The organism is Acinetobacter sp. 1424608 (genome assembly GCF_000588255.1).
Taxonomy (GTDB): domain Bacteria; phylum Pseudomonadota; class Gammaproteobacteria; order Pseudomonadales; family Moraxellaceae; genus Acinetobacter; species Acinetobacter nosocomialis.
In genome coordinates this window covers 1-57,671 of the sequence record NZ_JFXL01000012.1, presented here as the reverse complement: position 1 = coordinate 57,671, position 57,671 = coordinate 1, and the positions used below count along the sequence as shown (strand labels likewise).

Annotated in this window: 45 protein-coding genes and 1 pseudogene (1 of these 46 running past the window's edge); 13 read left to right on the top strand and 33 right to left on the bottom strand. The window is 37.1% G+C overall.

Features of this window, described 5'->3' with window-relative positions; translation table 11 throughout:
* The 6 genes from J678_RS16190 to J678_RS16170 all read right to left on the bottom strand — a co-directional run.
* Positions 1-371: the 5' portion of an efflux RND transporter periplasmic adaptor subunit gene (locus tag J678_RS16190; RefSeq protein WP_000945698.1), read on the bottom strand. It extends 1,120 nt beyond the left edge of the window; the window shows 371 of its 1,491 coding nt (coding positions 1-371); the start codon lies at positions 369-371; its stop codon lies beyond the left edge, outside the window.
* On the bottom strand, positions 371-1,675 hold the full coding sequence (locus J678_RS16185) for a TolC family protein (protein WP_017393498.1): 1,305 nt from the start codon (positions 1,673-1,675) through the stop codon (positions 371-373). The genes J678_RS16190 and J678_RS16185 overlap by 1 nt, the downstream gene beginning before the upstream one ends.
* A 77-nt stretch (positions 1,676-1,752) precedes the next feature.
* A complete protein-coding gene (locus tag J678_RS0104265) occupies positions 1,753-2,214 on the bottom strand; it encodes a hypothetical protein (RefSeq protein ID WP_000771473.1) in 462 nt (153 codons plus the stop codon).
* A gap of 45 nt (positions 2,215-2,259) precedes the next feature.
* Positions 2,260-3,189: a copper resistance protein B gene (locus tag J678_RS16180; protein ID WP_001260874.1), complete on the bottom strand. Its 930-nt coding sequence runs from the start codon at positions 3,187-3,189 to the stop codon at positions 2,260-2,262.
* On the bottom strand, positions 3,176-4,993 hold the full coding sequence (locus tag J678_RS16175; RefSeq protein WP_079452713.1) for a copper resistance system multicopper oxidase: 1,818 nt from the start codon (positions 4,991-4,993) through the stop codon (positions 3,176-3,178). Before J678_RS16175 ends, J678_RS16180 begins: the two co-directional genes overlap by 14 nt.
* Before the next feature lie 83 nt (positions 4,994-5,076).
* Positions 5,077-5,418, bottom strand: a complete 342-nt coding sequence (locus J678_RS16170) for a hypothetical protein (protein ID WP_000853608.1) — start codon at positions 5,416-5,418, stop codon at positions 5,077-5,079.
* A 149-nt stretch (positions 5,419-5,567) separates the two neighbouring features.
* Between J678_RS16170 and J678_RS16165 the strand changes: the two genes are divergently transcribed.
* Positions 5,568-6,251, top strand: a complete 684-nt coding sequence (locus J678_RS16165) for a heavy metal response regulator transcription factor (protein WP_001221580.1) — start codon at positions 5,568-5,570, stop codon at positions 6,249-6,251.
* Positions 6,241-7,617 (top strand): heavy metal sensor histidine kinase, encoded by a 1,377-nt coding sequence (locus tag J678_RS16160; RefSeq protein WP_000149039.1) that lies wholly within the window; start codon positions 6,241-6,243, stop codon positions 7,615-7,617. The genes J678_RS16165 and J678_RS16160 overlap by 11 nt, the downstream gene beginning before the upstream one ends.
* A 77-nt stretch (positions 7,618-7,694) precedes the next feature.
* Here the strand turns inward: J678_RS16160 and J678_RS16155 are convergent, their stop codons facing one another.
* On the bottom strand, positions 7,695-10,034 hold the full coding sequence (locus tag J678_RS16155; RefSeq protein WP_000349577.1) for a heavy metal translocating P-type ATPase: 2,340 nt from the start codon (positions 10,032-10,034) through the stop codon (positions 7,695-7,697).
* A gap of 281 nt (positions 10,035-10,315) precedes the next feature.
* Here J678_RS16155 and J678_RS16150 point away from each other — a divergent pair, with 281 nt between their 5' ends.
* Together J678_RS16150 and J678_RS16145 are read left to right on the top strand one after the other, a co-directional pair.
* Entirely contained in the window at positions 10,316-10,696 is a 381-nt protein-coding gene (locus J678_RS16150) for a copper resistance CopC family protein (protein WP_000689221.1), read from the top strand.
* A gap of 67 nt (positions 10,697-10,763) precedes the next feature.
* Positions 10,764-11,645 carry a copper resistance D family protein gene (locus tag J678_RS16145; RefSeq protein WP_002035490.1) on the top strand — a complete coding sequence of 294 codons (882 nt, stop codon included), beginning with the start codon at positions 10,764-10,766 and terminating at the stop codon, positions 11,643-11,645.
* A 265-nt stretch (positions 11,646-11,910) separates the two neighbouring features.
* On the opposite strand, the gene J678_RS16140 is transcribed toward J678_RS16145, so the two are convergent.
* The 7 genes from J678_RS16140 to J678_RS0104260 form a co-directional block, all read right to left on the bottom strand.
* Entirely contained in the window at positions 11,911-12,960 is a 1,050-nt protein-coding gene (locus J678_RS16140) for a DUF932 domain-containing protein (protein WP_000951143.1), read from the bottom strand.
* A 54-nt stretch (positions 12,961-13,014) separates the two neighbouring features.
* Positions 13,015-13,311 (bottom strand): hypothetical protein, encoded by a 297-nt coding sequence (locus tag J678_RS16135; protein WP_000553831.1) that lies wholly within the window; start codon positions 13,309-13,311, stop codon positions 13,015-13,017.
* 91 nt (positions 13,312-13,402) lie between these two features.
* Positions 13,403-13,732 carry a hypothetical protein gene (locus J678_RS16130; protein ID WP_001068164.1) on the bottom strand — a complete coding sequence of 110 codons (330 nt, stop codon included), beginning with the start codon at positions 13,730-13,732 and terminating at the stop codon, positions 13,403-13,405.
* Positions 13,733-13,790: 58 nt separating this feature from the next.
* Entirely contained in the window at positions 13,791-14,489 is a 699-nt protein-coding gene (locus J678_RS16125; protein WP_001985473.1) for a hypothetical protein, read from the bottom strand.
* Between the two features lie 81 nt (positions 14,490-14,570).
* Positions 14,571-15,596 (bottom strand): J domain-containing protein, encoded by a 1,026-nt coding sequence (locus tag J678_RS16120; protein WP_000942646.1) that lies wholly within the window; start codon positions 15,594-15,596, stop codon positions 14,571-14,573.
* Positions 15,597-15,666: 70 nt separating this feature from the next.
* Entirely contained in the window at positions 15,667-15,813 is a 147-nt protein-coding gene (locus tag J678_RS23705; protein WP_000682545.1) for a hypothetical protein, read from the bottom strand.
* Between the two features lie 100 nt (positions 15,814-15,913).
* On the bottom strand, positions 15,914-16,177 hold the full coding sequence (locus J678_RS0104260; protein ID WP_000790976.1) for a hypothetical protein: 264 nt from the start codon (positions 16,175-16,177) through the stop codon (positions 15,914-15,916).
* A gap of 546 nt (positions 16,178-16,723) precedes the next feature.
* Here J678_RS0104260 and J678_RS16115 point away from each other — a divergent pair.
* From J678_RS16115 to J678_RS16095, 5 genes are all read left to right on the top strand, one after another.
* A complete protein-coding gene (locus tag J678_RS16115) occupies positions 16,724-16,939 on the top strand; it encodes a hypothetical protein (protein WP_000489165.1) in 216 nt (71 codons plus the stop codon).
* A 361-nt stretch (positions 16,940-17,300) separates the two neighbouring features.
* Positions 17,301-18,413 carry a hypothetical protein gene (locus J678_RS16110; RefSeq protein WP_000235770.1) on the top strand — a complete coding sequence of 371 codons (1,113 nt, stop codon included), beginning with the start codon at positions 17,301-17,303 and terminating at the stop codon, positions 18,411-18,413.
* A 749-nt stretch (positions 18,414-19,162) separates the two neighbouring features.
* Positions 19,163-20,398 (top strand): YagK/YfjJ domain-containing protein, encoded by a 1,236-nt coding sequence (locus tag J678_RS16105; RefSeq protein WP_000838814.1) that lies wholly within the window; start codon positions 19,163-19,165, stop codon positions 20,396-20,398.
* Position 20,399: 1 nt separating this feature from the next.
* The gene (locus tag J678_RS16100) at positions 20,400-21,380 is read left to right on the top strand and encodes a hypothetical protein (RefSeq protein ID WP_000170392.1); all 981 of its coding nucleotides are present in this window, start codon (positions 20,400-20,402) and stop codon (positions 21,378-21,380) included.
* Positions 21,381-21,398: 18 nt separating this feature from the next.
* The gene (locus tag J678_RS16095) at positions 21,399-21,671 is read left to right on the top strand and encodes a pyocin activator PrtN family protein (protein ID WP_000500676.1); all 273 of its coding nucleotides are present in this window, start codon (positions 21,399-21,401) and stop codon (positions 21,669-21,671) included.
* Here the strand turns inward: J678_RS16095 and J678_RS16090 are convergent.
* The gene (locus J678_RS16090) at positions 21,655-22,803 is read right to left on the bottom strand and encodes a tyrosine-type recombinase/integrase (protein WP_000534873.1); all 1,149 of its coding nucleotides are present in this window, start codon (positions 22,801-22,803) and stop codon (positions 21,655-21,657) included. The genes J678_RS16095 and J678_RS16090 overlap by 17 nt on opposite strands.
* A gap of 134 nt (positions 22,804-22,937) precedes the next feature.
* Between J678_RS16090 and dusA the strand changes: the two genes are divergently transcribed.
* The gene (gene dusA / locus J678_RS16085; protein WP_016803800.1) at positions 22,938-23,954 is read left to right on the top strand and encodes a tRNA dihydrouridine(20/20a) synthase DusA; all 1,017 of its coding nucleotides are present in this window, start codon (positions 22,938-22,940) and stop codon (positions 23,952-23,954) included.
* A 336-nt stretch (positions 23,955-24,290) separates the two neighbouring features.
* Entirely contained in the window at positions 24,291-24,800 is a 510-nt protein-coding gene (locus J678_RS16080) for a hypothetical protein (RefSeq protein ID WP_002050979.1), read from the top strand.
* Between the two features lie 11 nt (positions 24,801-24,811).
* Here the strand turns inward: J678_RS16080 and J678_RS16075 are convergent, their stop codons facing one another.
* Positions 24,812-25,705 (bottom strand): LysR family transcriptional regulator, encoded by an 894-nt coding sequence (locus tag J678_RS16075; RefSeq protein ID WP_006582185.1) that lies wholly within the window; start codon positions 25,703-25,705, stop codon positions 24,812-24,814.
* 102 nt (positions 25,706-25,807) lie between these two features.
* Between J678_RS16075 and J678_RS23185 the strand changes: the two genes are divergently transcribed.
* Positions 25,808-25,930, top strand: coding sequence for a hypothetical protein (locus tag J678_RS23185; RefSeq protein ID WP_009503237.1), 123 nt, complete (start codon positions 25,808-25,810; stop codon positions 25,928-25,930).
* Between the two features lie 65 nt (positions 25,931-25,995).
* Here J678_RS23185 and J678_RS16070 read toward each other — a convergent pair whose 3' ends face one another.
* The 10 genes from J678_RS16070 to J678_RS16025 form a co-directional block, all read right to left on the bottom strand.
* Positions 25,996-26,760, bottom strand: a complete 765-nt coding sequence (locus tag J678_RS16070) for a ThiF family adenylyltransferase (protein WP_006582186.1) — start codon at positions 26,758-26,760, stop codon at positions 25,996-25,998.
* Positions 26,761-26,884: 124 nt separating this feature from the next.
* The gene (locus J678_RS16065; RefSeq protein ID WP_006582187.1) at positions 26,885-27,358 is read right to left on the bottom strand and encodes a RidA family protein; all 474 of its coding nucleotides are present in this window, start codon (positions 27,356-27,358) and stop codon (positions 26,885-26,887) included.
* A gap of 122 nt (positions 27,359-27,480) precedes the next feature.
* The gene (acnA, locus tag J678_RS16060) at positions 27,481-30,237 is read right to left on the bottom strand and encodes an aconitate hydratase AcnA (RefSeq protein WP_006582188.1); all 2,757 of its coding nucleotides are present in this window, start codon (positions 30,235-30,237) and stop codon (positions 27,481-27,483) included.
* A 124-nt stretch (positions 30,238-30,361) separates the two neighbouring features.
* On the bottom strand, positions 30,362-31,174 hold the full coding sequence (locus J678_RS16055) for a TatD family hydrolase (protein WP_017393499.1): 813 nt from the start codon (positions 31,172-31,174) through the stop codon (positions 30,362-30,364).
* Positions 31,174-32,115, bottom strand: a complete 942-nt coding sequence (locus J678_RS16050; RefSeq protein WP_017393500.1) for an RsiV family protein — start codon at positions 32,113-32,115, stop codon at positions 31,174-31,176. Before J678_RS16050 ends, J678_RS16055 begins: the two co-directional genes overlap by 1 nt.
* Before the next feature lie 87 nt (positions 32,116-32,202).
* On the bottom strand, positions 32,203-33,045 hold the full coding sequence (locus J678_RS16045) for a hypothetical protein (RefSeq protein ID WP_017393501.1): 843 nt from the start codon (positions 33,043-33,045) through the stop codon (positions 32,203-32,205).
* Positions 33,046-33,114: 69 nt separating this feature from the next.
* Entirely contained in the window at positions 33,115-34,704 is a 1,590-nt protein-coding gene (locus J678_RS16040; RefSeq protein ID WP_017393502.1) for a peptide chain release factor 3, read from the bottom strand.
* A 154-nt stretch (positions 34,705-34,858) separates the two neighbouring features.
* Complete coding sequence (locus J678_RS16035) at positions 34,859-35,875, bottom strand: Fic family protein (RefSeq protein ID WP_017393503.1); 1,017 nt, start codon at positions 35,873-35,875, stop codon at positions 34,859-34,861.
* A gap of 22 nt (positions 35,876-35,897) precedes the next feature.
* Positions 35,898-39,317 (bottom strand): DEAD/DEAH box helicase family protein, encoded by a 3,420-nt coding sequence (locus J678_RS16030; protein ID WP_017393504.1) that lies wholly within the window; start codon positions 39,315-39,317, stop codon positions 35,898-35,900.
* Between the two features lie 6 nt (positions 39,318-39,323).
* Positions 39,324-42,491 carry a site-specific DNA-methyltransferase gene (locus J678_RS16025; RefSeq protein ID WP_017393505.1) on the bottom strand — a complete coding sequence of 1,056 codons (3,168 nt, stop codon included), beginning with the start codon at positions 42,489-42,491 and terminating at the stop codon, positions 39,324-39,326.
* Between the two features lie 191 nt (positions 42,492-42,682).
* Here J678_RS16025 and J678_RS16020 point away from each other — a divergent pair, with 191 nt between their 5' ends.
* Entirely contained in the window at positions 42,683-44,812 is a 2,130-nt protein-coding gene (locus tag J678_RS16020) for a nuclease-related domain-containing DEAD/DEAH box helicase (RefSeq protein WP_017393506.1), read from the top strand.
* Between the two features lie 61 nt (positions 44,813-44,873).
* Here the strand turns inward: J678_RS16020 and J678_RS16015 are convergent, their stop codons facing one another.
* The 7 genes and pseudogenes from J678_RS16015 to J678_RS15990 all read right to left on the bottom strand — a co-directional run bounded on the left by J678_RS16015 (position 44,874) and on the right by J678_RS15990 (position 57,438).
* On the bottom strand, positions 44,874-45,146 hold the full coding sequence (locus J678_RS16015; protein ID WP_017393507.1) for a hypothetical protein: 273 nt from the start codon (positions 45,144-45,146) through the stop codon (positions 44,874-44,876).
* A gap of 30 nt (positions 45,147-45,176) precedes the next feature.
* Positions 45,177-48,014 (bottom strand): SNF2-related protein, encoded by a 2,838-nt coding sequence (locus J678_RS16010; protein WP_031955997.1) that lies wholly within the window; start codon positions 48,012-48,014, stop codon positions 45,177-45,179.
* 114 nt (positions 48,015-48,128) lie between these two features.
* Positions 48,129-48,440 (bottom strand): annotated as a pseudogene (locus tag J678_RS24020) (hydrolase or metal-binding protein); the annotation flags it as partial.
* 81 nt (positions 48,441-48,521) lie between these two features.
* Entirely contained in the window at positions 48,522-49,916 is a 1,395-nt protein-coding gene (locus tag J678_RS16005; RefSeq protein WP_017393510.1) for a hypothetical protein, read from the bottom strand.
* Positions 49,909-54,981, bottom strand: coding sequence for an AAA domain-containing protein (locus tag J678_RS16000; RefSeq protein ID WP_017393511.1), 5,073 nt, complete (start codon positions 54,979-54,981; stop codon positions 49,909-49,911). The genes J678_RS16005 and J678_RS16000 overlap by 8 nt, the downstream gene beginning before the upstream one ends.
* Positions 54,982-55,312: 331 nt before the next feature.
* A complete protein-coding gene (locus J678_RS15995) occupies positions 55,313-56,209 on the bottom strand; it encodes a hypothetical protein (RefSeq protein ID WP_017393512.1) in 897 nt (298 codons plus the stop codon).
* A 188-nt stretch (positions 56,210-56,397) separates the two neighbouring features.
* Positions 56,398-57,438, bottom strand: a complete 1,041-nt coding sequence (locus J678_RS15990) for a YqaJ viral recombinase family protein (protein WP_017393513.1) — start codon at positions 57,436-57,438, stop codon at positions 56,398-56,400.
* Between the last annotated feature and the right edge of the window lie 233 nt (positions 57,439-57,671).

Below are 57,671 nucleotides of genomic sequence, written 5' to 3'. Positions count from 1 at the left end.
GTCTGCAATATACCATTGGTTAACAAAGTATTTCCCATCACAGCTTGTTCGACTGAAGCATAACGAATTGCTAAATTTTGTTGGAGGGATGGATCAATCTTAACCGCAGGATAACTGTCTTCAGTCATCGTAGTATTTTCATCTGCATATTTAGGAACCAGTTGCATGTCCATAAATGGCGATTTCCCCGGTTTATCAAAATGCTGTTCAGGCTTCATTGGGTCGTACCAATACAACACTTTGGCAGCCTGTTGCGGACCTGATTGAGGATTGTATTTCTGATGTGCAATCCAGTATCCAGCACCACCACCCGCAGCCAGACTAATTACCGCAACGCCCATGACAGTAACTGCTAATTTATTTCTTAACATTATGGCTGCCCCTCAACATGGTTTAAGGTCGGTTCTTCAAAGGCATAATAAAGTTGGGCTTTAGTCACAGCCTGTTGCTGTTGGAGATCAATGAGACGCAAACGCTGTTCTAAAAGAGCTTGTCGAGCAGCAATAACATTAGACAAATTACTTTTACCTGCTTGATAGCTTGCCAACTGTAAACCCACTTTTTGTTTAGCGAGTGGAATACTTGTTTGCATCGCACGTCTAATTTGCTGATCAAGTGCATCAAGATCGGATAACCCATCATCTAGCATAGTGAGATGGTCACGGTATTGGACTTCTTGATCGGCGGTAATCCTGTTTTGTTCGGCTAAAGCTGCCTGAATGAGTGGACTACTACGTCTTTTTGAAAAGACAGGAAGCTCTGTTGTTAGTTGCACCCCGATCATATCGCCAAATTCGGGTGCTCGATGCTGATAAGCAAGTTCAATACCCCAATCTGATTTCTGTAAAGCCTGAGCTTGCTTCAGTTTTGCTTCAGCAGTTTGCTTTTCTGCCTGAAATGCTTTTAATTCAGGATGTTGATGCAAATGATGATATAGCTTTGATGTATCAAGGTAGATAGATGGTGCTTGGTCAGGTAAGGTTTCAATTTGAGAGAGATTTTCAGTAGGTTCTGCACTGACTAACCGATGCAACTCTAACTTGGCTTTATTTAAATCACGAAGTAAATCATCCTTCTGGTCAAGCAATACCGTGGCTTCTTGTCTTGGATCAAGTGCATCGGCAATGATTGTACGACCAGAGATGACCTGTGTTTGAGTAATTTGAGAAAGTAATCGATTCTCTGAAAACAGTTCATCATATAGTGCTAATTTACGTTCAAGATAAAAGCGCTTAAGCCAAGCAGATGCGACTTTCTGACGTACCTCAATACGCAGAATCTCAGTTTGAGCATTGGCCGAACCTAGTTCAGCTTTTGCTAAATCGACCTCAGCTTGTCTTTTGGCACGATTTGGAAAATCTTGCATCACGCCAATTTTTTGCATAGTCATACCTTCGCGTGTGACTGACCATGCGGCATCGCCGGATACAGGGTAATTATCTAAACCTACAAATAATTTAGGGTTGGGTAAAATACCTGAAGCTGAAACCATATTTTCAGCCCCTTCAATCCTTGCACTATTTGCTCTTAGGGTAGGTGCATATTGCTCAGCAAGCTTCATAGCTGTATTCAAAGTTAATGGCTCAGCATAAGCCTGACCATAGACCAGACAGAAACAGATAGTAGCTATTGGCCATCTCTTACGATGAGATTGCTTTTCTTTATAAATATTCATATTTTTTGCTCTAAAATGTTTACGCGCACGCGCAGAACATTCATAGAAAATTCTATGAATGATAGAGGACTATCAAATTAGTTAGAGCGTGGAGGCTTCCATAAACCCGAAGGGTATGGAGAAGGAAGATTTTGATCTAAAGAGTAAAAAGCTGAGCGCTCTATAGGAAAGGAAACCATTGAGTGCAAAATACCCTGAACGTCATTAGCATATACAAGCTTGGTAAAAGACATAATGCAATCTTGTTCAGACAGACAGGATGGATCATGCAGAGTTTTTTTGGACTTTGCTTCTCCTTTCATACAATCAGTATGCATCATATTCTGATTTTTCGACTCTTCCATTTGCATGGATTGCATCTGTTCAGATGGCATTAAACATCGTTTATGTACAGACGAGGCAACAGCAGCCGATCCTACTAACAGGATAGCAAACGATAAAAACAGCGATAGGCATGTTTTTAACCACTGCATAGACATAGACCAAATTTTAAGCTTTTTTAGTTTTACAGAATTGAATCGTAATAGCAACAATTTCATGAATAGTAGCCGAAACTACTATTCATGATTTCAAGTTATAGTATTTTAAAATACCAATTCGATGCCTGCACCATATTTCCATCCTTTTTCGGACTCAGTTGCTTCTTGCACGTTAGTTGCTTTTTGTCCTTTTTCATATTGGTAAGCAACATCCACAAAAGGTCTGACTCTTTTAGTGACTTCATATCGGGTTTTAATACCGGTTTTTAGTTCAGACAAACCTGATTTTGCAGCATAGTTAGAATCATCGCTAAATACAGCATCTACTTCAAGATAAGGTTGTGTGATCAATTTCTGGGTTAACAGGAAATCACGCTCGACTTCTAAGCTTGCCCCCCAAAAATTATTCTCACCACCGTACAAATAAGCTTGGGTTTCAAAGAAATATGGAGCTAATCCCAACACGCCAACAACACCATCAACCCGATCGCTGTTGCTGTTATTTTTATCTTCACTGTATCTCACCCCAGCCTGTACATCCCAAAAGGGTGCTACATTACGGCTATAAAGCGCAGATACATCATATTTTGGATCATGACTTTCTGCTTTATCCAAATTTGCTTCAATAAATAGGCGATTTTCATCTGTACCTATCAATGTTTCAATTTTCGATCCTAAAGCACCTTTGCCATCTTCATCCACAGTCCACTCATTCTCAAACTTAGTCATTTGGAAAACTTGTCCACCATGTTCTTTCAGATGTTTATCATGATTTCGGTTATTAGAAGTTTCGGCTTCCAGGCCTATACCATTATCTCCATCATTACCAGAAGTTGAATTTTGGTAAGTATTACGATCAACATAACCTAATCCACCAGGCTCTTTTAACAGCATTTTCATACTCTCGGACTGAGAGGATTTAGTACTACTATCCATGCTTTGAACAGCAGTATCATTTGCAAAAGCTACACCTGATAATCCAATTAAAGCTATAGATAAAAATGTCTTAGAATATATTTTTTTAGTGGTGCGCATGTTGATTTACCCCCTTATCATTAGTATTAGGTTGAGCAACAACATCTTTCGAATCAGTACTATTACTATCGACATTTGCCACAATAAGTTTATTCATCATTCCAGCAGACATGTGATAGAGCAAATGGCAATGGATAGCCCATTCACCTAACTCATCAGCCGTTAATAAAGTTGTAACTGTTTTACCTGGTGGAACAATTACTGTATGTTTATTCGGCATATTGCTAGGATCTTGGCCATTTTCCAGTTGCATAAACATGCCATGTAAATGCATTGGATGAGCCATCATACTATCGTTAACAAATTTCAAGCGTATACGCTCACCATATTTCACTTTAAATGGTTCAGTTTCATTAAACTTCTTACCATTAATTGTCCAAATATAGCGCTCCATATTTCCACCTAAGCGGATTTCAATTTCACGTTCTGGAGCACGGGTATCTTTTTGGGGGGTTAAAGATTGTAAATCACTATATTGAAGTGCTTTTAGACCAGCTGGTGTTGATGCATTCGCCCATCCGTAAACCACTTGATCAGATCCAGAAGAGCTTACTGTTTTTGAAGGCATATCATGATCCATACCTTTCATTGAAGACATATCATGATCCATTCCTTTCATTGAAGACATATCATGATCCATACCTTTCATTGAAGACATATCATGATCCATTCCTTTCATTGAAGACATATCATGATCCATACCTTTCATTGAAGACATATCATGGTCCATTCCCATATCTTCCATCGTCAGTAAAGCACGGGGACGAGGTGTCGGCATCGTAGTACTTTTTACAAGTGAAGTATTTTCATCATGTAATGTACCAATAGAAAAACCACTTCGATCAATAGATTCAGCTTCAATCTGATAATTTGCTTGTTTCGGTTCTACAATAACATCATAAGTCTCAGCTGTTCCTATCCGGAATTCATCCACTGGCACGGGTTTTACTGGTTGTCCATCTGCGCTGACTACTGTCATTTTCAGATTAGGAATTCTTACATCGAACAAAGACATTGCCGAGGCATTAATAAACCGAAGACGTACTTTTTCTCCAGCTTTAAAATTTCCAGTCCAATTTTGTTCTGGAGTCTTACCATTCATTAAAAACGTATAGTTTGTTACATCAGACATATCTGTCTTAAGCATTCGCATCTGATTCCACATGGAACGATCTTTCCATGTTGCCTTTAAACCGTCTCTTTTAATCTGCCTAAAAACATCAAAAACTGTTTCTCTTCGATTCTGGTAGTAATCAGCTTCTTTCTTGAGATTACTCATAATCTGACCACTAGTAGAGTTGTGAAAATCAGAGAGTAAGACTACGTAATCTCTATCAGCTTTTTCTCCGGCCGTTAAAGGTACTTTATTTTTGGGATAAATGACTAAAGGGCCATACAGACCATCTTGCTCTTGACCTTTACTATGCGAGTGATACCAATAGGTTCCATTCTGACGAACCTTGAATTTATATTCATAGGTTTTATTTGGTGCAATACCATCAAACTGGTTGAACCCAGGTACTCCATCCATGATGCCAGGTAAAATTAAACCATGCCAATGAATTGAAGAATCTTGGTTTTTCAACTTGTTGTGTACACGAATAACGGCATCATCGCCTTCCTCAAACTCAAGAAGAGGCGCAACAAACTTACCATTTACAGTAATTCGTTTTAGAGGCTTTCCTGTAATATTCACCGTCTGTTCAGCAATTGTTAAATCATATTCTTTAACCGCTGCCATAACCCAAGTCGACGAAAACAATCCGACTCCTATTAAAAGGACATGACTTAATTTTCTAGACATTTATTTTCACCTATCTATAGTTAATTGAGGGCTAAGCAGGTGGATAAAATACTTTTCCCTCAATATCTTATTTCGCGTATTAATTATTTATTTGGCATATTCATTTGAGAATGGTCCATCTCACCCATTTTAGAATGATCCATATTCATCATCTTAGAATGGTCCATATTCATCATCTTAGAATGGTCCATTTGGGACATATCAGACATTTGGCTGTGATCATGCTGACTATGATTCTGTTGATTTTCCTTATCTTCTTTCATATCACAAGGTTTTTTGCATTTCTCTTGCGCTTTTGAATTTACTTTAACTTCTGTACTTAAAGTATTTTTCTGTTGAGCATCAGCAGCCCAAGATTGGCTTCCAGCAATTAAAGTCCCAACACACATAAAAGCAGTTAAGCCACGACGGAATAGAGTTTTCATTGATTGCTCCAAAAATAAATTTTATATAACTAACTTATAGGTTGGAACCGGACATCTATGTGACTTGAAAATGACATTTTTGTAATCTACATCGCATCCTGTATTTATAACGTTATTATGGTCTTAATATGCGATACGGGGCTTAATAAATGAGAATCTTACTAGTTGAAGATGAACAAAAAACTGGTGATTATCTAAAGCAAGGTCTTTCTGAAGCAGGATATATTACAGACTGGGTTACAGATGGCTTATCAGGTAAACATCAAGCTCTTTCAGAAGAATACGATCTAATTATACTAGATGTAATGTTACCGAAGTTAGATGGCTGGAATATCATTAATGATATTCGCAAAAGTGGCAAAACTATGCCTATCCTTTTTCTCTCAGCTCGTGATCAAATTGAAGATAGAGTTAAAGGCCTGGAACTAGGAGCTGATGATTATCTCGTTAAGCCTTTTGCTTTTGCAGAACTTCTTGCCCGAATTAAAACCTTACTTCGTCGCGGTCAACAAAAGGAAGATAGCAATATTATTACAATTGCTGATCTTGAACTTGATCTTCGTAAACGTCGCGTCACACGTGCTGGACAAAGAATTGACCTTACAGCTAAAGAGTTCGCATTGATGGAATTATTTATGCGTAGACGTGGAGAGATTCTACCTCGTGCTCTTATTGCTTCTCAAATATGGGATATGAATTTTGATAGTGATACCAATGTTGTAGAAGTCGCTATTAAACGTCTAAGAAATAAAATAGATAGTAATTTCAGTCCTAAGTTGATCCAAAACATCCGCGGAATGGGGTATGTCTTAGAGGTAGAAGATGACTCATAAACTGTTTAATGCGATCAGTTTCCGTATTGCGATCATTTTTTCATTATCTACCATTATTATCTTAATGATTATGGGGCTGGTCATTCATCAGCTTGTTATGCATCATTTTGAAACTCAGGACCGCACTCAGCTAGAAGGGAAAATTCAGCTTTTAGAAAATTTACTGGAACAGAATCCGAAAAACACCGATGAACTAAAGATATATTTAAAAGATGCTTTAGTTGGTCATCATGATCTAATTGTCCAGATTGAACGCCCAACTGGCCAAATCATTTTTAGTTCAGCCCCTGCCGTTATAAAGGCTCAAACATTAGTAAAGTCTAAACATATCCCTTGGATAGAGTGGGAAATTCAAAATAAAACATACCGTGGCTTAGTTTATAAAAAATCGTTTGATAAAAATATGAGTGTTCCAACTGCTCAAATTATTGTTGGAATCGATACCTCCGAACATCAACATTTTTTAAACGACTTTAGACGACAATTGTTATATATCGGAGTTGTGGGCACAATTTGTTTAATGTTTTTAGGTTGGTTTGCCGCATGGAGGGGCTTACGTCCAGTTCAGAAAATGGCAAAAGTTGCAGAAGGCATTTCAGCTCAGCATCTATCTGAACGATTAGCGGTCGATAATACACGCACTGAACTAAAATCATTAGCCATAGCCTTTAACGATATGTTAGATCGGCTAGAAACGGCTGTAGAAAAACTCTCAGATTTTTCATCTGATCTGGCCCATGAAATTAGAACACCTATTAATAATTTAATGACTCAAACTCAAGTATGTTTATCTCGTAGTCGGGATATTAATACTTATCAGGAAGTCCTCTTTTCTAATCTGGAAGAGTTTGAACGTTTGGCTCGAATGGTTTCAGATATGTTATTTCTTGCAAAGGCAGAGCATGGCCTACACTTACCAAACCTACAACAGGTCAGCCTAGTAAAAGAGATTTCTGCTTTATTTGACTTCTATGATGCTATCGCTGCTGAAAAGGGAATGTCCCTAGAACAAAGTGGACAAGGATACGTAAAAGGCGATCCCTCAATGTTACGTCGTGCACTGAGTAATTTACTATCAAATGCGATCAAATATGGTAAACCTGATTCAATAATTAAGATTAATTGCCGACAAAATATTGATACCACTATATTCACAATCGAAAATGAAAGCTCACCAATAACATCTGAACAGCTGAATCGATTATTTGACCGTTTTTACCGTACGGATGCATCCAGACAAAGAGTTGAGGAAGGCACAGGTTTAGGTCTAGCAATTACCAAGTCAATTCTTGATGTACATGGCGCAACGATTCAAGCAGACTATAACAACGGTCGGATAGTTTTTAAAATAACTTTTAAAAACTAATTTTTGTAAATAAAAGACAACTGACTACTCATTTCCAGTATCTAAAAAATTATGAGTAGTCAGAAAATGATCCTTTCTTAACTACGTAGCCTTAAAGCATTACCAATAACCGATGCTGAACTTAGGCTCATTGCTAAAGCTGCGATCATAGGAGAAAGTAGCCAACCAGTAAATGGATATAAAATACCCGCGGCTAAAGGGATGCCTAATGCATTATAAAGGAATGCAAACATCAGGTTTTGCTTCATATTTTTAATAGTGGCCTCTGACAGGGAGCGAGCGATCTCTATACCTCGTAAATCACCTTTGACTAAAGTGACTTGAGCACTATTCATAGCCACATCTGTTCCAGTCCCCATTGCAATACCAATATCCGCTTGAGCTAAAGCTGGGGCATCATTGATACCGTCACCTGCCATTGCAACCATTCTTCCTTCTTTTTGTAATTTATTAACCAGTTCCAGTTTATCTGCTGGTTTAACTTCTCCGTAAACTTCATCAATACCTAATTTAGCTCCAACTGATTTTGCAGTAGTTAAACCATCTCCTGTGGCCATTATAATTCTTAATCCAGAATTCTTCAGAGCATGCACAGCTTCAGGTGTACTGACTTTGATTGGATCTGAAACAGCCAATAGTCCTACGAGCGTCCCATCAACAGCCAAATGCATAACACTTGCGCCTTCTGCTCTTAATTGCTCAGCTTGAGGGATATATGTATCAACTGATATGCCGAGTTGTTCCATTAAAGCTGTATTGCCTAATGATAATTGTTGTCCATCTAACTCACCCTTAACACCAATTCCAGAACCTGACTCAAAAGATGTTGGTGTTGTTAGTACAAGATTTCTTTCACGGGCAGCCTGTACAATTGCATCCGCTAATGGATGTTCACTACCTTGATCCAAGCTGGCAGCTAATCTGAGAACTTCATTTTCTTCATATCCAGATAAAGCAATGACCTTATCAAATGAGGGGCGACCTTCTGTTAAGGTCCCTGTTTTATCAATAATTAATGTATCAATCTTACGTAAATTTTCTATTGCTGCAGCATCACGGAAGAGTACGCCATTGGATGCACCACGACCCGTTGCCACCATGATTGACATTGGTGTGGCTAATCCTAAAGCACACGGACAAGCAATAATTAAAACTGCGACAGCATTGATTAGTCCGTATACCCAACTCGGTTCTGGTCCAAATATTCCCCACCCAAAAAAGGTAAGGATAGATATACCGATCACCACCAGTACAAACCAGCCAGCTACCTGATCTGCCATTCTTTGCATAGGGGCTTTAGAACGCTGAGCTTGCGCTACCATTTGAACTATCTGTGAAAGTACTGTTGAAGAACCGACCTTTTCCGAACGTATCACTAATGAACCGTTCATATTCATTGTCGCACCGATTACTTGGTCACCTATACGTTTTGTTACTGGAACTGGCTCTCCCGTTAACATTGATTCATCAATAGAACTTGAACCTTCTGTAATTATTCCATCAACGGGGACCTTCTCACCTGGTCGTACTCTCAGTAAATCTCCAACATGTACATGGGAAAGTGGGATATCTTCCTCTGTGCCATCTTCATTAATTTTTCTTGCGGTTTTCGGTGCCAACCCAAGTAAAGATTTTATTGCTGACGAAGTTTGCGAACGTGCCTTTAACTCAAGAACTTGACCTAATAAGGTCAGTGAAATAATTGCGGCTGTTGCCTCAAAATATACAGCAACACGCCCCATAGAGATGAAAGACGCTGGGAAAACTTGTGGGGCTAGGGTTCCAACGACACTATAAATAAATGCAGCTCCAGTCCCAATTCCAATTAAAGTCCACATATTCGGACTACGATTTAAAATTGAATGCCAACATCTAACAAAAAATGGCCAACCTGCCCAAAAGACGATAGGTAAAGTAAGAACAAGTTCAATCCAGCTTTGTACCTTCATCTCAAACCAGTTCAACTGATGACCAAACATCGCCAAAAATATGATAATGAGGGTTAACGGTAAGGTGTACCAAAATCTTCTTTTGAAATCTTTAAGTTCAGGATTATCATCGGCTTCATCTAGATTGGGAAGTAATGGTTCTAGTGACATACCGCAAATCGGACAGTTACCAGGATGATTTTGTCGGATCTCCGGATGCATTGGGCAAGTATAAATTGATGAGGTATTTACACTATCTGAGTGTGTATCCATCTTATTTAGGGAGACATTTTCGGAAACAGATCTATCTTCTTTAGCAATGTAAAAAGTAGGATCATGCTTAAATTTTATCTGACATTTTTCACTACAAAAGTAAAAAGTCTTATTGCCAACTTGTTCATGAAATTTAGATTCTTCTGTTACAGCCATGCCGCAGACAGGATCCTTTAGTACGTTATTTATAGTTTTCTTTTCATGATGATGGTCCATATAGAAACCTCCTTCATATTTGATTTTAAAAAATTAATTACCTTCGTGCAGAAATACATTTCTGATTATTTGAGTATTTAATGAACATTATTCTTGATAAAGTCAGTGTAACACTTGTGAGTTTTTAATTCTAAAAATGACAAAAATGTAATTTTGGAGTCATCAAGACGTTGCTCTCTTTCTTAAATAATAAGCATACAAAGAGTGATGACCAACTCGATCAATTTAGGAATTTCACTGGGTCATTACTTAGCACGTACTAATTTTTAAAAGGTGATGAAATGAAAATTTTCCAAAATAAAGTGTCAGCTCTACGTAATGTACTAGTAGGTGCGACTATGGTTGTAGCTGCTTCAAGCGCATTTGCTCATGTCAAACTTGAAAGTGCCACTCCAGCTATTAATGCATCTGTAGCAAGTCAGCCAAAAAATATAACTTTAAATTTTGGTGAAGAAGTCATGTTAATGAATGTCAAATTACTTGATGCTCAACGTAAAGACATCCCTTTAACTTATCAGATAACTCATGATTTAAAAAAATCATTTGAAGTAGCAGTACCTAAACTTAAGAAAGGTAAATACACAGTGGTTTGGACCACAATGGGTACTGATGGCCATAACATGAATGGCGAATATAGCTTCACTATTAAATCAGCGAAATAACTATAGAGCATCAATAGTCTATATGCCAGCAGCTTGCTGGCATATTGCTATCGCAGGGAGGAAAAATATGAATCCTGAAACTTGGATATATGCAACGTGGCTGATTAAAGTCGTTTTATATTTAGGAATAGCATTTGTTGTTGGTGGTGCCTTTAGCTATTTTCTACTGGGACGTTATGTAGAAATCAGGGAAACTCTTCTAAAGTACATTACTATTGGTGCAGGATTAGGCTTTATTTCAAGCACTTTAGGCTTCTTTGTTCTTATAGGAAGTTTTGCCAATACAGGTCTTTCAGGAATGTGGGACAGTAACTACATTAATATCTTAATAAATACTCCCACTGGGCATATCCATATCATCCGCTCAGTTAGTTTTGCACTTTTATTGTTATTTATGATCGTAAAGCTTAGTAAAGGGACTATCCAAGTTTCCAAAGTAGAAGGAACAATTTTTACCATCCTACTTATCCCCATGGTTTTTAGTTTTTCACAATTAGGCCATGTCACAAACTTGCCCTTTTTCGCTCAATTCTTATTATCAATACATGTCCTTGTAATGTCCTTATGGATGGGATCACTTTTTCCTTTATGGAAAACAAGTAAAAAAATTACTGGTCTTCCATTAAAAGATCGCATGCACTTATTTGGGAGAATCGCAGCATTTGTTGTGGGAATACTACTCGCTTGTGGTGCTAGTATTGCTCTGTTACTCATTAAAGATTTCAATACTCTACTAAATACTCCTTATGGGCATGGTTTTATTATTAAGATCGCATTTGTTCTAAGCATTTTATTATTAGCTGCTTTCAACAAATGGTATTTTACCCCTCGCTTACAAGACCCGAAATTTGCCAGACAGTTGGGCTATGCCATTTTATTTGAAATGTCATTAGGCCTAATGATCCTTTTAACGACTGGATATATTACAACTGTAGTGGGAATTGATTAAATAGGTATATAGTAATTTAAAAAAGTAAAATGAAAAAAATTATCTGATTCTGCTTGATTTCATCATTGGTTCAATCCTTGATATTTTTTCTAACTCCATAAGCTTTACTATTGTAAGTAGAGTGTAGTGTAAGACTGTAGAGTCTCAGATCTTTTAAAATATAGGGGTAAAATTACTTACCCCATAATCTGCCCATGTTTTTATAAATTAATTACATGATTTTCTGTAATTCATGTATAAATAAACTTAAACAAATAATCATAACTTATACAACCATTCTTAGTGCCTGTTCCAGCCCGCGTTGTTTAAGGTTGGCTCCTACCCCAAACCATGCTGAATCTAATCGGTGATCTTTTGAGATCGCACGTCGCTCATGATCAACAAACTCGGTAATACTACAAAGCAGTCCATACGCCGTATCTTTAGCTGAAGCTAACTCGGCACCACGACCATGCCCGTTAAACATGGTCATGACCTTAGACATCGCACGTCCATTTGGCTCAGTTTTATTGTCGGTTTTGGATGAGTTGATTTGTTTAGGCGTAGCTACATTACGGTAGAACTGAATGATACTTTCATCTTGTTCAGCAATATTCAGGTTTGTATTATTGAACACTGCATCGAAGTAAGCTGCTGCTTCCTGCTGGGTGACTTTACGCTGGCTGAGCTGCTTCATTTCATACATGTGCTCGTCCCATGCATGAACCGAAATACCCAATTGCTGTTTAATCTTTTCAGCATCAAACTTGGTACTGTGTGGAACTTTCACCACACCTGCACTACTATTCTGCCCACGTAAGGCAATCGCTAAGGTGTTATTACACACCACACGTACACTTGTAAATTGCGCCGTGGTGGCTAATGTCCCATCACATGCTGTTGCCAGAAGGATATAACCATTACTCACATCCTTTCCTTTCAGTGCTGTTGATTGTCCAGTCGTAGCCAGTGCCCAGAACTTACGACCACCTTTCAATACCCCTGCTGTTTCCAGTTCAAAGCCTGATTGTTCTGTCAGGTCTTTATAGAAGTTTAATATCTCCATCGGTTGCACCTCCTGATAACGCTGACTTACCACTGATAGCGGCGCATGAGTATCTGAACGATAAAGGACTCTCTGATCTTCATACGGCATGATGATGTTTTGTCCACGTTCATTTTTTGTCATATAGCTGACATTGGATGATTCAATTCGCCAATCCATCCCTGCTTGTTGTGCCCATACTTCTAAAGGTTGATTTCTAGTGAGTTGATTGCCCAAACCATGCCAAGGGGTTTGACCTACAAAAGCCATTGTTTCAACTTGATGTGCCATGATGTTTTTCCTATTAAGTGATTTAAATAATTTGATTAAGAGTTTGGGATGAAGTTAAGAAAAGCTTGATTGCTGGATTTCAAAATGTTGCAGACACTGCTCACACTGATAATGCAAGGACACTGTATTGTCTTGATGCTGGACGTAGAGCAGAAACATGCCCCCTACAACTAAACCAACAAAGCCACCGACTAGTGGGTGAATAGGACTACGTTTTGACAATTGCATACAGGCTGCTGCCAGAGACATGGGGGAGAATGATGAAAGTTTTGCAAATACACCTTGATGGCTTTGTTCTGACTGCCGTAGTAATTTCAGATGTCTCGAATGGCAGTAAGGACATTGATGCATAGTCGTCTCCTCTCAATAAAAGGCATAAAAAAAACCACAAGCAAATGCTTGTGGTTTGATTGAGCTTTATGTCGTTTTAGATTAAGTCAAATTAACGAGTTACTTTTGGAGTCGCTAAACCTTTCTTGCTACAAGGTTGGATACTTTCAATATATTGACCATCTCCAGTGTCTTTAAAGAAACCATGTTTTGATTTGATTTCTAAACATTGCCCCTTCTTAAAAGGTTTAACTTGTGGAACGACTTTAGCTGGTATAGCGTAGCTATTTAAAATGACTTCGCCTTTAGTAGTTGGAAAAACCACCGATTCTTCGCCGTAATAGACATTGGCTTTAAGTGTAATCTGCTCAGTTTTAGCAAAAGCAATAGAACTGAGTGAAAGACTTAAAATTCCACATGCGATAAGTTTGATTGGGTTCATGGTATTTTCTCTGATTAAGTAAAGTAATAATTAAACGAATGCTACAGACCAGCTTTAATTAGTGACCAAAGCATGGCTGGTATCCTTCGTGAAGGACTTGATTGCTGTTCTTATCCCAACTCACCACATACCAAGTACATTGGTAACGGTCAGAGTCCCATGCAGTACGATAGGTCATGGTATTACCTTGCTGGCTCCATCCTTCAACTCGTTTACTCACCTGATCTGGACTTGAGCGGCCCCATACATTCATGAGATGTGACGCTAACATTTGATCAATATTCGGGATGGTTGACTTTAAATCAGCTGGAGCAGATTTGATTGGCTTTAATCCATAGCGAGAAGCATTGGAACTTAAGGTTTTCCCTTCATGGTACTCACCATCAACTTCTGAACTGAGATTACCTAGACTTGTATCTTGTGCTTTTGCCTGATCAACCGCGGCTATTGCCCCCGCAACAACCTCATCTTCAGCTTGTGAATGAGCAGATTCTGATTCCGGGTTTTCCACCATACTTTCAATTCCAGTGAAACCTGATTCAACGGGTTCCGATGCTGCTTGTGTTGTGGCAGATTGATTTTGTACCTTAGATTGTTCTAAAGCGAGTTGTGCTAACTGAAGTTCAGTTTGTCGTTTTTGATGTTGATTAAATAAAATACCGCCTGCAATTAACACCGCCATCATGACTACAGTTAACAACCAATATAACGGTGGTATCTTTTTAGTTGAGTTAGTGCTGTTCTTTATCATATTCATATCATTACCTTGAAATAGAGGATATACGGCGCTTTAGGGCTGCCTTCACTGGGGTAATATGTAAGTAAAAATTCTTTATTTTCAGTTATTGTCCAAATAGCTTTTTAATAAAGCTCTTGCTTCATTCAGTTGCTGTGCCTGACTTTCAATCAACTGACGAACAGATTCAGGTAAGTTCTGGTATTTATCGGGATGGAACTCAGCCATCTTTTTTCGGTAAGCAGATTGTAAGTTCTGCTCAGTCAGTGAATTAGGCTGAATATCAAGAAGTTTGCACGCTTGAAGTTGTCCACCGTTGAAAGTAGAAGTAGTAGACTGATTCATTTCATCAGCCAGACATTGATAGATAATTTTGACCAGATCAGGAAATACGGCTTTAGAAACATTGGATACACGACATAAATGGGTCATGAAGAGATCCGCCTGATTCTGCTCAACCTGACCCAGTGCCATGGCATAAACCAGTTGTTCGATCATCTCCGTACGAAGCTTGTAAGCCAGCACATCTTTCAGTTCTGCAAAGCGATGTAATAATTCTTCATATTCAAAGTTGGGATGTTCAGTCAGTAACCTTTTAATATAGTGCTGTGATGCTTCATCATTCAGCTTTACAAAATGTTTAGATATTGCATGACTAGATTCAGGATTCCACTTACCCATATTGAATGTGATGAAATAAGCAAACAGATCAATAATTACCTTCAGTTCTGCATCAATCTGTGGTGGAGCCCGATCGGTTTCTGTTTCACCCTGACAAACTTCATTTAGAAATGAAGCCAATGTTCGTACTGTGCCCTTATCCAGTTGGGTAAAGGTCAGGGTTTCTATACGATTCAGTACGATGCCATGATTAATGACGCCAATATCTGCCTCGACATGATGAATACTTTTAAAGAGATAAACCGCTTCATCTCCAAAGCTTTCTTTATAAAAGAGTCCTGTCGCCGTCACACAAAGTCCAGCTTTAGCACTGCCAAATACCGTATCGTCAATTAGCATAAGGATTTCATCTGGATGAATTCCTTGAGGGAGATAACTCATAGCCCCTTGCAATTTTTTATAAGGAATAGCGGGTGCAAAATAAATATTGTCACTCGCTCTTAACATCAACATCCAACGGCTTTTCTGGAGTGATTCTCTCGATATGATTGTCATGGCAACTTCCCCAATTTAGCGACTAAAACAACCAACGTAGAAAATCAGCAGGCCAAACAAGTGCCCGACCCAAAGAATATGAACCAGAATAAATAGGGTACTGCCAAATCAAATACAGCCAATAACCAATCACAATGGTGAAATAAAGGCCAATCAATGGATGTTTCATTGTAAATTCCTCATTTTTTTAGGTAAGCCTATCCAACCCACTGCTCTATGGCAGCAGGTGAGATCAAAAGACAAACTAAGATTTAATGTGAATACGAGCTCTAAAGTTTATGTGCACATTGCTGACCAGACTTAAAAGACACCTCTTCGAAATCCTCTGGCATCCTGACTTGCATCATGCCAATCGCCTCCAGCTTTTCTTCACCATAATGTTCTTCCATCCTGTCGTAGAAGCAGGAACAGAAACTGCGACTTCCTCCCGTATTCCTACAGCTTTGTTTCATACCCTTTTCGAAATCAGAAGAACAACCAGTAACCAACAAAATACTGACACCTACCAAACCCATCAAAATTTTATTTTTCATCATTTTATCCAGTGACGTCGTCATGGAGCTTAGGCTTTTTTAGGCAACACGAAGCCTTGCCATGGTGTAGCTCACATGACATTTTTTTAAGTAAATTTTTAGACGAAAAGATCTAAAGCTTGAGAAACTAGAAGTTCATCAAATCCTATTAAAACTAATCAGGCGTTATAAAAAGAATATGCATAGCCAACTCCTTTATATTGGGAGTTCTGCCAAAGCATTAGAGAATTATGGTGGCAGAACGAGAAAGGGTTGACAGACCGGATTGGATTGACACCAGCACACTCGAAAGTGTCCCTCTCCCGTCCTACCGCAACGGGAGGAGACGAGATGTACCCTCAAAATTATTCCTCAGAAGGAATAACTCTGATGCAACCCAATAAAACGGTCTGTCAAAACCGACTGGCAATGTGGCCAGCAAGCAAAGGATAATGTGCAATATTTAAGGTGTCAATGATCTATCGACTAAGTCGTAAAGTGATTGTTATTGTTTTTCATTAGATTAATTCTTTAAACTAACCATTAGGTAAATTTAAGGATGATTCAGTGTTTCGGTTAAAGTGTCTTGGTGGTCCACTGTATGGACAAGAATATTCTCATGCTCAGGATGAGTTTATTTTTAAAGACAAACAGACAGGAAAGCAGACGCGTTATCGAAAGCAGGCTTTAAACTTCACCCCACCCCAAGAGTTCTTTATAGCAGAGTCAATTTCTACAACCGTAGCCTACAATCTTGCATTGCAATTAATGAAACGCTATTGAGACCTTTTAGTAATACAAAGACATACTATTAACTAACCAATAATGAGTGATTTTCTAGCACTTGATTCAGTCCATAATAAATTTATAATCCAGTAGAATGCTTCACAGTACTACAAGTTTAGTCCAACAATTATAACTCTAAGCTACATTTTGATTTTGACTACTTTTCACCCAAAACATCGCAAGTCGGTACAGAATCATCATAAGTCGGTACATAAATGGAGTGCAGTTTAACACCTAACACCCCTCTACAAATGCTCATAATTCACTCTCAAGTTAAGCTAAATCATTTTTAAATTATAAGTAGTTACGACTTATAATATATGCACTTCTTTTAAAATGAATAAGTGAACTTGATTACATGGCAACTTCAGCTAAAAAAAATGCTAAGGCTAAACAAGAAACCACATCTACGAGTAACATCAAAAAACTTATTGGCTTAATTGACCAACTTGAAGAACATATTATTAAAAGACATAAATTTCCCTATGGTTTGCCATCAGCCTATGCCGAACACTACAAAGCTTATTTACCCGAACAAATGGAACCTATCAGTGAAGAAATGACGGATAATGACCGAAAGTGGTTTTATGAACAGCTTGATCAAGGCTTATTAAAAGAATCGCCAGAACAAAAGGCTCTCCGTCAACAGGCATGGAGATTACCCCCACCATTACTTCGAGGTAAATCGGAAATTTACATCTACATTCCCGAAGAGGACCGACTTGCCCGACACTATGGCGAAATCGCGACTGAAATTCGTAAATTCAAAAACTTGGTATCAACTAAAACCAGAATATTCAAAAAAACAGCACAACAAGCTGAGAAACATTTTGAAGAAGCATTTCGTCTCTACTCCAAACATTATGATTGTTCTTTCTATATCTACACGCTACCAGAAGATATCTATAAACAGATTAGGCAATCTCAATTAGCCCGAAACAGCCATAAAAAATCCCAGAGGGTAAAAAAAACTTACCTCTCACTTGTTCAACGTTTTATTACCAGTAATCAAAAAACTTACTCAAGTATGGATACGGTTCTAGGAGCCATTGAGCAGCAAGCTATCTCAAAAATTCCAGAATACCTCACTCAAGAATACAATGCTGAAATAGAACATTGTTTACGAAAAAAAGAAGAAGCTGAATATTTTCTTTTTGCAGCTCGAAATGATCTATCTACAGCTGAAGTCAAAGAAATTGAAGAATATGGTAAAAAAACTGTAATCATACAAGCTCAGAACCGTGATCAACCCCTAACTTCTTTTGCAGGTCGCCCTATCGAACGTTATAAGGAAATAAGAGTATTTTATCAGAAAAAGATTTCTGCCTTAGAAACTCAAAAAAGTAAAATTAGAACCGACGATCAGAGAATGAAGTTACTGAATAGCGCTAAATCTTGGTTAAAGGAAAGCGAGCCAAGCCTATATGATGCGCTGAACATTTTTATAGAAAAGAAAGGTAGAAAACTTTAGAATTCCCCTCCCACCCCAATAAAAATCCGATCACTCACATAATTTATTTAGAGCCTGTTAGTTCTACACTGACATGCTCTTAAAAAAAATTAATAAATTTTTAAAAGAGTAATAATTACAATGAAATTTCTATATTTTAAAGATTTTAAATACATATATATCAGTAGCTTAAATAAATTCTTCGCAGATTTTTAGAGGGTGCTTAATTTTTTTCTAGAATTTCCCTTATGCAATCAAGCATACAAAACTTGCTACATAAGGAACCAATATGACCAACTCAAACCTAAGCCAGCAACACATCAAATTAATAAGTACATTCAATTGGAAGCTTAGCAATTTACGGGTGTGGGTCACCCGAAGAATAGCTCAACGAAGCCATTTAAATGCTGCATAACGCAGGACATCACAACTTTTAAAAAGTCCTCGTATTACCGTCATTTTTTGGTAGAGCATTCTCGAAGTAAAGTGCAATCGGCTTTTCGGTTTAAATACAATTGTAATAAGTAATATTAGATATATGTAATTAATCTACTAGATACTTATTGTCATAAGCAGTGTGCCTTAGCAAATACTGCTTATAGATTAGATTGATTTAATTGTGTATCCATTTGAGATGAATACACTCCAGATAGATTAGCCAATATCCACTCTACGCCTACCCTAATGGACATTTCTAAACGATGTCCATAGGGAGAGCATTTACCTCATGACGCCTGATACGTAATTAATTATTTGTATGTAGGTATACTATGAAATCTCTGAACAACACAGCTAAACCAATTCTTCCACCTATCGCACAGTTCTCAGTTGCAGATAGAGATGCATTCCTAGAACAGCTCAAGGAAGATTTTTCAACTCATGAGTACATGACAGAAAACGGTAAGATTAAAATATTCAAAACGAGTATAAACCCTGAAGTTGAAAAAATGCTCAGTCGTGTTGAGTTCATCAAGTATTTTGAGAAAGAGCGCCCAATCGCTACTCTTAAATCTGTTCAAAGTTTTAAGGGCAAAGAGCAACTACGTGTTGAATATGCGAAGGATATTCCACTTTTGCTTAAGTGCCAGCTTACAACAATCTTTGTGTCTGCTCACTCTGGCAATTACAAGATGGGCATAGAGTTACAGGCCTTTAAGGATTCATTCTTAGAACTTTCAAAGGAAGAACAATATACCCTTTATGAATTTTCTCTGATCAATCAGTGTTACACATCTGAACAGGCTCAGGCTTATGTTGCAGCTTTAATTAAATTTCAGAAGTTGTTTGCAATAAGAATGAGCAGTGCCTCAATTCGTAAACAACTTTCGAATCGTGCTAGTAATCGACGCCGTTCTAAAGAGCGTTGTGTTGAGCTTGTAGAGACTCTACTCAAGATCCATTCTCGAATCCTTGTTGTTCGAGTAGACCTAGGATTAATACGCGATCCAGCTAAGCTTCAACAGCTTGCTATCTCAACTGATTTTGCTCAGGCTGAACATGATAGTGAGTTTATGCAAGAGTCTTTTATTCGGTTCTATGATGCATCTAAGCATAATCAGCTTAAGCAAGCGCTCGGGTATATCCTGCGTATTGAACACACCCCAACCAAGGGATTCCATGGACATCTTTATTACTTCTTCAATGCCAATGACCATCGTGAGGACATCACGTGGGGGCAATATATTGCTGAGAAATGGAGGGTTGCTACAAACAATCTTGGGACTGCTTTTATCTGCAATATGAAGAAAGATGAGTACCGCTATCGTGCCTTAGGCATTTTGGAGTATACCGACCATGAAATGCTTAAGAATCTCAAGGCTACGTTTGACTACATATGCAAAAATGATCAGTACTTCGCCTTTACTAATGGAGAACAAATTCGGAGCTTCCGAACAAGCCAAATACCAAAAGTTCCTGCTACCAAACTTGGCCGTCCACGCAAGTTCGAGCAACTTAACCTACTAGACTCTGATCAGTCAGATGATGCTCAAGTAGGAGGACAGTAACATGACTAAGTACGCATCAGATGCTTTACTTGCAGCTACACATTCGTCATGCAGCATTCAACCTATTTGGGCTTACGATCTGATTGGTTCTGAGAAGTCAGCAAAAGCTCTTGGGAGATCAAAAACTACAAGCATGTTTGCAAAACAAAATTCTCAAAATAGTAATCAGGCATTATCTCTCAGTAAACCTGTTGAGTTGATTAGATCAGCATATCCATTAGTGACAGGCTCCCCTGTCACTAATGGGATGTTATCTGTTCGACTAAAGCCAGAGAACGAATTGTTTATTCAGTTTATTAAACATATGGGGCCTATGCTTAATGGGGGGATTTACTGCCACGATCAGTATTTTTCTAATCAAATTACGGGCTACCAATATATGCTCAACACTAGGCAGTTTAGTGAGGATTTAACAGCTTGGAATACAGAACAAAGTCGTGCTGAAGAGTTATTTGATTCGACAATGAAGGTTCTATTCAGAGACTACGCAGGCTTCGAAACACATGAGCTATATTTGCCAATGCTATTTACGCTTTCAGCGAATACTCCAATGTATTCGAAACAACAATATTTAGATCAGCAGAAAAAAGAGATGATCGCCATTTTCCTTAATGAAGGTGGAAATAATGAAATTATTGCCGTATTTTCGAAATGGGAACTTACACCCCAAGGACAATTAGCACTTAGGCTGGTGTTTTTACTGGAACGCCAGTTCATAGATGATCCTGTTGGTTCTTCTGATGAAAATGCTTTCATTGCCTTACGAGGTAATCTGGAAGGCCTATTTAATTGCAAAGCATATCCTGTATCTATGCCATTAAACGGGTTTATGCAAACTAATCATTTTTTTAAAAGTGATCCAAGGTGCAAAGATCTTATTAAGCTGCTCAAAACGTACCTGATAGGCAGTGATGCAGTCCTTCGAATTTGGGATACACAGTCCAATTTTGATGTGTTGTATTCAAAGTTTAAAACTAACTAGTTAAGAGGCTATTTCACAATGGGTGCATTCCAGTTAAACACCGCTGATTACCTATTTATGAAATATCGCTCTATGACTGTCGAATTAATGAGCATAGTACAAGACTACTATCCTCACTTAAGCAAGGCAGAGGCGCTGAGAAAGGCAAATAATCAAGAGTTTCCTTTCTCTGTCTTTAAAATAGATTCAAGCAAACGCGCACCATTTCTGGTGCACGTTAAAGACTTGGCTGATATCTTAGATAAGAAGTATTCTGAAGCTGCTAAAGACTTTGCTACGTTTCATCAATGAGGCGTAGCACCTCTTCCAATTGAATTACATTTCGCCTTGACTTCACAGAAACATACCGCTGTAAGCTCCCCCAAGAATCATGCAAACTTACTTTCTGAATTTCAGGAATAGTAAAACTTTGTTCTGCAAGTCTCGTACAACCTTCATGTCTCAAATCATGAAAATGTAAATCCTCTATTCCCAATATTTTACATGCTTCGCGAAACTCTTTTCCTATGCTTTTGGGATTCAAAGGTAATAAGAGTTGTTCATCATATCCTAATCGAAGCATACGACTCCGCACTTCATTATCTAATAAAAGTTCAATTATTGTTTTACAAGGTTCCAACACATCAAAAGACTTGTGATTACCTTTAGAACCGTTCGGATTTTTCAAATCATGAACTTTCCATGAAGAGTTGTAAGAATCATAATCTTGCAGCCATAAGCGTGTTAACTCTGCTTCACGTCTACATGAAAAAATTGCGAACCAAATAATTAAATGCATTGGATACTTAGTACCGTATTTATTTAACTTCCAACGCTCAGCAAAAAGTTTTGTTAAAGCAATTAACTCTTCCTTTGTAGGAAGCCTATCTCTCACTTTACTAGACGAGATTTGACGAGTTTTTCTAAGCTGTGCTGTAGCTTTATCGAAGTTACTTAAATCAACTTCCATACCCCACATAACAGATGCATGAGATAGAACACCTCTAATATGTAAAAGCTCATGCTGCTGTGTACTTGTTGCAATAGGTTCTAAACCAAGATTAGGCACGCCTCTTCGTCTTAGAGCCACATGCTCAGCCAAATGTATCGAATGTATTTTTGTGATAATATTGCGCGCAATTGGCAACTTCTTAATTAAGAGTAGAGAATAGCGTTTCGTCCTGCCGTACTCGCTCCCAACTTCATCCAAATATTTATCTATGGCATCTGACAAAGTTAGATCAATCAGTTGTTCTTTGCCAAGTAAAATGTCTGGATTTTCTTGAATCTCAACTTCTCTTTTTTTAAGCCAGTTTTCTGCCACTTTTTTTGAATAAAATGTTTTGCTTTCAGAATAAGCAGGATAACCTTTTTTGTTGATCCGGATAGCAGCTCGGTAACTAACACTTCCATCTGCACTTTTTCTGGCAGTAATTGACCCCATAATTTTACACCATGAACCATTTTTTTCATTATGGTGTAAATTCTGGTGTAAATGCAAACCGATTAACGCAGCTAAACATGAGTTCCCACAGATTCAAACAGGTTGCAAAACACTGATTAAAGGTATGATTTTTAATGACTATTAACAAAACCATTGAAACTATTAAATCTCCAAGAATCAGTGTAGCCCCAATGATGGACTGGACTACAAAGGATTACCGATTCTTTGCACGGTTGTTTAACCCAAACGTTGTGCTGTATACCGAAATGGTGACAACAGGCGCGATTTTATTTGGCGATGCAAAACGCCACTTGGACTATAACGCTCAAGAACACCCAATCGTACTGCAACTCGGTGGTTCAAATCCTCAAGAGCTTGCCACTTGTACAAAAATGGCTGAAGACTGGGGCTATGATGAAGTCAACCTGAATGTAGGCTGCCCAAGTGACCGTGTACAGAACAATAAAATCGGCGCATGTTTAATGGCAGAGCCAGACTTAGTTGCTGAATGTATTCATAGCATGCAAAAAGCGGTCAATATTCCGGTAACGGTTAAGCACCGTATTGGTATTGATGACATGCAGTCTTACGAAGAAATGCTGCACTTCGTAGATACCGTTGCGGCAACGGGCTGCACACACTTTGTCGTCCATGCCCGTATTGCGATATTAAAAGGTTTATCTCCGAAGGAAAACCGAGAAGTACCACCGCTACGCTATGAAGATGTTTACCGTTTAAAGCAAGAACGCCCGCACTTAACAATTGAAATTAACGGCGGAATTAAAACTTTTGCCGAAACTCAAGCTCATTTACAGCATGTTGATGGCGTGATGATTGGTCGTGAAGCCTATCACAACCCTTATCTACTTGCTGAGCTTGGCCAACTTTGGAATTTAGAAGCACCAGACCGTTTCGATATCATGGAACAGATGTTGCCTTATATTGAACAACGTATGGCGGAAGGTGCGCCACTCTCTATCATTACGCGTCATATTTTAGGTTTATTTCAAAACCTACCGGGTGCCCGTAAATGGCGTCAAGCATTAAGCGGTGGAAATGCAAAAACTTTAGCTGATGTCGAGAATGCTATTCGAAACATGCAAGCTGCGATTATTCGTACTGAAGAATATGTGAAAGAGCATCAGGCTTAAGCCCACTCAGCCTTCTTAAATTGTAAGAAAATGTGGCATTTTAAATCAGAGACTTAGATTTTGAGTATATTCGCAAATGTCGGCTCGAAATATTCAAATTTAAGCTCTGATTATTTATTTATACTCAATAATATCAGTTACTTAAATTTTACTAGTTTTAGCCACTATTTTAACTAGGCTATTTTTTCGCAGTCAGAAATAAAAACTGGAAAAAAGATACGTTATTACATAACATAAACAAAACTTTTAAGTTTGGGCAATTAGTATCTCTGAACGCCACAGGTAGGTGGTGATTTTCTAAATACGGATATAGGTAGTACGGGTAGAGATTTCACGATGATTATTTATGACGGACAAGTAGCTGATAACTATATGTATCAGGATTCAAATCAGGCAGCGATTGTTGTATCACACAGCACACCAAGCCTTCCTTATCCCTTCACCATGAAACCCAACAATCACCGCACTGAAAGTAATACCCCTCCAGCCATTGATGTAGAAAAATTCGTAGCAAAATTAGAAAGTGTTACTTCTAGACGCAGCAAAGCTCGTTGTGCACGTAGCATTCGTCTTGCACTTGAATCTGCTGGTGCCGATGTTGAAAACCACCCAATTGCAGCATCTGATTGGGGCGATACCCTGAAAAAGATTGGCTATAAAGAAATTAACCCAGCTTTTGATGAGCCTCAAGAAGGCGACATTTACATCATTCACAGAACTCGCAACCATGTTTATGGTCACATCGCTGGTTACACAGGAAGTGAATGGGTTTCAGACTTCAAACAAAGCAGTTACGACGTCTATAAAGATGACAACGTCACCTATACTTACTACAGATTAGGTTAATTTACTGCTTTTTAAGATTGAAACATTTGATGAATTTGCTCGGCACAATGCTGAATCATTTCATCCTGATCTTTTCTATAAACCAAGAAAACTTCTGAGAATGACAAATCATCTGCCAAAGGTAATAGCTTTACCTGATTAGGTAAAATTTGTTTGAACTCTTCAGGAACTATACTGATTCCCAAATTTGCAGCGACCAATTGTAACTGCGAAACCTTACGTGACAGAATGGGGGCTTTTTGTGAAGTAAATCCTGCAGCTAAACACAGATTTGCGACCAAATAACTTAAGCCCCCTCTGTCAGCATGAGCTGTAGTTACAAAACACTCATCTTTCAAGTCTTTTAAATAAACCTTTTCTGCTTTAGCAAATTTGGCATGCTCGGTATGCACAGCCACCATTAAAGGCTCTTCATATAACTTAAGAATGCTCATCTCATCTAGTGTGTGCCGAACGGGAGGTCTAATAAAACCAATATCAATTTCACCGTTCATTAAAGCTAAGATTTGCTGCTCGGATGACAAGGTATTGATCTCAAAACTCAGCTGCTGCGTTAAGCTAACTTCTTTTAATATTTGTACCTTTTTATGATCCATAACAATGCTACTTGAATGAGCAATTTTAATCTGGCGGTTTTTCCCTTCCGAAACACTCTTGGCAAGATCAATAATTTCATTTAAGTAGAGCAAATTATCTTTTATTTTCTTATAAAACACTTCTCCCGCTGCCGTGAGTTTTACCCTTTTATCAGTGCGATCAAATAACTGAAAACCTATCTCTTCTTCTAATAGCTTCATTTGTCGACTTAAAGCAGACTGAGCAATAAATAGTTTTTCCGAAGCAGCGGTAAAACTCCCTTCTTCAACAATTTTTATGAAATATTGGAATTGTTTTAATGTGAGCATTACCATCTCAAAATTAGATCATTTGGTCTATTTTCTATATTAGATTAGATAGATTCCCTTCGCTAGAATTTTATTAAGACCATTCACTTGATTGAATTCTTCATGAAATATTTAAAAGGTTTCGCAATATGCACCATCGTTATTTTAATTTTATGGTGCTTTAAATTTTATGATCAGCAGCTACCTACACAGCCACAGCAAGACCACATAGAGCTGTACGATTAAATAGTTTCTCTCAAAAATAAAAGGCATGTACTCTCACCTAAGCGCATGCCTTTTCAATATTTAAATTAGGCTTTCTTTAAATCGAGTTTTTTCAAAACTTCGGCCACAGCAATCATGGCAAAGCTTGAAGTCACTACTACTGCTGAACCATAGCCACCACAGCGCAACCCTGCCGATGGGCAGACATCCGCACTAGAAAACGGATTGTCGATAGAATAAATACAGGTAATGCCAAATTTCTCTTTTGGCTTTTTACATATGCCGCGAGCACGAAGCTGACTACGTAACTTCGCTAACATTGGGTCTTGCTCTGTTTTTGATAAATCAGCCACACGGATTTTAAGTGGATCGAGCTTACCCCCTGCCCCACCCGACACAATCAAAGGAATTTTATTAAAACGACAATGGAGCATTAAAGCCAGTTTTGCTTTAACGTCATCGATGCAGTCCAAAACAATATCTGGTATAGGGTTTAAAAGCTCTGCGACATTCTCTGGTGTTAAGAAGTCATCAATAATATTAACTTTAATACGTGGGTTAATTTGGCGACAACGCTCCGCCATAATCTCAACTTTTTCACAGCCCAGAGTAGAGGTCATTGCAGGTAGCTGACGGTTCACATTTGATGCCGCAACCACATCCATATCGACTAGTGTGATCTCGCCAATACCTGTACGTGCTAAAGCTTCTACCGCCCAACTGCCAACCCCACCAATACCAATCACCATCACATGACTTTGTTCATAGTGCTGGAACGATGAATCACCATAAATTTTGGCTACACCTGCAAAACGGCGGTCATATTCATCATTTTCTGGTAAATCGGACATGGAACTGGCTTTCTCTAAAAAATCAAACTATATATTTTACTGTTTTTTAAGTAGAGCGTCTTGCCGCTCTTACAAATAAAAATACCCAGTAAAATTGAAATAATTGAATTCTACCAACTTACTTTTATTTCAAAGCAAAAATGAAGTTAATTTCAACAGATGCATTTTTTGGAAGTTGATATACACTGACCGATGTACGTGTATGCCGTCCCGTATCTGAACCCAAAATTTCATAAAGTATTTCAGATGCTCCATCAGCAACTTCGCTTTGCTGTATAAACGATGAAGTTGAATGAACAAATACATTCATTTGTAAAACTTTTCCAATAACATCTAAAGTACCATAGTGCTGTTTTAAAATTGCTAAAGCTCTCATGGTGCTAATACTTGCAGCAAGCTGTGCATCTGACAAATCAACATCTAATCCAACTTTTCCACAAATCTGTACCGTATCTCCCACTCTCGGAATTTGACCACTAATAAATACAAGTCCAGCGTGTTCAATTAATGAGGTATATTTACCTCCTATTTTTATATCCCCTGAAAAATCATATCCCAATCGAGATTCAACTTTTAAAAATAATGTATCTCTATCCATAATTGCTTCTTCTTATAACAAAAATTATTTCATTTATATTTAGCTTATCCAGTAAACAAAGACAATAAAAAAGCCTCATGAATATGAGGCTTTTTTTATGTAACTCTTGAAAGATAATCTTTTTATGACGCAATCAAATTCCGCAGCACATAATGCAAAATACCCCCCGCCTTAAAGTACTCAACCTCATTTAACGTATCAATTCGACATAACACATTAAAGTGGCTGGCTACTCCATTTGGCCCTTTCACATCAACTTCAAGAATTTCATGAGGCTGAACGCCATCCGATAAACCACGAATCGAAATGACTTCATGACCGGTTAAGTTAAGCGACTGTCTGGTTTGACCATCAACAAACTGTAATGGCAACACGCCCATACCCACCAAGTTTGAACGGTGAATACGTTCAAAACTTTCGGCAATGACAGCTTTAACACCCAGCAAGTTCGTTCCTTTGGCAGCCCAGTCACGTGAAGAACCTGTTCCATATTCTTTACCAGCAATAATCACAAGCGGTGTATGTTCTTGTTGGTAACGCATCGCCGCATCATAAATGGCAAGTTTCTCGCCACTTGGTACATGAATGGTATTACCACCTTCTTCACCTCCGAGCATTTCGTTTTTAATACGAATGTTGGCAAAGGTACCTCGCATCATGACTTCATGGTTACCACGTCGTGAACCATAAGAGTTGAAGTCTTTTGGCTCAACACCTTGTTCTTGTAAATATCGACCTGCCGGACTGTCTTTTTTGATATTACCCGCTGGTGAAATATGGTCGGTGGTTACCGAGTCACCTAGCACTGCCAAAATACGTGCCTGTTCAATATTTTTAATTGGTTTTGGTGGCTCACCAATGCCTTCAAAGAACGGCGGATGGCGAATATAAGTCGAGTCATCAGCCCATTCGTAAGTTTTACTTTTTGGAATCTGAATCGCTTGCCAGCTTTCATCACCATCAAACACCGCAGCATATTCTTTGTGGAACATGTCGGTATTTACTTTTTGTAAGACGGCATCAATTTCTGCCTGACTTGGCCAAATGTCTTTTAAGTAAACAGGTTGCCCATCTTTACCTTGCCCAATTGGTTGAGTCGTTAAATCGGTACGGATATTCCCAACTAAACCATAAGCAACTACAAGGGGTGGTGAAGCAAGCCAGTTGGTTTTAACCAATGGATGCACACGCCCTTCAAAGTTACGGTTACCCGAAAGTACAGATGCCACGTTTAGATCATGACACTGAATTGCATCTTCAATTGGTTCAGGTAAAGGACCCGAGTTACCAATACACGTTGTACAACCATAACCTACCAAGTTATAGCCTAACTCATCTAAATACGGGGTAAGTCCAGCAGCCAATAAATAGTCGGTTACGACTTTAGAACCAGGTGCAAGTGAACTTTTTACCCACGGTTTACGCTGCAAGCCTTTTTCAATGGCTTTTTTAGCAAGTAACCCTGCCGCCAGCATTACACTTGGGTTAGAGGTATTGGTACATGAAGTAATCGCTGAAATGACGACATCGCCATGATTTAATGGATATTCCTGCCCTTCAATCACACAAGACGGGCTTTCATGCTGAATATTGGCTTTGGTCGCTTCTACAGCCGTACCACCACCGCCTTCATTTTCCAAACGCTCTTTAGCTTCTTTGGCTGGCTTAAGTGTTAGCTCCATGAGCGCATTAAACGTTTTTGGTACTTCTGATAAAAGCACACGGTCTTGAGGGCGTTTTGGACCTGCCAAACTTGCCTGAACCGTACTCATATCTAAACTTAAGGTATCTGTGAAAACAGGTTCATCACCCGGATTACGCCATAAGCCTTGTGCCTTGCTATATGCTTCAACCAGTGCAATACGGTCACTTTGACGGCCAGTTAATTTCAAATAACCCAAAGTCACTTCATCAATTGGGAAGAAGCCACAAGTTGCACCATATTCAGGTGCCATGTTGGCAATGGTCGCACGGTCAGCAAGTGGTAAGTCGGCTAAGCCATCGCCATAGAATTCTACAAATTTACCTACCACACCTTTTTGGCGAAGCATTTGAGTAATGGTGAGTACCAAGTCGGTTGCCGTAATTCCCTCTTGTAATTTTCCGGTCAGTTTAAAACCGATCACTTCAGGAATAAGCATAGAGATAGGCTGACCCAACATGGCAGCTTCTGCTTCAATACCACCAACACCCCAACCTAAAACCCCTAAACCATTAATCATAGTGGTATGTGAGTCTGTACCTACTAATGTGTCAGGGAAAGCAAAGGTTTGACCACTGTCTTCACCTAGCCACACCGCTTGAGCCAAATATTCTAAATTGACCTGATGGCAAATACCGGTACCCGGTGGCACAACACTAAAGTTATTAAATGCAGATTGTCCCCAACGCAAAAATTGATATCGCTCGCCATTACGCTGCATTTCAATTTGAACGTTTTCTTCAAAAGCCTGATCATCGGCAAAATAGTCCACCATCACGGAGTGGTCAATGACTAAGTCTACAGGTGATAAAGGATTAATTTTTTCAGGGTCGCCGCCCGCTTGTGCCATTGCAGCACGCATTGCAGCCAAGTCAACAACTGCCGGAACACCGGTAAAATCTTGCATTAAAACCCGTGCAGGTCGATATTGAATTTCCTGATCGGAAGTACGGGTTTTTAGCCACTCAGCTAAAGCATAAATGTGTTCTGTTTTAACACTGTGCTGATCTTCAAACCGTAATAAGTTTTCCAACAGTACTTTTAATGATTTCGGCAGTTTGGCAATGTCACCTAGCTTTTTCTCGGCTTGGGTTAAGCTAAAAATCTGATAATTGCTGGAACCTACTGTTAGCGTCTGTAGAGCATTAAAACTATTGATATTGCTATACTTAGCCATTGGGTTATCCTCCCATGTCTGGCAATGTTATTTTTCACGTTTTTACATGTTGTTTTCTTACTTTAAGCTTCTTTTTTCATCGCTGTGTTTTGTTTTAGTTACTATTTCTAATCTTTGATTTTTATTACGATAATTTCAATGCTGATAGTGAGTTTTTCCATAGCAAATCAGCTAAATCTGACTCGGCTATATTTAAATTTTCGGCCAAACTTTTGAGTACATAAGGTAAGTTCACAGGCGTATTGCGGGTCCGCTGCTCAGTTGAAGTTTGACAGCAAAGCGGGGTCATATCAGGACAGTCTGTTTCAATCACTAAATGCTCTGCACCTATAGCCTGTACCACAGTATGAAGCTTTTTCGCATTCGGGTTAGTCACTTGTCCCGTCACACCAATTTTAAAACCAAGCTTAATTAGACCTTTTGCCTCTTCCACTCCACCACTAAAGGCATGAGCAATTCCGCCGAGTTTAAACTTATGTGCTTTTAATATTGCTAATACGTCCCCGTGTGCTTTTCGAATATGAAGTAATACTGGCTTTTGGTAGTGAGTTGCCAAATCTAACTGGTCGGCAAAATACTGTTTTTGCTTGGTATATATATCAGGCTGCTTATGTTCTTTCAAAAAAGTGTCGAGGCCAATTTCACCCACTGCCACGCAGTCTTCTTGCTGCAAAATTTGTTCAAGATGAGAAAGATGCTCTGGCCTATGTTGCTCAATATAAAACGGATGCAACCCTGGCGCTAAATAAGAAGTGGGCACATTCTCCCACTGCTTGAGCTGATGATGAGTGTGTACCAAATCATCAAAACGTGACTGTAAAAAGCCAATTAACACCAAAGCATCCACACCCACTTTTTTAGCCTCAAGTGCTAACAGCTGCCGATCTTCATCAAAATCGGCAACATCGAAATGGGTATGGGTATCAAACAAATGCATTAGCTAGCACTTTTTTCGGCAGGTGTCGAAGCTGGTTTAGCTTTCGGCTGCGGCAAATATTCTTCTTTCAATACATCTTGTAATTGGTCGTATGGAATAACTAAACGAGGCAACCCCACAACATAAGGACCAATTTCATATTCGCCATATTGAAGAATCAAGCCCTGATCACCGAGCAAGAAGTTTTCAGTGAGTTTAAATGGCCAAGCTTGTTCATATTCACTCACACTATTGGCAAGTTTTGAGTCAGTCACCCAAGCTTTAAACGCCTCATGTGCTAACTTTTCTAAAGCCGCTTTTTTCTCTGGACGCAGCAAGTTTTCAAGTTTAACTTGCTTTTCCTCTTTTAAATCAAAATTGTAATAGTGCTGTGCAGCCGAACCATGTGCCCCGCCCAAATAGCTACTACTGTTAACCACAACAGTTACGACCTTACCTTGCGACTGTATAATTTTAGGTTTTACTAAAAGATTAATCTGATGATTACTACTTAACTCTTTTAGTTCCTTGTCTAAACCAATAAATGAATTTGCATAGCGCTGAACCTGAACATCGAAACTATCTTGTTGGTCAGCAGCAGCAACTCCCGAAGCTTCTGTCTTTTTATCAGCTTTTGCTGTTTTTGCATCTGGTTCTGCAATTTCAAGAATCTGTCCGAGTGCTTTTAAAACTTGTTGATCAATAATCTTATCAATAAATGGATAGTTACTTTGCAAGCGCTCTACAGTAAATTCAGGGCAAGTCTTACCACTACAGTCTGGCAAAACCACCTTACTTTGAACTGTTTCCCCTTTTAAAGTCAGTTCCACAGGCTTTTGCTCAACCACTGCTGGCTTTTGCTGATCTTTCGACTCTTTAGGATCACTTTTAGGCTGACATGCCACTAAAAATAGTGCAGAAGCAAGTAGCGTTAAACGTAGCGAGGCCTTAGAAGTTAACATCATATTTTGCCTTTATTCTGAGAAGATTATGCATAACTCATATGAAGTTAGCGCATCTATAAGTAGGTTGCAAATTCTGCTACCAACTTAAAACATTTGTTCATAAACCTCAGGTTGTAATATTTTTTTGGTTTGTTCTGTCGTTAAATAAATATCGAGCTGAGGCGCATCTTTGGTAATCTGATTTGCCTGATAATGTAGACCTACACCCTCACCATCAAAGAACCAGTCGGCCTGTCCCCAATACAAAGTTTTTGGTGCGTCTTTTTTAACGTCAGCATTTTGTTTTTTCAGCCAATCCTGATACGCAGTTTGCACGATTTGATGCACAGTGGTTTGCTGATCTTTTTGAAGTACATCAAGCAAAGTTAAGCTTTTATGCAATTTACGATCAGCCACGAAAAAATAATAACGATCTTTTACGGTGATCTCTTCTTGTTTACTGTCCAAAGCCAGTTGTAGTAATACATATTGATTACGCTGCGAGGCAATGCGTGTATGAATGTGTAATTCATAGGCACGGTTTTTAGAATATTTATCTTGCCATTCGTCTGACTTTTTAACGTAAGCATCAACTGCTTGTTGCAGGTTCAAATCTTTTTTCAAATTAATTTGAGTCTGAATGACTTTCGCCTGATTTTTTTCGATCCAGCTATTTAACCACGCATCTTGGGTTTTTATGGTTTGAATATCGACATCAATACAGTTTTTCTTTTCACAAAAAGGCACTGCATAATTTGCCTTGGTTTCAGTCAAGTTTAAGTAAGGTAAAACCTCTGCCTTTTCAGTAGGACGCTCTTGAGCAGAAACTGGATTTTTTTGAGAAGATGATGAGGACTGAGTGCTTTTCCAGACAAATGCAGAAATAGCAGAGATTAGTGTTACGGCTGCAACTACAAGCGCAATAATTGCCTTCTTACTCAAATTCATTTCATCATCCTTTCTTATTTTTCAAAACAAAACAGCTTCTGTTCGAAGCTGTTTGTCACATTTATATACTTAGTGTTCACGTGTACTACGGAACTCAATATCAGGCCAACGCTCTTGCATAATCTGCAAGTTTACTCGGCTAGGAGCAAGATACGTTAAGTGACCGCCACCATCAATTGAAAGTTGGTCATGTGCTTTTTTCTTGAACTCATTAAGAATCTTGTCATCATCACAATGAATCCAACGCACAGTATTTACACTTACTGGCTCGTAAACACAGTCAACTTTATATTCTTCTTTCAAGCGGTAAGCAACAACGTCAAACTGAAGCACACCAACCGCACCCACAATCAAATCATTGCTAATTTGTGGCATAAACACCTGAGTTGCCCCTTCTTCAGACAACTCTTTCAAGCCTTTTTGCAATTGTTTTGACTTTAATGGATCTTTCAAACGTACACGGCGGAACATTTCTGGCGCAAAGTGTGGAATACCAGTGAAGTGTAAGTTTTCACCGCTAGTGAAAGTATCACCAATCTGGATGGTACCGTGGTTGTGTAAACCAATAATATCGCCCGGCCATGCTTCTTCTAAGTGCTCACGCTCGCCTGCAAGGAAAGTCAACGCATCACTAATGCGGACTTCTTTACCAATACGCACGTGGTTCATTTTCAGACCTTTCTCGTACTTACCCGAACAAATACGCATAAATGCAATACGGTCACGGTGTTTAGGGTCCATGTTGGCTTGAATTTTAAATACAAAGCCAGAGAAACCTTCTTCTTTCGCTTCAACCATACGCTCTTGCGTTGGATGTGCTTTAGGTTCAGGTGCCCAGTTCATAAATGCATCAAGTACGTGGTCAACACCAAAGTTACCTAATGCTGTACCAAATAGAACAGGTGTTTGTTTACCTTGTAAGAAAAGTTCACGGTCTAATGGTTCATTTGCCATTTGTACCAACTCAAGCGACTCTTCAAAAGAAGCCCAAGCCAACTCACCTACTTTTTCACGAATATCGGCGTGATCATAGCCATCGCGTACTTCAATATCGGTAATGGTTGAACCAAAACCTGCTTTGTAAACATACAATTTATCTTCAAGAATATTGTATACACCAGCAAAGTCACGACCCATACCAAGTGGCCATGTAATTGGTACACAGCGAATATTTAAAACGTTTTCGATTTCGTCTAACAACTCAAGTGGTTCACGAATTTCGCGGTCCATTTTGTTGACGAAAGAAATAATTGGTGTGTCACGCATACGACACACTTCCATCAATTTGATGGTACGTTCTTCGACACCTTTTGCACCGTCAATCACCATCAGTGCAGAGTCAACCGCGGTAAGCGTACGATAAGTATCTTCCGAGAAGTCTTCGTGCCCCGGTGTATCGAGTAAGTTAATGGTGTGACCTTTATATGGGAACTGCATAACAGACGTAGTGATCGAGATACCACGTTCTTTTTCCATTTCCATCCAGTCAGATGTAGCTGCACGGTCAGATTTACGGCTTTTTACCATCCCTGCAACCTGAATCGCTTTACCCCATAACAACAGTTTTTCTGTCATGGTGGTTTTACCGGCATCGGGGTGGGAAATAATAGCAAAAGTCCTACGAGCCTTTACTTCTCTAGCTAATTGATCTTTAAACATAAGGGAAATCTACAATATGTACACAGTTATGTACACATTTATAAATATGTACCTAAGCTGAAAAAATAGGGATTCTAAAAATTGGCAATATTGTAGCAGATTTGAAAAGGATTTTAATGATTGTTGATAAGTCAGAAGTTACCCACAATTTAAATTATCTTTTCAAACAATATTTTTGCTTCGGACTTTTCGGCTTATCAGGAATGGTACGTTTGATCAAATCAGCTTCTATTGCTGGATTTAAGTAATTCTTTTGGAACGTTGCTCGATGAGTTAATCCAACCAATTGCATCAATTCTGCCAATGTATATTCCTCTTGTTTCATGATTGAAATCAAACGCTGAACATGTTCGCTGACATCTTGACAAGCATGTACGTCAGCTTGAGCGGTAGCATGATCGCTGTCTTGAGCGGTGTCATTTGAACTGAGGATTGCATCTAGAATCATCTGCAAAATGAATTCGATAAAAGGGGCTGAATCTGTTCGGTCAGTACTTGCTTGCAAAGCCTCATAGTAGGCTTTTTGATTTTGATAGATCAAACTCTCAACAGGAATATTAGCAAAGATTGGATTCCACCTACTTAATATTAAAGTTTGCCAAAGTCGCCCCATTCGACCATTACCATCTGCAAATGGATGGATAAACTCAAACTCATAATGAAATACTGAACTTTGAATGAGTGGATGCACATCACTGTCATTCAACCAATCAAGTAGATCAGCCATCAATCTATTAATTTGGTTTGCAGGCGGAGCCATATGCACTACTCGATCACCTGACATTACTCCTACCCCACCATGACGATATTGACCGACTTCATCAATCAAGCCTGTCATTAAAATTTGATGCGCTTGTAATAGATCTTTTTCTTGGCTTGGTTGCCACTGCTGAAATGCTTCATAGGCTTTTATGGCATTACGTACTTCCTGTACTTCTTTCGGAGGTGCAATTACTGTCTTACCATTGAGGATCGCCGTGATTTGCTCCGTACTGAGGGTGTTACCCTCTATTGCCAATGAGCCTTGAATTGTTCGGATACGATTGGCTTTTCGTAGTTTTAGGCTATCGTGGATTTCTTCTAAAACAGTCAACCGCCCTATATTCTCACTGATCTGAGCAATCAGATGAATAATTTTAGATGTGATGGTATAGGGTGGTTGGTATTTCATTTTCCAATTTATCCTACGCTGTCTAATTCAAGATTTTCTTTAACATCAGCCCAAGATAAGCTGTTCCATTACCTACCATAAATAAAACATTTTTATCAGCAAATTCTTCTTCAGAAAGAGCGTTATTCAAAATATCTTTCATTGGTGTAACGGACAAAATAAAACTGTTTAATATTAAGTCAGGATGCTCAAGCTTAGACTCAATATTTTTAATCTCTTTATAAAACTCAATTTTGGCATCGTCATGATTCATGTTTCGAATACCTTTGGGATCTACCAAAGTTAAATATTGTTGTCCTGTCTCTTTATTCACTAGCCACAATAAAAAGTCTGGGTAAAAGTTACCTGCCAAAGCAAAACCTAATCCACGATATTTATTATCCGCATTTCGTAATAAGTAAAGTTCATAGCCCCTAAGCAATTCATCAGCAGTTGGAGTATTAATATAACTTTGCAAATCCAGAACAAACTTTACTTCACTACTTTGTGTATGACTAGTGTAGTCAAATAACATTGGCGACCATGTAAATGGCAGACTTTCATCCTTCTTATCCAACAACGGATAGAACAAATGACGATCAAACGTAATCGCCCTAAAGCTACCATCTTCTTTCCAAGGTGCTAATTTATCCACGTCACCTTTGGCAACTAAATCTTTCAAAGTTTCTAATCGGTCAAATACTTCTTGAGCTTCGTTATTTTGACCGTCTTTAGCAGTAAGGGTATATTGCTCACAAAGTTGTACAGGTAAATCTTTATCCTCAAGGCTAAATTCTGTCACTTCATAGAACTGCCCTTCATAGGCATTTTTAATCGCATGATAGAACTTATCCATATAGGACTGTAACAACTCCGTTAGTATCGCTTGCTGTTTCTTAATTCCACTCACGTCATTGGTTAATTCAGATGAGTCAACCAAAAGTTTGTACCAGTCTTCTGTTGATGTCTTAATTTCTTTCAAACAAAACTCTTGTAAGTCATCAACATTCAACTGTAAGTTGCTATATCCACGCTGGAATTTATACTGTTGAAGATGCAAGTAAATTTCATCAAAATCAAACATACACATGATTTTTGGTGAAATCTCATGCTCTTGACGCTTGTCTTTAATATCTGTTTGACGTTTTGACTTATCCGTATGAAATGCTTGTAATCGAGGGTATAAATCTAAAACAACAAAAGGTTTTTTGATTTTACCTTCGTATTGTTTTGGAATTTTAAACATCGAAAGTTTGGACTGAGCCTTAAAACCCTTGGCTTGATTATCTTTATAGCCATCTTTTAAAGTCAGTGTTTTTAAGCGAGGTGCTTTAATCTTATTGGTTGGAAAATCTAATGTGACCAAATCCTGATTTAGGATAATACCTTCATCATTCAAGTAGTCACGGAATTTTTCCATATAGTCAGCACGTAAACCAAAAATATTAATGGTTTGCATTAAATCTAAATGCAGACCTTTATATTCAGCCTTACTATAAATTTCTCTTGGTGTTCTTTTTAAAGAAAAATTCTCACCTTTTAAACGCACGCCACGACCAAAGAGCTGAATAATCTGAGCACCTTCACCAGTCCCCATGTTTAATAAGCCCATAGTGGAGACACGCCAGCTACTCCATCCCTCAGTAAATTTACGAGAACCAATCAGAAGATGTGTTTCACTATCACCATCATTTAATGTAGGAAATAATGAGTCCGCAAAATCATCAGTACGTGCATTTAGATAATGTGTTTTACTAGATTCTTCACAGTTATCATATAAGCCTTTTTCATCACCTACATTAATAACAGCAAAAGGCGTACTTTCACCTACCTGTAAACGCAACTCACCTTTATTCGCCGTGATTCGCACTACATTCAAACGTTGATTAGTTGTAGCGTTAAAAAAGCTATTTAAAATATCTTGGTAAAGATCAGTTGCATTTTGACCATGTAAAGGTGCAAATCGATTGGCAAAAATATTGATACCATTGGTATCGACCAAACGAGATGTATTGGTGATCAAATCATTGAGCCAACCAATCACCTTACTCTTACGAGAGGCATCTAAAAAGTCAGCCAAGAATTTCACAATAGCTAAAATATCAGAATCATCATCATTGACTTTGTTACCAACAAAGACCCACAGTGGTTTTTCGATATTAAACTTGGCAAGTTTTGCCTGATTCTTTTTAAACAAATACTGTTGTTGGTAAAATGAAAGTAGGCAAGCTGTGAGATATAGATTGCGCTCATCATCTTCATGATATTCTTTCATGTTCAGAATATTGACTTCTTTACCATAGCCATCTGCATAGAAATATTTGTACGAATAATCAAACAAAATACTTTTTGCATAGACTTCTCGTAGTGCTTCCCGACGATATTTTTGCTGTTCTAATTCATCAAGCTGAATATTTTTTTTCTGTTCTTCGGTTAGCTTATTAATCGCCACACCATACAGCATTTTGGCTTTCTGTTTTTTGGCATCTTCAAAGCGTTTATAGACGTTGTCTGCCTTACTTACAGCTTGACCAAAGGTAGCCGAATATTCAAAACTAAAACCATCTTTAGTAAGAATATCACGACGTTCCATCCAAGCACCTGCGCTACTACTCGTACCACGGTGCCCTTCGTCGATCAGAACAAGGTTTCTACCTTCCAAGCTCATTGTCGCAACGGTTTTATCACCATCCGTATCACTCAGCTTATTCATATCGATGATTTGAATTTCATCTCGATACAAGCTATTACGACTCTTTTGCTTATCAAATAAAGTTGCTTGAAAACCAGAGTCTGTCAGCTCTTGTAAATGCTGTTCACTCAAACCTTCATTCGGTGTAAGTAAAATGATTTGGTCTGGGTAAGTGCTGCCGGCATTTTGATGTTGGAAATAGTCTAAATACTGCAAAATATTGACATGCATAAGCAATGTTTTACCACTGCCCGTCGCATTCCAATAGCCGATTTTATTTAGGTCTTCAGGCAAATATTGCTGAAATTGCTCTGCATCACTTTTCTGATCATGGTTATATTGTTCAAGCTCAACATTCAGCTCATTTAGCATGTCCGCTTGATGATGAAAATATTGATCTAAATATAGTTCTGTAAAAAGCAATGAAAGGTATTGGAAGTATTTTAGATTTAAAACATGTCCTTCAATTTCATTACGCTTTTCAGTGATTTTTTGCCAATGCTTTACAATGTTTAAGTCATAACGACGTAGCACATCGATATCTACAACCTGTTTATTAAACAAGGTATTGCTTATCACAGCAAAGAATTTCGTTTGTCCTGCATTATCACCTTCATGCTCGATTCCCTCGAATTGAGGATAGTCTAGCTGTTGCTTCATGCCTTCCAAACGATTTGGATTGAATTTTGACCACAACCATTTATTTAAAATCAATTGCTCGTGAAAATTAACCTTAACCGCTGTAGTTTTTGCTTTAGGAGCTTTTGCCACAGTGCATTACTCCTCAAACATATTCTTTAAGAAGGTTTGTTCAATTGAACGGACTTTGAGTTGCTTTTCTTCACCCTCTTTAGTGGTGTATTTGCTTGCTACGTTGTGATCACCATTGATATAAATCAATTGGTACTCACCATCGTTTGGATTAATTTTAAGTTTTGCCAGTAATTGATCGAGTTCTGCATAGCCAATCTTTTCACAGTCACGCCATAGAACCGTCGTATACTCACCTGTACGCAATTTACCTGTGATTTGGACATAGCCTTTATCTAACTGATAATCTACTTCTTGAACATTCATTCCAATGAGATAGTTAAAGGTTTCAACCAAGTCAATCGTTTTACGTTCAAATGCACCTGCGCTATCTGTGGTGATATTCATTTGATAGCTAAATGGCTTTAGAAAGTCTTTCACATTCAGCAATGAATCTTTGCTTTCTAGCTCAAGCATATAGTGCATGAGATAGTCACTATAGGCATTTTGATCGTCAGGCTTGGCTGATGTTTGTTGCTCGGCTAAAAGTGCCTGTTGAGCACCTTTACGTACCAACTCTAAGTTATTGAGCGTATCTTCATAACTTTCAAGTTTCACAACTTTTAAGCAATGGCTAATACCTGATTTAGGATTTAATGGCTTTCCTGCTTTCCAATCTGAAGCATATATCACTTTTTGAATACGTGGTTTAGTTACCGTATCAAAGTATTCACCTTGCTCCACTAAAATGAATTTTCGCTTACCTTGATCTATTCTGTTTAAATTAATTACTGCATGTCCAGTAGTTCCTGATCCTGCAAAATAATCTAAACACAATGTTTCAGGCTTATCACAACCGATTAAACGAATACAATCTTCAACAGCATGGATAGATTTAGGATAAGAAAATTGCGGCTCTTTAAAAAGTTCCTTTAAAACTTTAGTACCCGACTCAGTTGCTGAGTATTTACTATCAGTCCACATAGTTAATGGTGTAGTACCTTCTGTTTTTGGTCTATATTTATAGTAAACTTGAGGAATGCCCTGTTTATTCAGACGTGCAAGAAACTGCGTATAATCTTCCCTAACACTCTCTTCACTCCATCTCCAATTTTTCTCACGACCTTCATCATTAGTAGGATATATAATGATTTCATTTGGAGAAGCATCTTCTAATAAATCCCATGATCTTTTCTCTTCTACCCAAATCATTTTTGCTATTCGGATCGTTCCAAACTTTAAGTTCGCAAATATTGGATAAAATTGTCTTTCACCATCTTTTCTATCTGAATTAGACCCTTCTCGTCTCAAATTCCTGAATTCAAAACGTCCTCGCTCATCTATTTCTTTAAATCTAGCTAATTGTTCAGGTGTTCTAGGTATTCTTGAAATTTTACCTTTATCAGTATTTTTATAAAACAATGCATATTCATGTGTCAGGGCAAAACCCGTTTCAGAAGGTCGGCCTGATGGATTAATTCGAATAGGCACAATACCTAATTGGCATTTATTACTAAACAAATCATCTGTAATTAAGCACAAATTATTAAGTTCTACATCATCAATTGTAATACAAATATTGGCTTCTTCTGACATCAAAAATTTAGTAGTTTCCAATCTTGAATATATCATCGATAACCAAGAAGAATGTTTATATCCATTTTTATAAATAATTTCAGAAGCAGATGTATTGTATGGTGGATCAATATATACACCTTGTATTTTATTGAGATATTTCGGTTTTATAGTATTCAAAGCTTGAAAATTATCACTATGAATAATTACACCATCAGTTTGAGCATCTAAGTCATCAATTTTTTTCAACAGCTTTGCTTTAAACTCTAAGCTAAATAATGAAGTATCCACCATCAAGGCTTGGTGCTGTTTGAAATAATCAGCTGTTCCCCAACCTGCATCTGTACCTTTAAAGCCTAAATCTTCCCATTGCTGCCACTGCGCTGTATTTTCTGCAATTTCAACATACAAAGACTCATGTACTCGGTCTAAAGTAATACAATACTCAGCACTGACGACAAACTTTTTCTTTAGCCACAACTTTTTCTGAAAATCTTCAAGCGAAGCCAAGAAACTAATAATTTCTAAACCAATTTGACGCAAACACTTGATAATACTGAGCTGACGTTCAATCTGAATAAACTGATCGGTACTTACCACATCATCTAAGTGCATCACTTCATTTTTAATATAAAAATCAAGTTCATGACGTAGGAATTTTCCCAAGTCTTTATGAATAAAATAATCTGCTGTATTTTTTTGCGTATAGGTACTCAAGTGCTTGTGCAACACTGTACGCTTTGGTTCTTTTTCAGTCGGTGCAGGTTGAGCTAAATCATTTAGCCAGTCAGTAGTTAAAACCTTTGCACCCACAATTTTGTTATACGATTCAATATTGAGCGCTTCTTGCTTTGAGCCTTTAGGCAAAGTTGCATATTCAAAAAGAATGGTCAGTTCATTATTTTGAATAGAGAATGGAACAATAGTTTCTTCAAACTCTTCACCGTCTTCATCTATACGAGTAAAGGTCTTTGGTTCTGTCACAATAATAAAGCGACGGTCTTTATCATTATCTTTACGATTTTCACGAGCTGTATCTGCACTCACCAAACGGAATAAAACTGAACGCTCATCGTTCAACTTAAAACGATAGTTGCTAAACATCTCCCCAGACTTGGTGTAGTACTGGTCTTTGTTTGCCCAATGCAACATGACTTCCTCACCAGAGTAAGGAATAGCGTAGGTATCACCCTTATAACGACGTTGGCTAATAAAGTCACCATCATCATAATAACGACTAAAGAATGTGAGTAAATGACTATACACTTGTGACTGATCTGTCATTTCATGTGCATCAGCTTGGGTTAGAGCAATATATTTTTGACCTAATGCACTTTCAATTGCTTCAGCATCAATGAGTTGTCCTTGCTCATTAAAAGCACGTTTACCAAATTCTGCTTTCAGCTCAGCTTCTAATTCTTTTAAAACATTTTCATCAAGACTCGACTTTGCTTCGCCAAGATATTGTTCTACTTTAGTTTTTAAACGCTTATCCAGAAATTCAGCAATTTCAGTACTGCGTGCGTTTAGAATACGATAAACTCCAAAATCCAAATCAGGACGATTGATTTGAAAGATTTCCTTAAGTTTAGAAACAAGTGCAGAAAACTGATTACTCATAAATATTTCCTATTTTTCAAAACCTTAGAATAAATAGGTTCTGGTGAAGCGAGTTAAATTTGCAAAAGCAAAATTGGCTAGTATTTTATAGTATTTTTAGATGTTCGACCACATTTTCAAACCAGCTCAACAATTGATAAAAATATAAATAAATGTTATATATTAATAATTTATACTAAAGAAATATTCAAATGGCTAATTTTTTTCCAAGTTTAGAAATTATTGATCAACTCACAGTCAAACCAACTGAAGGTGAATCATTTCTTTTAAATAAACTGGCACAAGAATTAGATGACACATTTGATGTTTATTTCAATCCTTATCTTGATGGAGATCGCCCCGACTTCTTGATTTTAAAAAAAGGACATGGCGCAATTATTATTGAAGTCAAAGATTGGGATATGTCAAATTATTTTATTGATAAAAATAATCATTGGCGCACCACTCACAATCCAAAAATAAGAACAAGTGCACCAATGCAACAAGCATTCAAATATAAGTCCCATTTATTTGAACTCCATATACCTTCATTAGGGTTTGCAAATATATTAAATTCTAACTTTTATAAAACGATTCAATGCGTTGTATATTTACATACTACAACAAAAGATAGGTTATCTGCACTCTATGACCGTCCTATAAATGAAGTAAAACAACTTATAAATTCAGCAAATGAGCAAAGATACAGTTCAAAAAAATACCAACTAGAAAGGGACAGATTTAATACGTTTGCTCAAGACAATATCTCTAATTTAATTAAAAAAATAAATAACCTTAAAAAAAATCCAATATTTCAAGATCATATTTACGATGATTTTACGAAAATTTTAATTCCACCAAAGCATTTTGAAGAACAAGGTCATTACTACACATTTGATAAATATCAAAATAAATTACTTGATAGTATTCCAAATACAAAAATGAAAATTCGCGGTGTTGCTGGTAGCGGAAAAACAACATTACTAGCCGAAAAAACTGCTCGCGCATTTAAGCGACACAATAGTACTGTGCTAGTATTGACATATAACTTAGCTCTTCGGAACCTAATACGCGATAAAATTAAAAAAGCATTCCGTTTTAATAATTTAGAGTTTGATAATAAATCAATCGAAATAAGCAACTATCACTATTTTTTTAAATCCCAACTCAACAATTTAGGCATTCCTTTTCCAACATTAGGCGATCAAGATGAGGATCAAGAAAGCTTTGAAAATAATGAAATTCTTGACTTAGACTTTCAAGAACAATCAAATGCTGAAATTATTGGTTTATCAAGTAAAGACTTATTTGAAATTGAAAAAAATGCCCGAGATGAAAAACTTATTTTAGAGGATTTTTTTGAAAGAGTTTTTAAAACAGATCTTTTTAAAGAAGCCAATGAAAAACCAATAAAGTACCAAACTATTTTTATTGATGAAGTTCAAGATTTTGAAGTAGAGTGGTTAGAAATCATAATTTCCAACTTCTTAGCAGAAGATGGGGAGATGGTATTATTTGGTGATCAAAATCAAAATATTTATAATAGACTAATTAATAAGCAGGATTACCCTGTTACACGTGGATTTGGTCATTGGAAAAATTTAAAAATCTCACATAGACAAGATGATAAAGCTTTTGCTGATCTCTGTAATGCATATAAAGATACTTTTCTAAAGGAATATCCAGACCAATTAGAGCATGACATTATTGAAAACCTAGCTTTTTCATTTTCAGATAAAAAGTATTTACAAATTCCTCTGGCAGATAGTGTTCAAGCAACCTATGACTTTATTGTTCAGACATTTAAAACGTTAAGTATAAGTCCAAACGATATTGCTATCCTTTCCTCAAAAATTGATTTTTTAAGAAATCTACAAAATAATTTTAAGTTTCAGAGAACGGATAGTACTTTTGAGACACCTACTGAATATGAAATGATTCAAAAAAAATTTGATGGAAAAGTTGAAACTTTTCTAAAAAAGAAAGCTCAATTAGAAGAAAAACTACATTCTTGTCATCCATCTGATATTAACCATATTCGCTCTGATATCCAAAAATTAACGAGTTATATGAAAAATGCAGCAAGACAAAAATTAAAAGCACTAGATGAGTTTCGTAAACTCAAAAAAAGACATTTTAATGCCAATTCTGGTTTAATGAAGATTGCAACGACTCATAGCTTTAAAGGTTTTGAAGCTGACACCACTTTTCTGATCATTCAACCTAATGATAGTCCAGAAATTGTTTATGCTGGACTGACAAGAGCAGCAAATAACTTATATATTATTGATTTAGATACAAGCAACGTATATAAAAAATTCTTTGAAAAGCAACTTTCTTAAAACTCATAAAACAAATAGAAATTCATTGAATTTCTATTCGTTCCTAGTTGAATTAAAAAATTTAATTCTGTTTATTTCGTTCCAAATCTAATAAATCTGCATATTCTGGACGGTCTTTAAAGAAATCAAAAATTGTTGTTTCTTCAATACCTGCTTCTTTCTGCTTTTTATTGATTTCAATCAGTTGAGCTTTAATTTTATAAAAATCCTTAACTCTTTCTTCCTCAGCATAGTTTTTAGCATTTTCAGCCAGCTTTGCTGTTTTTTCTTCAAGTTTAGAAGCACCTTCAGCACACTTAGTTGCGAAGTTATTTAATTTATCTAAGATACTCATTTTCACCACGCTCAATAATCTAATTATATTTTAAACAACTTTCCATTGAACTATAAATAAATTTTCAGCCTTACTTGAACGATGCAGTCTTTGTTCAAGTGCGTCAATCATCGCATCACGCTTATCCGCTATTTCATCTTCCACATCAAAAACCTGCTGCCTCATCCGTCGTTTTTCTTTTTCAGCTTCTTTGATTTCTTCCTGTAACTGCTTTTCAGTTTCAATGTCAGATGCTTTTCGAGACTCTCGCTTCAAACTGGATATTTTTAATTTTATATCTTCAAGCATTTTTTCTACTGCAAGTAAGCTATCATCTGCCCACTGTTCTAACTTATCACGTTCTTTTTTGAAAAAATCATCATTGAGTTCTAAGGCATGATTCAAAGCAACTTGATATTGCTTCTCTATATTTGCTTGAAAAATCTCGGGTATGCTTTCTGTTACATCCTGAAGAACTGTGGCATTTACTTGAAGTAATCGTTCACATAAATCCACATCTAAAACCTTACCAGCCTCTGTCATGGCTGTAATAACAAGATGTTCTTCTTCTTGAAAAGAATCCAAACGTAATACCGTAATAGATAGCCATCCATGTTGCCCCTTCAATTGATCCAATAGACTAACCTTTTGTCCATATTGACTATAATCAAATTGAATCAGTTGTTTTGGTGTAGGTAATCCTTTGGCATTATCTAAAACAAATTCACCAAGCGGATGAGTCAAACGATAAATAAAAGTATTTTCAGGAATCCGCTCACCTTTGCGTATGAGTTGATATTTCCCTGAAGGCGCATTCAAAATTGGAGATTTGGTTAAATCAAAACTTAAATTGTGATCGTAAAACTTAGCAAATTTACCAAGAATATATTTTGTAGATTGCCAAAATAAACGACTAATTTTATCTAGTTGAAGTTCAGCTCTTTCTTTTTGAACTTTTAACAAATCATGAATATCTGCATCAAAATGCTCAAGTAATAATGCTTGAGTCCGTTTCATTTTCTCATTGATTTGTTCTTCTAACTCATCTCTTAATTGCTTAAAGCTTTGTTCTATTTCTTCTGGACTGCGACACTGATCATAAATCTCAGAAATCCGCTTTTCAAAATTAATACCACTTTCAACCGTCCCTAAAATATCATTTGATGCACCAAATACACCATCAAACAATTGAAACTTATACTTAAGTAATTCTAATACTCGCTGATCTGCTTCATTTCTTTCGTTTAGGAAATTGACAACAACAACATCAAACTCTTGTCCATAACGATGGCATCGTCCAATACGTTGTTCTACACGTTGTGGATTCCAAGGTAAATCATAGTTAATAACCAATGAACAGAACTGTAAATTTACACCTTCAGCTGCTGCTTCAGTTGCAATTAATATTTCTGCATCATTTTTAAAAAAATCAATTAAAGCTGTTCGCCGATCAATTGCAGGAGAACCTGTCACATGATGACTTCCCATATATTTACCTAGCCATTTTTGGTAAATACCAGTATTCGTTGCCGATGTATTACTACCATTAAATCCTATAACTTTTCCGCTATAACCACGAGCCTCAAGGAATGCGATTAAATATTCTTGCGTGCGCTTAGACTCAGTAAAAATAACAGCCTTTCGTTTAGCTCCCATTTCGTACATTCGAGCAAAACCTTGTTCAATAGCTGAAAGCAAAGCAAAAGTCTTACTATCATCTTTAATTTTATAGGCTTGTTCTATATAACGTTCTAATTCTGCTATTTCAGATTTAATTAAACTCGTATCAATTTTTTCATGGTCACTTTCATATTCAACATCATCTAGTAAATCTTCATCCATGTCATCATCAACAATAAAGTTACTTAACCAATCCTCATCTAAAGTTTGTTGTTCCAACATTTTTTGAAGACGCAGTTTAATTGCTTCTAATGTTGCGATTACAGCAGGAGTAGATGAAGCTAAAAGCTTTCTTAAAACAATTGAAATTAAATGCTTTTGTTGCTGAGGAAAAGCATAACTTACATCTCTTTGCAAATACTCACTGATCGAATCATATAAGCTTTGCTCATCATCAGTAGGTTTAAAAGGAACAGTTAGAGCGTGACGATTGGTATAAGGCACATATTCCAAAACATCTTTCCGCAATGTCCTTTGCATAAATTGCTGGATTCTTTTTTTCAGTGATTGAATGTCGCCATCAACCACATATCGACTCCGAAATGCTTTCTCATCGCCGAACAAGTGTTCATCAATAATTGTGCTGAGTCCATACAATTCCATCAACGTATTTTGTAATGGCGTTGCTGTAAGTAATAGTTTTTTCTTACCCATTAAAGAGCGTTTTAAACTATTTCCAATTTTATTACTTGAACGATGTGCATTACGTAACTTATGCGCCTCATCAATCACAACTAAATCCCATGAAATTTGTGCTAAAGCATGTTCCATTCGATTTGCAAAAGGATAAGAAATAATTGAAATTTTCCCGTTTTTAAACGGATCATACACACCATCTTTACGTGCCATATTCCAAGTTTTCAAATCTAAAACTTGGGTAGGCAAATTAAATTTATCTTGTAACTCTTGTGCCCATTGTTTTCGTAAAGAAGCAGGACAAATAATTAATAAATTTCGACGTCTCTCCGCCCAATATTGACAAAGTACTAAAGCTGCTTCGATTGTCTTTCCTAAGCCAACTTCATCTGCAAGAACAACACCTTTACTTAAAGGATTATTTAAAGCAAAAAGTGCAGCTTCGATTTGATGAGGATTCACATCAACTTGGGCATCAAACAATGACTGAGACAAACGATCAACATCTGATGCTGAACGTTTCTTTGTTATCTCCCATGCAAAATATTTTATTTGGTGGTTAGTATGGAGCATTGTCCTAACATAATTTTTAATGACAATTCAATATAGCAAGCAAAACGTATCGTGAGAAGCCAAAAAATAAGGGAGCTCACACTCCCTGCTTTATATCAATCAAGATGATAAATGCTAGTTCACCGCCCTAACACTCCCTTGCCCTTGTTGAATATCCTCTACAGAACTTGGCTCCTTAGAGAGTTTAGACTTCGCCTTGACTTCAAACTCAAGCTGAGTTTGCTCAGCCTCATCAGTATAAAAATCCTCCACTAAATCTAATCCTTCCTCCAAATTTATCTCAAACTGTGCATTACTAGAACTTAATCTAGCTGTTGCATCTAAAGCATTTTGATTAAAGCTTACAGCTTTACTTTGTTGGTCTATTTCCTTTGCTGCTTAAATCGTATATTGAAGATTCACCACATGCTGTAAAGTTAAATTCACGCAATTGATTGCGAGATGTAAAGTAAGTAACTCATCACTTTGAATAATAAGTCACTTAATTTTAACCATTAAAAAGATAGCTTACGATTGGCTATGTTTTTTAAACATTTGGCCAAAACTAATTCCACCGTCATCTTTTGGCCTTTCCCATGCTTCAAACAAACTAACTAAACCATTCACCAACTGTTTATCATAACTAATTGAACCAAAAGGAAATGATGTTAAATACTCAGCTTCTGAGTCTAAAACATGTAGAACAATTACAGCAAATTCATTTTTAACAACAATAATTTCAAAATTACCGTCAAGTATCCCATCCTTAATCCCATAAAAATACTTTTGCTGATCTTTCGCAATAATCTTACGGTAATTATTTACAGAAGTTCGATCTTGTTCATCATGCATCGGTAAAAAGCATTTCAGTTGTAAATCAGTATTCTGTTTAGTCTTAATTTGCCCTAAAGCATTAATAAAAGTATTGAATCTTAGTGATTTACCCCAAAAGACATCATCTGGCGCTAACCAGTAGATACTGCTGACTTGATGATTCTTAGCAATGCTTTCTTTAATTTTATTCAATATAATCTTTGAATTGCTCTGACTATAGCAAGGACCAATAAACAAATGATTTCCATCTGATGATTTACTTTCAATAGGATTAATACTATCAAATAAAGCATTAGGTGCTAGAAAACGGCCATCCTTAAAATATTGATTAAGTTTTAACTGCTCAAACCCATCTAGATTATTCAAAATATCACGAATATTGTTACCCTTTTTACTTTGCCCCAATGCTTGATAAGTTTTATCTTTGAGTTCATCACTCATAATCGAGTCCAAAACTTTTATGGCTTGTGGTTCAGCCTGAGCATCAACATGAAGATCGAGCGACTTACGAACAGTACATTCTTTAACCTTTTTCACTGTACCCATTTTATAAATACTAGGTCTGCCTTCTATTTTCTTTAAGGTAATAATATCCTCTTCGATAAGTTGATAAAATTGCTTCTGAAATCGGTCCCTAACGATATTTTCACTATTTGCAGCATGAGTACTAGTCGCAATCAATTTAATGCCATACATATTGTTATCTGGCTTTTGAGCAATATAATTAAAATTGGTTAATTCATAGATCAAACTGTGAGTATGCTCCAAAATAGATGCAACTTTCGGTATTGAATCTACCGTGGTGAAATATTTCATTGATTTATTAGTCAAATGAAAAAGTCCATCTTGCTGAAGTTCAACTTCATTATTAGTAATGAGTTGATCTAATACAATGCGAGACTCTCGCTGATTCATCCCTAAAAATTTAGCGATATTCTTCACAGATAATGGGCTTATACGCAATAAACGCATAATCATAGAATCTATGAAGTTAGGCATTTGACTTGATGTATAACTAAAGTTTACTTCAAACTTTTGAGAAGGAATTAAGATATCAATATCATGATAAGGAATACTATAATTACTCATGATTGCCACCTCGATTCGAACTTGTTTTATATTTAAATTTCAATGAATTGGGATTCTTAGTTGGTGCAAGTTTCTGATCAGCAATATATTGATAATGCTGATCATCATTTGTATGCTCCAGGATATAACTAAGAACCAATCCTAATGGACTTTCTTTATGTCTTGGCATATCCCATAGACGAGATGCACCAAAAATTACCAACCGATCCATCGCTCGAGATAAAGCCACATTAATACGATTTGGCATATTCATAAAACCAATTTTATTATCAGAACTATTACGTGTAATAGATAAAATAATAATTCTGTTCTCTTTTCCTTGATAGCTATCAACAGTATCGATTTTAACTAAGGATCTAAATTCTTCATCCCAAGACTTCGAATTAAATTGCTTACGTAAATATCGTTTTTGCTCGCCGTACATACAAATAATACCGATAGGTGGCTCATTTGGCTTTGATCTGTCTTTTAACTCTTTCAATAATTGCTTATCTGAGTGAATTTTCTCTAACAATGCCATAATCTTACGAGCTTCATGTTTGTTATAGAAAGTTGTACCTACACCATCACTATACTTCTCAGACGTATCAACCCATGTCACTGTAGATCGTAGTTCTTGAACTGAACATTTAAGATAGATATTCGGCACAACTCGTACCATTTCTCTTGTATAAGGCTTCTCAAATGGTTCAATTACCTCAGTTTTAAGTGGGTCATCATAAAAACAATCCGAAACCATATTACCTATTGCAGGGGCCATCCGATATTGAGAAAGTAATTTCCCTTGTACCACCTTCCCATAAGGTGAATTAAATAGTCTCTCAAAATCACTTTTCAGATTTGCCTCTATACGTTTTTCTGAAAATCCTAATTTACGTGCCAATGCCTTAGCATGTTCTGGTGAATACAAAGGAGGCAATTGTTTATGATCACCAACTAATAAAATACGTTTAGCTGACTGCATTGCGATAGCTAATTCTGAAGAAATTGATCGCGCAGATTCATCAATAATGACCCAATCAAATGTTTGATTTGCAATATCAATCGAATGATGCCCAATCCCGACACAAGTCCCGCAGATGAATTGCCGTGTCTTGGAAAGATAAGTCTCATAGTTGGCATTTGGACTATCAATCAATTGATCATAATCAAATGCAATTTGTACAAGTGCTTTGGCATTATTAGCAGCTTTACCTTGCACCTCAAAACTCTCATCCAACATTTCCCAGATTTGACTTTCTCTATCTAAAATCTGGCGGCTATTCAATCCAATTAAAGAAGTATGTAGCTCTTGCGAATAATCTTTAAGACGATCAATCAGCTTAGCCGATAACCCATTCCACTCAGTTTTAGACAATAATTTTTCATCTTCAGACTCTGTTGAAACCAACATTCTTGATAAGTGACCAAATAGATTTACCTTCAAAAATAAAGCGCAAGCTAAATATTCTTTATCAACTCCGATAGACTGGCTCAAAGATAGAACTCTATCTTCCATCTCAGTTAAAAACAAATGACGATGTGTAGAAATAATAGAGTCTGAATACACATCTTTTAAGTTATTTGATACGGCATTTTCTCTATTACTGAAACGTACAATTTCTAATGGTGTTTCTAAACGCTGAGCGTGTTTACGAATACGCTCAGCAGCAGTATTAACAGCTTCATGCGATTGACTAACCATTAAAACATTATTGGCATTTTGCTTTTCAAAAACATAATGAACAAAGGCTGCGATAAATTCAGTTTTACCTGTTCCTGGAGGACCTTGTAAAATTGAGACTGGACCAAAGTTAATTAATTTACGGAATGCTTCACGTTGAAGGTCATTCAGACTGACAACTACTTTTCCATTTTGATCTTTCTGATCGTATCTTTCAAAGTCTTTATCCGAAACAGTAATATTATAATTCTTGGGGATAATTTGTGAAGTCGGCTCAAAATAGTCAACTAAATTGGGGATATTAGATTGTCGTCTTAATATCTGTTCTAATGCATTTTTACGTTTAAGAAATGATGATTTATCCGCCTTAGTACGTAAATATAAAACTTGTCCTACCTTAATTTTATCAGCATGTTTTACGCCTTTAACTCTTAACTCCCCAGCTAAAGAATTTTGAATATCAATATCACCTACACGGAACTCTCTATCCTCACCATTAAAATCAATAGTCTTATGGATTAAGCTAATTAATGCATCTTTCGGAAATTTGTCTAATACATCGTTATCATCTTCATATCTTGCAATATAAATTTTGGTATCAACCAATTGCAACGGTTGTGATAAAACAATGTATGGTAAAGCTTCAGTCTCTGTTTCTAAGATTGCCTTCCATAATTTCTTTGTATCAATATTTAAAGCAGCTAGCTTATTAGTATCATTATGGACATAGTCTAATGTTATCTTATTTACAATTTCATCTGTGACACGAGGATCCTGTGAATCATGAATTAGTAACTGTTGATCAATATCCAATACATCAGTTGACTGAGGAAAATCAGTCTCTAATTCTAAAATATCCTCTTGGTCATTAAACTGATCTTGCAAAATATCATCAATTGCAGTTGAAAATTCCTCCAAATTAAACAGGAAACTAGATAGTTCTGTATAATCTGGTCTACCAATTGAATGCTCAATATTTAAGTTAATATCTATTTCTAGCACAGCCTGATCTATGACGTAATGTGGCACAACATCAGATTCACGTACGCCTGTCACAAAGCGAATACTTTTGCTATTAGGATCTAAAATAAAATGAATTGAACCCCCAATCCCCTGTAACTTGACCATAATGTCATTACCATTACGACCCTTCTCTAAAGCTGCATAGATACGCTTATTATCGGCAAAAATCTGTAGCTCAGTGAATTTATCAGGTACTGGAATACGAATGGTTGGTGTATCGCTGTTAATTTGCGTAGTTTCAATACTTTCCAATAGACGATTTAAATCACCTAAAGGAAACTCTGTTTCATTGAGCTCAAGTTTTACAGCATCACTAATCCATTTAAAATCTGTACTATCATCACCTATTTTAAACCTTAGGATTTGGCAAACCATATACATAATGGCATGGTTATGGCACTGCTCACTGGTAGGATTTTCGATATGTGCAGGATAATATTCACTCTTATGATCTAAGTATGGTCTGATATCAATAATATCATTGAAAACAAAACTGCTGTTTTCTGAGTTGAACAGCACACTATCATGATTAATGCGACCAATTGGTAAGCCCAATTTATGTAAATGGATGATTGCCTCTACCAAGTTAGCAGCCAACTGCAATCTGCTTTCTTTTTCAGCTTCAATTTCGTCAACTTTTACACCGTCAACAACATCACAAACAACAAATAAAGATCTAGACTTTGTTGAAATACCATATCGTACTAAATTCGGTAAATATGATAAGTTTTGGGCTGTAGCCTCTTTAAGTCGCTCAAAAAAATGTTGATATTTAAGAATATCACTTGATGAGAATCTATCCAAATGAACATCTGACCATTCTTTTACAAGATGATCACCTGAACGATATAAAGTGGTTTTATTATCTACATCTTCGTAGATTTCATCCTCCTCTGGATAAATCTTATATATTTTATCTGCTGTAACATATTCCTCTAATAATGCAACGTCAGCAATAAACTCTACTGCTTGCGTAGGCCTTTTCGCATTAAATTCTCTAAGCAATTGACTAGCATCATTAATTTCAAAAGTAATTGCCTTTTTTACTAAGTCAGCAATCCAATGGTCACTATTAACGCACACATTACTTATTGCTTTAGCAGTTAAACGATTATTCTCCCATAAGTGCCAAGCAACTATTGCTAACATATATACGTCTTTTTTAAACGCAGATACATTTGCTAATTTGGCTTGAAAATCTCTTGGAAGAAATGTAAGACTTGATTGTAAGTCTTCAATCTGATTATCGATATTTTCTGAATTAGAAGTTAAAAAGTGTGAAATAGCGACATCTTTTTGAGGAGAAATCCAAATACAGTGTGAATTAATATCTCCATGTGAAATACCTAGATTATGCATTTCAGCGAATTTACTCACTAAAATTTGAATCAAATCTAATTTATCTTCCTCAGACAAATTAGGGTTGATTCTAGTGATAAAATCATTAAAACGAAGATGACTTTGCCGATATTCAACCAACTCATTGTACTGTTCAGTAATTTGATCCTCTTCAGGCATGATCAAGGGTACAAGAGCAGTCTTATATAATTGGTTACTTTGCTGAAATTCGGCACTAATGATACGTTCATGATTTAGTAATGCAGCCCTTTGCTTTGGTGATTGAAGGCTCATTTCCTTAAAGTTAGTAAAATACCATTGTCTGATTAATGCTTTATCAGAACGAGAAATGGTCGATATTGCCTCATACTCTGTATAAATTTTTTGAGGATGAGCAAGGAGTTCTTCCTCCTGCTTATACTTTTGAACAATAACCTTTTTAGGTGGTGTGTCATTAGTAACAAAGATTTTATCGATTAAGCCAAAGTCCTTATCTAAATGTTGAGCATTTGGATGCGGTTTAAATTCTTTATTAAATGCAATTTTGTTAGAAAATTTGATAAATTTATCAATACTAATGACATGATTAGCTTCATCCTCTGGTAATCCAGAAAAATTTACTTTTCCACACATTACAACAAAAAAATAAACTCTAGGGACAAATCCTGGATTACCTGTAAATTTATCTTTAAGTGCTTTAAGCTTATTGACAAGAATGAATTGTTTTTGGCGTGTTAGTGAGACTGGGGAAATTCCCATATCACGTTCATCCATATACCAGTTGCCATTTACAGATTTTATTGATTTACCATTCCAATCCTTCAACTCAACAACTATTACAACACTGTTTGTCACCAAGATTAGGTCAAACTCCCCCTCTTTCTTAGTAATTCGATCCACCAAAGTATAGCCAGCATAACCATACCAAGGGCTATATTTTCTCATTTCATCTTCAACACTAAATGCTTCTCTAATTTTATCAATAGCTTTAGTTTCATGCTGATGAATCCCATTTGCTTGGGTTTTAATAATTAAAGACATAAAAAATCCATAGAAATAAATAGAAAAATCCATAAAATTTAAAAAATTATGAGATTTACTAATTTTGTTAAGTGTAAAATTTGGTTTTTGGTTATGGGCTCTATGCAACATCAATATTGCATTTGCTCAAATTTAGGTGATTTTTGTTAGTTATCTTTCCTTGGCTTTATTTTAGCCAACAATAATTTATGTATAAAATGTAAATGCATTTACGACGTAAGTAAAGTTCTTTTTCTAAAATTTAGTTTCATGCATTTTTATATTTAAAAAATAAAGACTGTGATAATTTAATCTAATAATTAATCCCCATGTTTTACACAGGGATTCTGTATCAATTTAAAGCCTTCACCGACTGTTGCAAACCTTTCTGGATACACTGAACATCGGTCAGATCATGCGTTTGCTGGTGCTGCTCTGGTTTCTTTTCATCATTATAAAACTCCTCAACAATATCCAAGCCCTCTTCACCGCCTACTTCAAAGCTGGCATTACCATAACCCTGTCTTGCCATCTGATCTAATGCTAGTTGATTAAATCCACTCTGTTTACTTTGTTGATCAATCTCTTGCGCCATTTGAATGGCATCTTGTAGGCTCACATCATCCCTGAGTGTTAAATCCACATAATACACAGGGGTACGATAGCTTTGTGTAGTGGACTTGCCTCTTAAGGTTAGTTGCAACGGCAGGCAAGATAACAAACCATTCGAAGCTGCATGGTAGTAAGACAAACGCGCCGCCAAAGTTCGAATACTATTAAAACCTGTGGTTCTAAAAATAAAGGTCCCGAGTTCATCCGATTCATCTAAATTGACATACAAGCGTCCATAAGGCTTACAATTTCCTCCTTGTGCCAAAGGGCATAAATCAGGAGATGGGCATGGATGTTGTTCAAGACCTTGATTAGTGAGGCGTTGACAGGTCTGACCATTGCCCATACAAACAGGACGACCTGTCTGACGATCAAATAAGCTATATTCAGCACGTAGATTAAGTTCAGGATCGTTAAAGATCATCCGTACAGGAATAGAACGTAGTTTTTGATTTGGTGCCTTGCTTCGGAGCTGTTCATCAAGCGGATGTTTGACCCATCCCTCCTTACCTTGGATTTGACTGGTAATGGTAAATTGATCGTCCTTTTCAGGCAGACGTTTACCGTTCTTTTCGACCACTTTACCTATACTAATTCTGCCTAGGATCGGTGGTGTAATGGCTAAACCTTTGATCATGTTGTTGTCCTATAAATAAAATTTTACTGCTTACCCTTTGTTATGTAAGTAAACAGAAATATGAAAAGCTATGACTTCGCAAAGACTGCCATTTGGGTTCACCACACCTTCGGGTGTTGGTGAATCGGGGCGGTTTTTTGCGCTTTTTAAGAGAATGGATATTTCATAGATATATAGCCGTGATGGATTCAATCATCGCTATAAATCTGAAAGCGTCGTGTCCCTGCTTTGTTTTGTGGAAATTGCTCAAGCATTTCGGGATGAAGTTTGAGTACAGCCTTACTGTCTAAAGCAATCGAGTCTTTAGATCGTTTCCACGTCACTGAACCATTGGCAAAAGTTGCTCGTTCAGCATCTTTCATTAACATCTGAATTTGATGCTTAGTTTCATCAAAGCTGTTTTGGTGTTTTTCAATATGATGCTTTTCTTGAATCAGTTGAGCAAACAACTGATTGGCTTGTTCATTTTGACTGAGATCTTCGATACTGAGTGGAATATGTTGAGGATAGAGTTGCTGAATGGCTTTAGCTGCCGACTCACTGGCATCAACTGAAGGTGGCGTGTCATTTTCCACACATTCCCAAAAGTAACGCTCTGCATTCACAATATGTTGAATGACTGATTCACTGCGTACCACTTTATAGATACGAGTTTCATGACCACAGATCAGCACACAAATATGCGCTGCCTTTTTGCCTGTTACAGCGAGTTGATGTTGCACCTGACACAATACATATAAAGGCACACCATCTCGCCACAACTTTGCGCCATGTTCACCTGCGGTTTTACATTCTAAAATCTGGACTTCATCACTGCCTACGACTGAGTAATCCAAGTTTGCCAACATAAAATGCTTATCTGCTTCGGGATGTTGCAACACTGCATTGATGCGACGTACCTTATTGTTGGTATGCATGCTGTAATATTCAGCGACCAAAGGTTCAAGTTGTTTGCCCCAATATAAAGGGGCATGACCTGTGCTTTCATCTTCAATGGATTGTTTAACTCGACCTGTCTTGATCATCCACAGTTCTAGCATCGACATGTAGGGATTGAGTCCACAGGCTGCGGCACAGTCACTACTGCCAATACCTTGGCGTCTGACTTCAAGCCATTCTGCTTGAGTCATATTCTTTGTGTTAACCAAGCGTTTGGCTGTGAATAATTTTGGGGCAATAAATGGAGTACTTGCCTGTTGAATGGATGGATTTAAAATTGCGGTATTCATATTGAAGTCCTGATTATTTTGCTATGTAAAATGATGGGGATCACAAAAAATGGGCATAAAAAAACCACAGCCGAAGCTATGGTTTTAATAATTTTTAAAATTAGAAATTCCATTTAAAAATGCTTAGTTAGGTCTAACTTTCCATGATTGAAAAATGTATATTTCGCACTATGCAAGCATGTTAAGTGCCTGTTCCAATCCTCGTTGTTTGATCGATGCGCCAGCACCAAACC

Bases quoted from the DNA above. Each gene is read 5' to 3' on its own strand.
- J678_RS16015 (WP_017393507.1), bottom strand. From the start codon at position 45,146: ATGAGTATCTTAGATAAATTAAATAACTTCGCAACTAAGTGTGCTGAA.
- J678_RS16165 (WP_001221580.1), top strand. From the start codon at position 5,568: ATGAGAATCTTACTAGTTGAAGATGAACAAAAAACTGGTGATTATCTA.
- J678_RS16120 (WP_000942646.1), bottom strand. From the start codon at position 15,596: ATGTTAAGAGCGAGTGACAATATTTATTTTGCACCCGCTATTCCTTAT.
- J678_RS23185 (WP_009503237.1), top strand. From the start codon at position 25,808: ATGAAATATTTAAAAGGTTTCGCAATATGCACCATCGTTATTTTAATT.
- J678_RS16175 (WP_079452713.1), bottom strand. From the start codon at position 4,993: ATGTCTAGAAAATTAAGTCATGTCCTTTTAATAGGAGTCGGATTGTTT.
- acnA (WP_006582188.1), bottom strand. From the start codon at position 30,237: ATGGCTAAGTATAGCAATATCAATAGTTTTAATGCTCTACAGACGCTA.
- J678_RS16005 (WP_017393510.1), bottom strand. From the start codon at position 49,916: ATGAGTAATTATAGTATTCCTTATCATGATATTGATATCTTAATTCCT.
- J678_RS16100 (WP_000170392.1), top strand. From the start codon at position 20,400: ATGACTAAGTACGCATCAGATGCTTTACTTGCAGCTACACATTCGTCA.
- dusA (WP_016803800.1), top strand. From the start codon at position 22,938: ATGACTATTAACAAAACCATTGAAACTATTAAATCTCCAAGAATCAGT.
- J678_RS16185 (WP_017393498.1), bottom strand. From the start codon at position 1,675: ATGAATATTTATAAAGAAAAGCAATCTCATCGTAAGAGATGGCCAATA.
- J678_RS23705 (WP_000682545.1), bottom strand. From the start codon at position 15,813: ATGAAACATCCATTGATTGGCCTTTATTTCACCATTGTGATTGGTTAT.
- J678_RS16080 (WP_002050979.1), top strand. From the start codon at position 24,291: ATGATTATTTATGACGGACAAGTAGCTGATAACTATATGTATCAGGAT.
- J678_RS16105 (WP_000838814.1), top strand. From the start codon at position 19,163: ATGAAATCTCTGAACAACACAGCTAAACCAATTCTTCCACCTATCGCA.
- J678_RS16045 (WP_017393501.1), bottom strand. From the start codon at position 33,045: ATGAATTTGAGTAAGAAGGCAATTATTGCGCTTGTAGTTGCAGCCGTA.
- J678_RS16020 (WP_017393506.1), top strand. From the start codon at position 42,683: ATGGCTAATTTTTTTCCAAGTTTAGAAATTATTGATCAACTCACAGTC.
- J678_RS16050 (WP_017393500.1), bottom strand. From the start codon at position 32,115: ATGTTAACTTCTAAGGCCTCGCTACGTTTAACGCTACTTGCTTCTGCA.
- J678_RS16000 (WP_017393511.1), bottom strand. From the start codon at position 54,981: ATGTCTTTAATTATTAAAACCCAAGCAAATGGGATTCATCAGCATGAA.
- J678_RS16170 (WP_000853608.1), bottom strand. From the start codon at position 5,418: ATGAAAACTCTATTCCGTCGTGGCTTAACTGCTTTTATGTGTGTTGGG.
- J678_RS16055 (WP_017393499.1), bottom strand. From the start codon at position 31,174: ATGCATTTGTTTGATACCCATACCCATTTCGATGTTGCCGATTTTGAT.
- J678_RS16075 (WP_006582185.1), bottom strand. From the start codon at position 25,705: ATGCTCACATTAAAACAATTCCAATATTTCATAAAAATTGTTGAAGAA.
- J678_RS16155 (WP_000349577.1), bottom strand. From the start codon at position 10,034: ATGGACCATCATCATGAAAAGAAAACTATAAATAACGTACTAAAGGAT.
- J678_RS16160 (WP_000149039.1), top strand. From the start codon at position 6,241: ATGACTCATAAACTGTTTAATGCGATCAGTTTCCGTATTGCGATCATT.
- J678_RS15990 (WP_017393513.1), bottom strand. From the start codon at position 57,438: ATGAATACCGCAATTTTAAATCCATCCATTCAACAGGCAAGTACTCCA.
- J678_RS16010 (WP_031955997.1), bottom strand. From the start codon at position 48,014: ATGCTCCATACTAACCACCAAATAAAATATTTTGCATGGGAGATAACA.
- J678_RS16180 (WP_001260874.1), bottom strand. From the start codon at position 3,189: ATGCGCACCACTAAAAAAATATATTCTAAGACATTTTTATCTATAGCT.
- J678_RS16095 (WP_000500676.1), top strand. From the start codon at position 21,399: ATGGGTGCATTCCAGTTAAACACCGCTGATTACCTATTTATGAAATAT.
- J678_RS16130 (WP_001068164.1), bottom strand. From the start codon at position 13,732: ATGAACCCAATCAAACTTATCGCATGTGGAATTTTAAGTCTTTCACTC.
- J678_RS0104265 (WP_000771473.1), bottom strand. From the start codon at position 2,214: ATGAAATTGTTGCTATTACGATTCAATTCTGTAAAACTAAAAAAGCTT.
- J678_RS16140 (WP_000951143.1), bottom strand. From the start codon at position 12,960: ATGGCACATCAAGTTGAAACAATGGCTTTTGTAGGTCAAACCCCTTGG.
- J678_RS16110 (WP_000235770.1), top strand. From the start codon at position 17,301: ATGGCAACTTCAGCTAAAAAAAATGCTAAGGCTAAACAAGAAACCACA.
- J678_RS16040 (WP_017393502.1), bottom strand. From the start codon at position 34,704: ATGTTTAAAGATCAATTAGCTAGAGAAGTAAAGGCTCGTAGGACTTTT.
- J678_RS16135 (WP_000553831.1), bottom strand. From the start codon at position 13,311: ATGCATCAATGTCCTTACTGCCATTCGAGACATCTGAAATTACTACGG.
- J678_RS16090 (WP_000534873.1), bottom strand. From the start codon at position 22,803: ATGGGGTCAATTACTGCCAGAAAAAGTGCAGATGGAAGTGTTAGTTAC.
- J678_RS15995 (WP_017393512.1), bottom strand. From the start codon at position 56,209: ATGATCAAAGGTTTAGCCATTACACCACCGATCCTAGGCAGAATTAGT.
- J678_RS16035 (WP_017393503.1), bottom strand. From the start codon at position 35,875: ATGAAATACCAACCACCCTATACCATCACATCTAAAATTATTCATCTG.
- J678_RS16065 (WP_006582187.1), bottom strand. From the start codon at position 27,358: ATGGATAGAGATACATTATTTTTAAAAGTTGAATCTCGATTGGGATAT.
- J678_RS16125 (WP_001985473.1), bottom strand. From the start codon at position 14,489: ATGAATATGATAAAGAACAGCACTAACTCAACTAAAAAGATACCACCG.
- J678_RS16150 (WP_000689221.1), top strand. From the start codon at position 10,316: ATGAAAATTTTCCAAAATAAAGTGTCAGCTCTACGTAATGTACTAGTA.
- J678_RS16145 (WP_002035490.1), top strand. From the start codon at position 10,764: ATGAATCCTGAAACTTGGATATATGCAACGTGGCTGATTAAAGTCGTT.
- J678_RS0104260 (WP_000790976.1), bottom strand. From the start codon at position 16,177: ATGAAAAATAAAATTTTGATGGGTTTGGTAGGTGTCAGTATTTTGTTG.
- J678_RS16025 (WP_017393505.1), bottom strand. From the start codon at position 42,491: ATGAGTAATCAGTTTTCTGCACTTGTTTCTAAACTTAAGGAAATCTTT.
- J678_RS16070 (WP_006582186.1), bottom strand. From the start codon at position 26,760: ATGTCCGATTTACCAGAAAATGATGAATATGACCGCCGTTTTGCAGGT.